The sequence below is a fragment of the Sphingobacterium sp. SYP-B4668 genome, assembly GCF_027627455.1.
Classification (GTDB): Bacteria; Bacteroidota; Bacteroidia; order Sphingobacteriales; family Sphingobacteriaceae; genus Sphingobacterium.
Map to the genome: position 1 here is coordinate 4,210,015 of NZ_CP115483.1, position 57,671 is coordinate 4,267,685.

Annotated in this window: 50 protein-coding genes and 1 tRNA gene (1 of these 51 running past the window's edge); 32 read left to right on the forward strand and 19 right to left on the reverse strand. The window is 40.4% G+C overall.

Translation table 11 applies throughout. From position 1 onward, the window contains the following. Positions 1–103 precede the first annotated feature (103 nt). Positions 104–241 carry a hypothetical protein gene (locus OQ289_RS17170; RefSeq protein ID WP_270088071.1) on the reverse strand — a complete coding sequence of 46 codons (138 nt, stop codon included), beginning with the start codon at positions 239–241 and terminating at the stop codon, positions 104–106. A gap of 199 nt (positions 242–440) precedes the next feature. Here OQ289_RS17170 and OQ289_RS17175 point away from each other — a divergent pair, with 199 nt between their 5' ends. The 7 genes from OQ289_RS17175 to rodA all read left to right on the forward strand — a co-directional run bounded on the left by OQ289_RS17175 (position 441) and on the right by rodA (position 10,121). Then, a complete protein-coding gene (locus tag OQ289_RS17175; protein ID WP_270088072.1) occupies positions 441–1,829 on the forward strand; it encodes an aminopeptidase P family protein in 1,389 nt (462 codons plus the stop codon). A gap of 54 nt (positions 1,830–1,883) precedes the next feature. Further along, the gene (locus tag OQ289_RS17180) at positions 1,884–4,016 is read left to right on the forward strand and encodes a DPP IV N-terminal domain-containing protein (RefSeq protein WP_443020443.1); all 2,133 of its coding nucleotides are present in this window, start codon (positions 1,884–1,886) and stop codon (positions 4,014–4,016) included. Positions 4,017–4,375: 359 nt separating this feature from the next. Further along, complete coding sequence (locus tag OQ289_RS17185) at positions 4,376–5,398, forward strand: rod shape-determining protein (protein ID WP_033564246.1); 1,023 nt, start codon at positions 4,376–4,378, stop codon at positions 5,396–5,398. An 87-nt stretch (positions 5,399–5,485) separates the two neighbouring features. Further along, complete coding sequence (mreC, locus tag OQ289_RS17190; protein ID WP_270088074.1) at positions 5,486–6,319, forward strand: rod shape-determining protein MreC; 834 nt, start codon at positions 5,486–5,488, stop codon at positions 6,317–6,319. After that, complete coding sequence (locus OQ289_RS17195) at positions 6,312–6,836, forward strand: hypothetical protein (protein WP_033564244.1); 525 nt, start codon at positions 6,312–6,314, stop codon at positions 6,834–6,836. Before mreC ends, OQ289_RS17195 begins: the two co-directional genes overlap by 8 nt. 47 nt (positions 6,837–6,883) lie before the next feature. After that, positions 6,884–8,860: a penicillin-binding protein 2 gene (gene mrdA / locus OQ289_RS17200; protein ID WP_270088075.1), complete on the forward strand. Its 1,977-nt coding sequence runs from the start codon at positions 6,884–6,886 to the stop codon at positions 8,858–8,860. Continuing rightward, positions 8,853–10,121, forward strand: a complete 1,269-nt coding sequence (rodA, locus tag OQ289_RS17205) for a rod shape-determining protein RodA (protein WP_270088076.1) — start codon at positions 8,853–8,855, stop codon at positions 10,119–10,121. Before mrdA ends, rodA begins: the two co-directional genes overlap by 8 nt. Before the next feature lie 142 nt (positions 10,122–10,263). Here rodA and OQ289_RS17210 read toward each other — a convergent pair whose 3' ends face one another. The 3 genes from OQ289_RS17210 to OQ289_RS17220 all read right to left on the reverse strand — a co-directional run bounded on the left by OQ289_RS17210 (position 10,264) and on the right by OQ289_RS17220 (position 12,233). Continuing rightward, positions 10,264–10,881, reverse strand: a complete 618-nt coding sequence (locus OQ289_RS17210) for an IMPACT family protein (RefSeq protein WP_270088077.1) — start codon at positions 10,879–10,881, stop codon at positions 10,264–10,266. After that, entirely contained in the window at positions 10,878–11,516 is a 639-nt protein-coding gene (locus tag OQ289_RS17215; RefSeq protein WP_270088078.1) for an EamA family transporter, read from the reverse strand. The genes OQ289_RS17210 and OQ289_RS17215 overlap by 4 nt, the downstream gene beginning before the upstream one ends. A 231-nt stretch (positions 11,517–11,747) precedes the next feature. Beyond that, the gene (locus OQ289_RS17220; protein WP_270088079.1) at positions 11,748–12,233 is read right to left on the reverse strand and encodes a thermonuclease family protein; all 486 of its coding nucleotides are present in this window, start codon (positions 12,231–12,233) and stop codon (positions 11,748–11,750) included. 547 nt (positions 12,234–12,780) lie between these two features. Between OQ289_RS17220 and OQ289_RS17225 the strand changes: the two genes are divergently transcribed. The 5 genes from OQ289_RS17225 (at position 12,781) to OQ289_RS17245 (ending at position 18,021) form a co-directional block, all read left to right on the forward strand. After that, positions 12,781–13,605 carry a prephenate dehydratase gene (locus tag OQ289_RS17225; RefSeq protein WP_270088080.1) on the forward strand — a complete coding sequence of 275 codons (825 nt, stop codon included), beginning with the start codon at positions 12,781–12,783 and terminating at the stop codon, positions 13,603–13,605. A 38-nt stretch (positions 13,606–13,643) separates the two neighbouring features. Beyond that, entirely contained in the window at positions 13,644–14,750 is a 1,107-nt protein-coding gene (locus OQ289_RS17230; RefSeq protein ID WP_033564237.1) for a chorismate mutase, read from the forward strand. Then, on the forward strand, positions 14,750–16,000 hold the full coding sequence (gene aroA, locus OQ289_RS17235) for a 3-phosphoshikimate 1-carboxyvinyltransferase (RefSeq protein ID WP_270088081.1): 1,251 nt from the start codon (positions 14,750–14,752) through the stop codon (positions 15,998–16,000). Before OQ289_RS17230 ends, aroA begins: the two co-directional genes overlap by 1 nt. Positions 16,001–16,067: 67 nt before the next feature. Continuing rightward, entirely contained in the window at positions 16,068–17,174 is a 1,107-nt protein-coding gene (gene aroC, locus OQ289_RS17240) for a chorismate synthase (RefSeq protein ID WP_270088082.1), read from the forward strand. Then, entirely contained in the window at positions 17,161–18,021 is an 861-nt protein-coding gene (locus OQ289_RS17245; protein ID WP_270088083.1) for an ROK family protein, read from the forward strand. Before aroC ends, OQ289_RS17245 begins: the two co-directional genes overlap by 14 nt. A 25-nt stretch (positions 18,022–18,046) precedes the next feature. Here OQ289_RS17245 and OQ289_RS17250 read toward each other — a convergent pair whose 3' ends face one another. Next, complete coding sequence (locus OQ289_RS17250; RefSeq protein WP_270088084.1) at positions 18,047–20,464, reverse strand: alpha-ketoacid dehydrogenase subunit alpha/beta; 2,418 nt, start codon at positions 20,462–20,464, stop codon at positions 18,047–18,049. A 181-nt stretch (positions 20,465–20,645) separates the two neighbouring features. Between OQ289_RS17250 and OQ289_RS17255 the strand changes: the two genes are divergently transcribed. The 3 genes from OQ289_RS17255 to OQ289_RS17265 all read left to right on the forward strand — a co-directional run bounded on the left by OQ289_RS17255 (position 20,646) and on the right by OQ289_RS17265 (position 23,165). After that, a complete protein-coding gene (locus OQ289_RS17255; RefSeq protein WP_270088085.1) occupies positions 20,646–21,842 on the forward strand; it encodes a DEAD/DEAH box helicase in 1,197 nt (398 codons plus the stop codon). Between the two features lie 91 nt (positions 21,843–21,933). Beyond that, complete coding sequence (locus OQ289_RS17260; RefSeq protein ID WP_270088086.1) at positions 21,934–22,680, forward strand: hypothetical protein; 747 nt, start codon at positions 21,934–21,936, stop codon at positions 22,678–22,680. A gap of 23 nt (positions 22,681–22,703) precedes the next feature. Beyond that, complete coding sequence (locus tag OQ289_RS17265; protein WP_270088087.1) at positions 22,704–23,165, forward strand: NUDIX domain-containing protein; 462 nt, start codon at positions 22,704–22,706, stop codon at positions 23,163–23,165. Positions 23,166–23,698: 533 nt separating this feature from the next. On the opposite strand, the gene rlmH is transcribed toward OQ289_RS17265, so the two are convergent. Beyond that, complete coding sequence (gene rlmH / locus OQ289_RS17270) at positions 23,699–24,172, reverse strand: 23S rRNA (pseudouridine(1915)-N(3))-methyltransferase RlmH (RefSeq protein ID WP_270088088.1); 474 nt, start codon at positions 24,170–24,172, stop codon at positions 23,699–23,701. Positions 24,173–24,293: 121 nt separating this feature from the next. On the opposite strand from rlmH, the gene OQ289_RS17275 reads away from it, so the two are divergent. After that, complete coding sequence (locus OQ289_RS17275) at positions 24,294–25,181, forward strand: DUF3078 domain-containing protein (RefSeq protein ID WP_270088089.1); 888 nt, start codon at positions 24,294–24,296, stop codon at positions 25,179–25,181. A gap of 68 nt (positions 25,182–25,249) precedes the next feature. Here OQ289_RS17275 and OQ289_RS17280 read toward each other — a convergent pair whose 3' ends face one another. The 4 genes from OQ289_RS17280 to OQ289_RS17295 all read right to left on the reverse strand — a co-directional run bounded on the left by OQ289_RS17280 (position 25,250) and on the right by OQ289_RS17295 (position 30,527). Then, entirely contained in the window at positions 25,250–25,885 is a 636-nt protein-coding gene (locus OQ289_RS17280; protein ID WP_270088090.1) for a YceI family protein, read from the reverse strand. A gap of 107 nt (positions 25,886–25,992) precedes the next feature. Further along, positions 25,993–27,318, reverse strand: coding sequence for a UDP-N-acetylglucosamine 1-carboxyvinyltransferase (gene murA, locus OQ289_RS17285; protein WP_270088091.1), 1,326 nt, complete (start codon positions 27,316–27,318; stop codon positions 25,993–25,995). Positions 27,319–27,410: 92 nt separating this feature from the next. Beyond that, entirely contained in the window at positions 27,411–28,175 is a 765-nt protein-coding gene (locus OQ289_RS17290; RefSeq protein ID WP_270088092.1) for a DUF4290 domain-containing protein, read from the reverse strand. 75 nt (positions 28,176–28,250) lie between these two features. Beyond that, on the reverse strand, positions 28,251–30,527 hold the full coding sequence (locus tag OQ289_RS17295) for an ATP-dependent helicase (protein WP_270088093.1): 2,277 nt from the start codon (positions 30,525–30,527) through the stop codon (positions 28,251–28,253). 503 nt (positions 30,528–31,030) lie between these two features. Here OQ289_RS17295 and OQ289_RS17300 point away from each other — a divergent pair. The 4 genes from OQ289_RS17300 to OQ289_RS17315 all read left to right on the forward strand — a co-directional run bounded on the left by OQ289_RS17300 (position 31,031) and on the right by OQ289_RS17315 (position 40,212). Then, positions 31,031–36,322, forward strand: a complete 5,292-nt coding sequence (locus OQ289_RS17300; protein ID WP_270088094.1) for a translocation/assembly module TamB domain-containing protein — start codon at positions 31,031–31,033, stop codon at positions 36,320–36,322. Next, positions 36,309–38,621: a translocation and assembly module lipoprotein TamL gene (gene tamL, locus OQ289_RS17305; protein ID WP_270088095.1), complete on the forward strand. Its 2,313-nt coding sequence runs from the start codon at positions 36,309–36,311 to the stop codon at positions 38,619–38,621. Before OQ289_RS17300 ends, tamL begins: the two co-directional genes overlap by 14 nt. A 122-nt stretch (positions 38,622–38,743) precedes the next feature. Next, positions 38,744–39,682, forward strand: a complete 939-nt coding sequence (locus tag OQ289_RS17310; protein ID WP_270088096.1) for a malate dehydrogenase — start codon at positions 38,744–38,746, stop codon at positions 39,680–39,682. An 86-nt stretch (positions 39,683–39,768) separates the two neighbouring features. After that, positions 39,769–40,212, forward strand: a complete 444-nt coding sequence (locus OQ289_RS17315; protein ID WP_270088097.1) for a retropepsin-like aspartic protease — start codon at positions 39,769–39,771, stop codon at positions 40,210–40,212. Here the strand turns inward: OQ289_RS17315 and OQ289_RS17320 are convergent. Beyond that, positions 40,178–41,428 carry an MFS transporter gene (locus OQ289_RS17320; RefSeq protein WP_270088098.1) on the reverse strand — a complete coding sequence of 417 codons (1,251 nt, stop codon included), beginning with the start codon at positions 41,426–41,428 and terminating at the stop codon, positions 40,178–40,180. The genes OQ289_RS17315 and OQ289_RS17320 overlap by 35 nt on opposite strands. 199 nt (positions 41,429–41,627) lie before the next feature. Between OQ289_RS17320 and fsa the strand changes: the two genes are divergently transcribed. From fsa to rnr, 3 genes are all read left to right on the forward strand, one after another. Continuing rightward, the gene (gene fsa, locus OQ289_RS17325; protein WP_033564218.1) at positions 41,628–42,287 is read left to right on the forward strand and encodes a fructose-6-phosphate aldolase; all 660 of its coding nucleotides are present in this window, start codon (positions 41,628–41,630) and stop codon (positions 42,285–42,287) included. Positions 42,288–42,450: 163 nt separating this feature from the next. After that, on the forward strand, positions 42,451–42,915 hold the full coding sequence (locus tag OQ289_RS17330) for a Fur family transcriptional regulator (RefSeq protein WP_033564217.1): 465 nt from the start codon (positions 42,451–42,453) through the stop codon (positions 42,913–42,915). A gap of 522 nt (positions 42,916–43,437) precedes the next feature. After that, positions 43,438–45,567, forward strand: coding sequence for a ribonuclease R (rnr, locus tag OQ289_RS17335; protein WP_270088099.1), 2,130 nt, complete (start codon positions 43,438–43,440; stop codon positions 45,565–45,567). Between the two features lie 289 nt (positions 45,568–45,856). On the opposite strand, the gene OQ289_RS17340 is transcribed toward rnr, so the two are convergent. Continuing rightward, positions 45,857–46,144, reverse strand: coding sequence for a hypothetical protein (locus OQ289_RS17340; protein WP_270088100.1), 288 nt, complete (start codon positions 46,142–46,144; stop codon positions 45,857–45,859). A gap of 168 nt (positions 46,145–46,312) precedes the next feature. After that, on the reverse strand, positions 46,313–46,717 hold the full coding sequence (locus OQ289_RS17345; protein ID WP_270088101.1) for a hypothetical protein: 405 nt from the start codon (positions 46,715–46,717) through the stop codon (positions 46,313–46,315). 358 nt (positions 46,718–47,075) lie between these two features. Between OQ289_RS17345 and rpsL the strand changes: the two genes are divergently transcribed. The 4 genes from rpsL to rpsJ all read left to right on the forward strand — a co-directional run bounded on the left by rpsL (position 47,076) and on the right by rpsJ (position 50,599). Continuing rightward, positions 47,076–47,489: a 30S ribosomal protein S12 gene (rpsL, locus tag OQ289_RS17350; protein ID WP_002993550.1), complete on the forward strand. Its 414-nt coding sequence runs from the start codon at positions 47,076–47,078 to the stop codon at positions 47,487–47,489. Positions 47,490–47,508: 19 nt separating this feature from the next. Further along, positions 47,509–47,976 carry a 30S ribosomal protein S7 gene (rpsG, locus tag OQ289_RS17355; RefSeq protein WP_033564214.1) on the forward strand — a complete coding sequence of 156 codons (468 nt, stop codon included), beginning with the start codon at positions 47,509–47,511 and terminating at the stop codon, positions 47,974–47,976. A 129-nt stretch (positions 47,977–48,105) separates the two neighbouring features. Then, entirely contained in the window at positions 48,106–50,217 is a 2,112-nt protein-coding gene (fusA, locus tag OQ289_RS17360; protein ID WP_033564349.1) for an elongation factor G, read from the forward strand. Between the two features lie 76 nt (positions 50,218–50,293). Further along, positions 50,294–50,599 (forward strand): 30S ribosomal protein S10, encoded by a 306-nt coding sequence (gene rpsJ, locus OQ289_RS17365; protein ID WP_002993539.1) that lies wholly within the window; start codon positions 50,294–50,296, stop codon positions 50,597–50,599. A gap of 420 nt (positions 50,600–51,019) precedes the next feature. On the opposite strand, the gene OQ289_RS17370 is transcribed toward rpsJ, so the two are convergent. The 3 genes from OQ289_RS17370 to OQ289_RS17380 all read right to left on the reverse strand — a co-directional run bounded on the left by OQ289_RS17370 (position 51,020) and on the right by OQ289_RS17380 (position 53,594). Beyond that, positions 51,020–51,658 (reverse strand): outer membrane beta-barrel protein, encoded by a 639-nt coding sequence (locus tag OQ289_RS17370; RefSeq protein ID WP_033564213.1) that lies wholly within the window; start codon positions 51,656–51,658, stop codon positions 51,020–51,022. Positions 51,659–51,775: 117 nt separating this feature from the next. Then, complete coding sequence (locus tag OQ289_RS17375) at positions 51,776–52,879, reverse strand: AI-2E family transporter (RefSeq protein ID WP_270088102.1); 1,104 nt, start codon at positions 52,877–52,879, stop codon at positions 51,776–51,778. 115 nt (positions 52,880–52,994) lie between these two features. Beyond that, positions 52,995–53,594: a porin family protein gene (locus tag OQ289_RS17380; protein ID WP_270088103.1), complete on the reverse strand. Its 600-nt coding sequence runs from the start codon at positions 53,592–53,594 to the stop codon at positions 52,995–52,997. Positions 53,595–53,884: 290 nt separating this feature from the next. Here OQ289_RS17380 and OQ289_RS17385 point away from each other — a divergent pair. Next, positions 53,885–53,955 (forward strand) — tRNA-Cys (locus OQ289_RS17385). Positions 53,956–53,986: 31 nt separating this feature from the next. Continuing rightward, a complete protein-coding gene (locus tag OQ289_RS17390) occupies positions 53,987–54,166 on the forward strand; it encodes a hypothetical protein (RefSeq protein ID WP_033564348.1) in 180 nt (59 codons plus the stop codon). Positions 54,167–54,211: 45 nt separating this feature from the next. Here OQ289_RS17390 and OQ289_RS17395 read toward each other — a convergent pair whose 3' ends face one another. Then, positions 54,212–54,964, reverse strand: a complete 753-nt coding sequence (locus tag OQ289_RS17395; RefSeq protein WP_270088104.1) for a copper homeostasis protein CutC — start codon at positions 54,962–54,964, stop codon at positions 54,212–54,214. A gap of 64 nt (positions 54,965–55,028) precedes the next feature. Here OQ289_RS17395 and OQ289_RS17400 point away from each other — a divergent pair, with 64 nt between their 5' ends. The 3 genes from OQ289_RS17400 to OQ289_RS17410 all read left to right on the forward strand — a co-directional run bounded on the left by OQ289_RS17400 (position 55,029) and on the right by OQ289_RS17410 (position 56,937). Beyond that, complete coding sequence (locus OQ289_RS17400; RefSeq protein ID WP_270088105.1) at positions 55,029–55,763, forward strand: hypothetical protein; 735 nt, start codon at positions 55,029–55,031, stop codon at positions 55,761–55,763. A gap of 9 nt (positions 55,764–55,772) precedes the next feature. Further along, entirely contained in the window at positions 55,773–56,165 is a 393-nt protein-coding gene (gene gloA2, locus OQ289_RS17405; protein ID WP_270088106.1) for an SMU1112c/YaeR family gloxylase I-like metalloprotein, read from the forward strand. 358 nt (positions 56,166–56,523) lie between these two features. Next, positions 56,524–56,937, forward strand: a complete 414-nt coding sequence (locus tag OQ289_RS17410) for a hypothetical protein (protein ID WP_033564208.1) — start codon at positions 56,524–56,526, stop codon at positions 56,935–56,937. Positions 56,938–56,988: 51 nt separating this feature from the next. Here OQ289_RS17410 and OQ289_RS17415 read toward each other — a convergent pair whose 3' ends face one another. After that, positions 56,989–57,189 carry a quinol oxidase subunit 4 gene (locus tag OQ289_RS17415; RefSeq protein WP_270088107.1) on the reverse strand — a complete coding sequence of 67 codons (201 nt, stop codon included), beginning with the start codon at positions 57,187–57,189 and terminating at the stop codon, positions 56,989–56,991. 109 nt (positions 57,190–57,298) lie between these two features. Further along, positions 57,299–57,671, reverse strand: partial view of a DUF1572 family protein gene (locus OQ289_RS17420; RefSeq protein ID WP_270088108.1) — the 3' portion only. It continues 203 nt past the right edge of the window; only the last 373 of its 576 coding nucleotides appear in the window; the start codon falls outside the window, past its right edge; its stop codon occupies positions 57,299–57,301.

The following is a 57,671-nucleotide window of genomic DNA, read 5'->3' on the forward strand; positions in this document are numbered from 1 at the left end:
TAAATAAGATCATCACCCCCAATAGTAATCTCATAGTGGTGTCGTCATTTGAACCGAGATGGACGATTGGTCTCGACAAAGACAGCTACAGGCTCTTTAGCGGCTAATGGAACGATTCCCTACCCACATCATCAATTTCTTCGCGCTGATGAAAATGGGGATAGAAGTGGTCCAACACATCGTCCTGAATCCCAATACTTGTAGTACCCGTAACTGGAGCAGAAAACCGTAGATTTTTCATACACGCTTATAACAGGTATCACGCAATTTACGTTTATTTCAGAAAATAACATTAAAATAGGGTCAATGTTAAACAAAATATGGACGGACAGTGACTTTTTATTTTACTCGATTTTACCTGTATCTTTGTACGTGTTCCTTTCTGAAGGAGATAATTACTAAATCACAATTTATTTTCATTTACCGTTACCTTACACTATATGTTTACAACACAGACTTACCAACGACGACGGGAGGCCTTAAAAAAAGAGGTGAAAAATGGTGTTATCCTACTGTTGGGCAACATCGAGAATCCCATTAATTTCGAGCACAACACATATCCATTTAGACAAGATAGCACCCTGCTGTATTATCTCGGTATACAAGAACCAAAGCTAGCGGTGATTTTGGACATTGACGAGGATAAAACCATCTTATTTGGCGATGAACTCAGCATGGACGAAATTATATGGATGGGCAGACAAGAGACGTTAAAGGAGAAAAGTATAAAGGTAGGTATCGAAGAGACTCGTCCCCACGCTCAGCTGGCAACATACCTTCAAAAGGTAGAGGCCTCTAAGAGAGTAGTGCATTATCTCCCGCCGTACCAATCTGCCAACAAGATTTTACTGAGCAATCTTTTGAAGATTCCTATTGCTCAACTCCTACCTTCGGTGACTTTAATCAAAGCAATTGTCCAACAAAGGAGCATCAAAGAGGAGGAGGAAATTGTCCATATTGAAGAAGCCATACGCGTATCTAATGAAATGCACTTACTGGCAATGCGTATGGCAAAGCCGGGCATCAAGGAGCATGAAATTGCAAATGCTATCCAGCATCTAGCTGCGGACCAAGAGTGTACGATGGCTTACCCGCCAATAGTAACTATCAATGGTGGAATTCTACACAATCATTACCGTCTCCATACGTTGCAATCTGGAGACTTGTTCTTGAATGATTCAGGAGCGGAGAACGTCATGGGGTATGCTGGGGACATTACGAGGACATTTCCGGTCGACAAGACCTTCACTCCCAAACAACGGGATATCTATAACGTCGTATTGCATGCATTTACCACGGCAAGAGAAGCTTTGAAACCAGGCATCCGATTTAAGGATATCCACCTCCATGCCTGTCTGGCATTAACAGAAGGACTAATCGACCTTGGGTTAATGAAAGGAAATCCGAAAGAAGCAGTAAACGCACATGCCCATACACTTTTCTTCCAATGTGGCCTTGGACACATGATGGGATTGGATGTGCATGATATGGAAGATCTTGGTGAACAATACGTGGGATATACGGATGCTGAACCCAAGGATACTAAAACCTTCGGACTAAAGTCCCTACGTCTCGGCAAAGAACTTCAGGAAGGATATGTCCTCACAGTCGAGCCAGGATTCTATATCATACCCGAATTAATTGACATGTGGCGGTCCCAGGGGAAGAATAGTACATTTATCAATTATGACAAAGTTAATGAGTATAGAGACTTCGGTGGTGTACGCATTGAGGATAATTTTTTGATTACGGCTAATGGTTACCGCCTATTGGGCCCTGAATTGATCAAGACTGTAGAAGAAATCGAAAACTATAGGGCGAACTATTAAGCATAAGCTCACACTATGATTAAAAACATTCTTAAAATCCTTCTATTAACGGCGATGTACCTATGTGCCACCCACAGCGTGGCCCAGAAGCGACAATGGACGTCAGATGGCAACGCATACTATTCTTTTGGTCAGGATGGGATAGAAATCGTGGATATCCTAAATCCAGGTCAACACCAAGCCTTTCTAAAAAGTCAAGACCTTATTCCTAAAGACTCCGCAGCGGCATTAAATGTGCAAAGCTTTCAAGTATCTCCAGATGGTAGCAACCTGCTTCTATTTACTAATACACGGCGGGTGTGGAGAGAGCACACACGAGGAGACTATTGGGTATACCATAACCGTTCAAAAAAGCTGGTTCAACTTGGCAAGAGTCTTCCCATCTCGTCACTTATGTTTGCCAAATTTTCACCAAATGGTCAGCAGGTAGCCTACGTATCCAAGCATAATATCTACATCGAAAATCTTTCGGATAATCGAATCTTAAAAATCACGAACGATGGTACGGATCGCATTATAAACGGGACATTTGATTGGGCGTATGAGGAAGAATTCGGTTGTCAGGATGGTTTTCGTTGGTCTCCTGATGGCACCAAGATTGCATATTGGAAACTAGACGCAAGAGGAACCCGGAATTTTTTGATGATCAACAATACGGATAGTCTGTATTCCTTTACCATCCCAGTAGAATATCCGAAAGTAGGCATGAATCCATCCGCATGCTCAATATGGTTCTATGACGTCACCAATAAATCCACCAAAAGAGTAGAAATCGCAGGCGATGACATCCAGCACTATATCCCGAGGATGGAATGGGTACTGGATTCAAAGTCTATCATCTTACAACAACTGAATCGAAAACAAAATGTCAGTAAGATAATCGTATGTGATACCCACACAGCAAGAGGTAGGACAATTCACCAAGAGACAGATGCGGCTTGGATCGACATCAAAGCACGCTGGAACGATGGAGACCCCAGTGGTTGGGATTGGATAAATGACGGTAAGGAGTTCATATGGCTGTCAGAGAAAAATGGTTGGCGACAAATTTATAAGATTGACCTACATGGTAAGGAGACGTTGATTACAAAAGAAGCCTACGACGTGATGAATTTGGACTTTTTAGATGCAGCGCACAACAGCATCTATTTCTCTGCGTCCCCAAATAATGCCACCCAGAAATATCTCTATCGTATTGCTATATCGGGAGGCAAAGCCAGCCGAGTAACTCCTCAGGGCTACGAAGGGACTAATACTTATACCATTTCTCCTAACGGCGAACTTGCGCTTTTCAGTACTAGTAGTCAAGCATCCGAATTTTCTGACGAGGTAGTACAGCTCCCTTCCCACAAACAACTTCTTGCTGCCGACGAAATTACGAAAGCGCACCCGAGAAAGACAAAAGCGGAGTTTTTCAAAGTGACGACAATGGATGGCGTAGAGCTAGACGGCTGGGTAGTCAAACCACGCAACTTTGATCCATCTAAAAAGTATCCAATCGTATTCTACGTATATGGAGAACCCGCCGCTCAAACCGTCACCGACAATTTCAATACAGGTTCTAACTTTTTGTATACAGGAGATATGAGCGAAGATGGCTATCTATACGTCTCGCTAGAAAACAGAGGAGCACCGGCACCTAAGGGACGAGAATGGCGAAAATCAATCTATCGCAATATTGGCGTCATCAATATCCGAGATCAAGCAATGGGGGCCAAAGAAGTTTTCAAATGGGGATATGTGGACACCACGCGTGTAGCTGTATGGGGCTGGAGTGGTGGTGGTGCCTCGACTCTCAATCTATTGGGCCAATATCCAAACATTTATCAAACGGGGATCTCCATTGCTCCGGTGACGAATCAATTGTTCTATGATAATATCTATCAAGAGCGCTATATGGGATTGCCCCAGGAGAATCTAGGCGACTTTGTAAAAGGATCGGCGTTAACATATGCCAAAAATCTTCGTGGCAACCTGCTATTGATCCACGGAACAGGTGATGATAATGTACACTATCAAAACACAGAAGTATATGTAAACGAACTTGTTAAACACAATAAACAATTTCAATTGATGTCCTACCCGAATCGTAGTCATTCCCTCAATGAAGGTGAGGGTACTACGCGGCATCTCGCTGACCTCTTCACCCAATACCTCAAAATCCATTGTCCCCCAGGGGCTAAATAATTTTCAAAGACAAGACAAATGAGGGGCATTTTTTTGCATAAAATATCCCTCATTTGTTGAAAAAAGATTACTTCATATCAACACCTATCGTTTTAGATTTACTGGCTTTTACGTCACTTGCGCCTTTAACATAATCCTAAAAATCCTGCTCCTACTCTGGATGTCTGTAAAACGCCGATTCTATCATTTAACATACTTCCAATATACTATTTTCTGGCATTTTACGTTACCATTATGACACCTAAAAAAAGCATGTTTTGGTTCATTCTGAACCAAATAATTTTTTCTCTTCTTACACGGAGATTGATATTTTTTCAGTAGTTTTGCATATTAATAAAAAATCGATTAAAATTCACTAAATGGGGTTATTTAACTGGTTTACGCAAGAAGTTGCGATTGATTTGGGTACAGCTAATACCCTCATTATCCATAATGACAAAGTAGTAGTAGACGAACCCTCCATCGTTGCATTTGACAGGACAACAAACAAAGTAATTGCTATTGGCCGCCAAGCAATGCAGATGGAAGGTAAGACTCACGATAATATAAAAACCGTACGCCCGCTACGTGATGGTGTGATTGCCGACTTTACAGCAGCTGAGCACTTGATTAGGGGCATGGTCAAATTGATTAATAATGGGAAAAGTTGGTTTTTTCCTTCCTTAAGAATGGTGGTCTGTATTCCTTCGGGCATTACTGAAGTTGAAAAAAGAGCGGTTCGTGACTCCGCCGAGATTGCAGGTGCCAAAGAAGTATATTTGATTCACGAGCCAATGGCTGCTGCGCTAGGTATCGGAATCGATGTAGAAGAGCCTGTTGGTAATATGATTATCGATATCGGTGGCGGGACTACAGAGATTGCGGTAATTGCACTTTCTGGGATTGTGTGCGATCAATCTATTCGTGTAGCCGGGGACAATTTTGACTCGGATATTGTGCAATACATTAGAAGACAACACAATATCATGATTGGTGACCGTACAGCAGAAAAAATCAAGATTGAAGTTGGTGCTGCTCTTCCAGAATTGCAAGAACCACCAGAAGATTTTGCAGTGCAAGGTCGTGATTTAATGACAGGTATTCCAAAGCAGATTACTGTCTCTTACACCGAAATTGCACATTGTTTGGACAAATCTATCTCCAAAATCGAAGAGGCAATCTTGAAAGCATTAGAGATTACTCCTCCAGAACTTTCTGCTGATATCTATCAGACAGGAATCTACCTAACAGGTGGAGGTGCCCTTTTAAGAGGCTTGGATAAACGTATCCAAGCAAAGACAAAGCTACCTGTGCATGTAGCAGAAGATCCTCTTCGTGCGGTAGCTCGTGGAACAGGAACGGCGTTAAAAAACATTGGGAAGTTCAAATTCTTAATGCAGTAATAGATTTTTATCATTCATCAATACGCGATATAGAGTGGGTCCTCCCTTTCTATATCGCGTAATTGTTAAAAAACCAAGACAAAAAACATGAGAAACCTATGGTTGTTCTTAGTCAGATATAACGCCTTTTTTTGGTTCATTCTCTTTTTTGTCTTCTCTGTAATCTTGATTGTACAGAACAACACCTTCCAAAGATCATCTGCATTCAATTCATCCAACGTAATAATAGGCAACATGTATGCAAAAGTCAACTCATGGAAAAGTTACCTTGCGCTATCAGAAGCCAACGAACAGCTCGTCCAAGAGAATGCTGCCTTACACAATCAATTGCAGCGGTATACAGTTAAGAATATTGCAGACTCCGTACATATTGTAGACAGTATCGAACAAGGACGATATGAATTCATTGTTGCCAATGTGGCCAACAATAGTATTCACCAGAAAAGTAACTATTTGACCTTAGATAAGGGAAGCAAAGATGGCGTGGAGAAAGATATGGGTGTTATTACCTCTAACGGTATCGTAGGTATCGTCTTAAATGTATCCCGTGATTTTTGCACGGTTCAGTCTCTTTTACATCCCGACACGCGGATTTCTGTGACCTTGGGTAAATCGGAGGTCTTTGGTTCATTGGTATGGGGAAGTAATACAGACTCAAGATATGCAATGGTAAGGGACATCCCAAACCATGTAAAAGTGTCAAAAGGAGAAGATGTCTTCACCTCTGGTTTTTCTATTTTTCCGAAAGGAATTCGCGTTGGCAAAATTGTAGAGACAGGTATCACCTCGGGTGAAAGTTTCTTGGACCTGAGATTGCTATTGACAACAAATTTCTCAACTCTCCAACATGTTTACATACTGAAAGACAAACTTGCGGAAGAGAAAAAACAATTAGAAGAAACTAATACGGATAATGGGTAGAACGATTATATTCAATTTTGTACGATTTGTCGTGCTGATACTATTACAGGCTTTCCTGTTTAAGAATATCGGCTATTACAATCTGGCGAGCCCATTCCCATATATATTAGTCATTTTTTTACTTCCAATAGGCATCCCCAACCTCCTATTGTACACATTAGCATTTTTAACCGGCTTTTGTGTCGATCTATTCTACGATTCATTGGGCGTACATGCTGCAGCTTGTGTAGCATTGGCATGGTACAGAACCTTCTTTCACAACATTACGTTGGAGGTAGATATGAAAGATTCCTACCTTACCCCAAATCTTGGGGAAATGGGTTTTAAATGGTTCCTCTCCTATGTTTTCTTTGGAACTTTAGTCCACCATACGACCTTATACATCTTAGAAGTATTTTCATTTTATCAATTTCAATATACACTGCTAAGTATCGGATTAAGTTGTATCTTTACATTGATTATCATCTTATTATCAGGGATTTTATTCTTTAAAAAGAAAACTCGCTATAATACATAGTCTATTCTATACGTTTTTCTAATAATAATTAAGGAAACCTCGGATTTATGAACAGTTTTTTTGCTCGTAAATACGTCATTCAGGGGATATTTATTGCCATCGCGCTCGTACTGATTGCCCGGCTATTTTATCTTCAACTCGTTGACGACACTTACCTTCTATCTGCGAACAATAATGTCTTAAGAAAAGTCATTGTATATCCCGCGCGCGGGGTTATCTTAGACCGTAATGGTCAAGTCTTGGTTCAGAATGAACCGGTATATGACTTATTAGTCACACCTAGGGAAGCCAAAGATATCGATACAGCTCTTCTTTGCGAATTGATTGATATTGATAAAAAAGGCTTCGAAAGTAGAATGGCCAAAGCAAGAGCTCACTCGCCGTATCGGGCATCCCAATTTGAAAAACAGCTTTCGGCAACGACCTATGCTCGACTGCAAGAGCATCTTTATAAATTTAGGGGGTTCTACGTTCAAAATAGAACTGTACGTAATTATCCCGATAGCTTGGCTGCCCAATTTCTAGGGTATATCCAAGAGGTCACCGATCGGGACATCAAAAAATCAGATGGTTTTTACAGTCCTGGCGACTATATAGGGGCAACTGGAATCGAACGGGCATATGAAGATTTGTTAAGAGGAAATCGAGGTGTCCGAAATCTAATGGTAGATGCCCTAAACAGACCCAAAGGAATATTCATGGAGGGAAAATACGACACATTGGCGGTAGCGGGTGATGGTCTAATTTCTTCATTGGATAAAGAACTCCAGGTTTTAGGCGAGCAATTGATGAAAAATAAGCTGGGGTCTATCGTTGCGATAGAGCCAAGTACGGGAGAAGTATTGGCGTATGTCAGCAGTCCCAGCTATGACCCCAATCTAATGGTAGGGCGACAGCGTGGCAATAATTACATGAAATTATTGAACGATCCCAACAAGCCCATGTTCAACAGACCAATTCAGGCATCTTATCCTCCAGGATCGGTATTCAAAGTAGTTTCCGCTCTTACTGCGCAACAGGCTGGTGTGTTGGACGAACACACTATTTTCAACTGCCCTGGCGGCTACAGCTATGGTGGCGGAAGAGGTTTCATGCGCTGTACTCACGTAGATGGTCCTATTGCATTGACCAGGTCTATCCAGCGCTCTTGCAATACCTACTACGGCTATGCGTATGCAAAGATGATTGATTCACGGGGGCTATCTGGCCCAAAAGCATACGATCTATGGCGTGAGGCAACGATGAAGTTTGGAATTGGACATAGGTTAGGAATAGATCTACCGGGTGAAAAACCAGGGCTACTCCCCACCTCAGACTATTATACTAAAGGGTATGGAAATGACAAATGGCGGTCTTCATTTAACATCTCACTATCCATTGGTCAAGGCGAAATGGGAATCACTCCCCTACAAATGGCTAATATTATGGCCATCGTTGCCAATAGAGGATTTTACTATCGTCCTCATCTAATTAAAGGCATCGGTGAGAAAAAAATAATTAAGGAAGAATTTACTGAAAAAATATCGGCGGGTGTAGATGCAAGATACTATACCCCTGTAATTGAAGGACTCAGTCAAGCGGTCAATGTCCCAGGTGGCACGGCATACGCCAATCGAATAGCAGGTATAGAAATGTGTGGTAAGACCGGAACTGCACAAAACCCGCATGGCGAAAACCATGCTGTATTTTTCGCGTTCGCTCCGCGCGATAATCCAAAGATAGCAATTGCAGTATTTGTTGAAAACGCCGGCTATGGAGGTGTATGGGCCGGACCGATTGCCAGTATGATGGTCGAGAAATACATTAAAGACACCGTCACCATGCCCAAGCACATTCAGGATAGGATATATAATTCTAATCTGATGCCCAAGGTGGAAAAACCAAAACAGAAAAAAATAGACATCAAGAAAGATTCAACGACAAATAAAGTGGCAAACCGTAGGTCACCACAGACACCAGCGCATCAAGAGGATAAAAAATCCTTATTAGTACACCATAGCCAAGTAAAGAAAAGATATGAATAGTGTTAAACAGAAATCGTTCTTTGGACGAATTGATTGGTTAACTATTTTGCTTTGGTTAACCCTCTGCCTTATTGGATGGTTCAATATCCATGCAGCTGTATTTGACCCCGAACATCCTGGATTATTTAATCTGCAAACCAACTACGGAAAGCAATCGATTTATATCTTTTCAGCTATTATCATCGGCATTAGTATACTCATCATCGATGCCAAGTTTTTCAGCTCTTCGGCACCAATTATATATATTGCAGTGGTCTTACTGCTAGTAGCCGTACTGGTTATCGGTCGAAACGTCGGCGGTAATCAAGCGTGGATACCCATTGGCAGCTTTCGACTTCAACCTTCCGAATTTGGCAAGTTGGCCACCTGCTTATTGCTTGCTTACTACTTGAGCAGTCAGAGCAACAAGGCTCCAACAATGAAAACCTTAGCGATTGGCGCAGGTATCGTCCTATTTCCGGTACTCTTAGTTATGCTACAGCCAGACACGGGTTCAGCTTTAGCATTCTTTTCCTTGATTTTCGTCTTCTATCGCGAAGGATATGTTAATACGGGCTTCCTTCTCTTCATAGGGATGTGTATTCTCCTTTTCGTACTGGCTCTTCTAGTGAATCAATGGATATTAATTGGCATATTGGGTCTTATTTGCGGGTTCTTTGCCTTTAGTTTACGAAAAAGAAGGAAATATTTAATCAATATTTCTATTCTTTTTGCCGTTTCTGCGGCTTATATCCTATGTGTAGATTTCGCTTACGAACATATTCTCCAACCGCATCAACGTAATCGAATCGACATTATACTCGGGAAAATGGATGATCCTCGTGGGCAAGGTTACAATCTTAACCAGTCTATGATAGCCATCGGCTCAGGTCAGCTATTAGGAAAGGGATACCTCCAAGGCACACAGACCAAATACAATTTTGTCCCTGAGCAAAGTACGGATTTCATCTTCTGTACGGTTGGAGAGGAATGGGGATTTGTAGGAAGTACCTTTGTAATTGCCATCTATATTATCCTGCTTCTTCGAATCGTAAATATTGCCGAACGGCAGCGATCTGCATTTGCGCGGATATATGCCTATGGGGTAGCGTCTATCCTATTTTTCCATGTATTTATAAACATCGGGATGACAATAGGTATTGTTCCAGTCATCGGTATTCCCTTGCCTTTCATCAGTTATGGAGGATCTTCGTTGTGGAGTTTTACTATACTCCTATTCATCATGTTAAAATTCGATGCCAACCGCAAAGGAGTGGCCTAGCCCACTGACAACAATTCTTGCAGCGCAGCGTAGGTAAAGAATCAAAGCTTCATATACTAGAACCGTCATCGTACATAAGCAATATTCTGCATATCCACTACTTTACATGGATTTATATTTAAAACATATTCGGACTCATTTATCATAGTGTCCTTACGTACATCAACTTCACACCGTCAATGTTCCCAATTTTGTGAACAACGGCATTTACCTGCATCTTACGCACTTCAACATCCATAAAACATTTATTATCAAACTTTTGATTTAACACTTTCAGATTTTCATCCTTTACAATACGCATTATATCATTCATTTGAAGGTAATCAAATTCTATGGTGTAAACGTCATTTACTGTTTTCTCTACAATCAAGGCTTCCTTCAACGCCTCTTGTGTTGCCGATTTATATGCGTTAATCAATCCCGGCACACCCAACAGAGTTCCTCCAAAGTACCTCACGACGACAACAATAATATTCGTCACATCAAGAGACAACAAAACATTTAAAATAGGTCGACCTGCCGTACCAGAGGGTTCACCATCGTCATTGATGCGAAACACACTTCGATCGGGCGTCAAACGATAAGCCCAACAATGATGTCTAGCCTTAGGATGTCGGTCCTTCAGCTCTTGGATGATATCCTTCAATGCATCTTCAGAGATAAAAGGGAATGCATAGGCAATGAATTTACTTCCTTTATCCCTAAATACACCTTCACTACCTTTTTCGATAGTACGATACGTATCTTCGAATAAACTCACAAATAAGTAATTAATAATACTGAAACAATAGCAAGCGCTAATCCTACCCGATTAAGATTGGATAGCTTTTCCTTGAACAACCCTACACCAGCAATAGCACCAACAACAATAACCCCAATATTCATAGCCGTAAAAACAATAGATGGATTATCTGGTAAAGCACGGTGTGCCCGCATGTAAAACATGATATTACCAAAGTTGAAAATTCCCAATACAGCACCCCAGTAAATAGATTTAAAATCAAACATTTGTTTCTTTACAAATAATAAATAGCCTAGGCACAGAATCGCCACGAACAATGCCAAAGCAAAAATAACAAACATTGAGGAGGAGTAAGGAACTTCTTTATGTTGAGATACTTTCTTGAAAAATACGTCAATAATACCCATACCCAGAAAGACAATAGCAGGGTAGACAATCGTCTGTAAAGAATGATTTTCACCTTTTCCCTTCTTCTGCCAACCAATCGAACATATAATCGCAATCAGCCCTATTCCCATTCCTATTAACTTACCTACAGCCAAAGACTCTCCAAAAATGAAAAAAGCCGCCATCAAAGGAATAAAAAGTGAAAGACGCTGTGCTACCTCAGTTTTGACAACACCCCCGTATTGTATAGATAATGCTATTATCAAGAATAAGGAGGGCAAGAGAATTCCCAAAGGAAAATAAAGAGTCCAAGGCAAAGAATAAAAATCTAGAGAAACCGACAATGGATTTAGAAAACACCATGTCAACATCAAAGCTATTGGATAATTCCAAAGCACGAGTTGCAAATGATTGACACCACGATTCTTCGCCCATTTAATAAGCACGGCTACAGTAACACTACAGAGGACACTCAAAAAAACAAAAATCATAACTATTTATTTCCAAAGACCGACACCATTTCTTCTAGCTTTCCGTTCCAATTCAACAAAATAATTGGCATACTTTACATTCGGAGGAAAGGTTGCGCTCACGGCATAACCTCGTTCTACGAGCTCGGCATTTAAAAACATGCCATCTAGATATACATAAGCCAAAATCCGCCCGTAGCGATCTTGCTTTGCTGTATCAAATGTAAGGCTTACTTGCTTACCATCTAAGCGAGTTGTCAAATATTTTTTCGCCTCTTTACCAAAATAACCTATTGTTTTACGCCCTGTGTTCCTAGATTCTGGAGCATCTATCCCAATAAAACGAACTTTCACTCCCTTTGCGGATTGGTCATCAATTACAAAAGTATCACCATCGATCACTCGTTTGACCGTATAGTTTTTGTTTTCCTGGATTTTGAATGGTTTGGTAGAAAGGGAAAAGGAGGTAAACAACAAAAAAAACAGAGGGATACCCCTCAAAAGTAACTTCATAGAATCAAAAAATTAGAAGTTCCAAAAATAGCGAAACCTTTAATATTTATATAATTTCAAAATCAACTTGTTTTTTTACACTTAAAAACGCACAATTTTTACATACAAAAAACACCAAAAAAAACACACAATAATGCACATAAAATCAACAAAAAAAGCAAAGCAAAAATCAACCCATTAATAAAATAAGAGTCTGATTATAAGAATATTAACAACTATAAATGTGCAAATAAATCAAATTAATGAGCATTTAAAAGGTAAAAAACTAACTAAAATTCAAACAAATAAACACCTATAAAATCAAACAAAAATGAGTTAAAAATTCATATTATTTTAATTTATATTTGGTTTTATATTTTTTTGTTGTACATTTGAATCGTCAAACACGAGACACACAATGAAAAATAATAACGCATATCTATATTTTGGTTTCTTTTATTTTAACGATAAGAGCAGGGACTAGTATATAGTAAAGTTATACATGATATACAGGGTCCCGGAAATATTCGGGACCTTTTTTTGTTAGTTAAGTTACTTAAAAAGGACAATGAGCTTAAAAATTGCAATACAAGGAGCTAAAGCATCTTTTCACGAAGAGGCCGCGTTCAAGTACTTCGGGAATGAAATAGAAATCCTTGAATGTGATTCATTCAAGAGAACTTGTGAAATGCTTAAACACAACAAAGCAGATTACGTTGTAATGGCTATCGAAAACTCCATAGCAGGCAGCATACTTCAGAATTACAATCTATTGAGAGATTATCGATTCCATATTGTTGGAGAGGTGTACCTCCACATCCAACAACACTTGTTAGCGTTGCCAGGAGTCAAGATGACAGACATTAAGATTGTTGAGTCTCATCCCATTGCCATCCGTCAATGCGACGCCTTCTTAGAAGATCATCCTGAATTTTTGGTAAAGGAATTTACGGACACAGCTGCGGCGGCCAAAAAGATTGCAGAAGAGAAACTAACGACAACAGCTGCTATTGCGGGACAACTGGCGGCAAAGCTTTACGGATTAGAAATCATCGAACGAAGAATCGAGACAAACAAGAAAAATGCGACGCGCTTTCTAGTTTTAGCTGATGAAGTTGTTGAACAAAAAAATGCAAATAAGGCGTCACTATCTTTCCAAACAGGCAATGCTGTTGGGGCACTTGCAAATGTCTTACAGTGTTTTGCCGAACAGAACGTCAACCTCACTAAAATTCAATCCATGCCCGTCGTAGGTCGTCGTAATGAGTACGATTTTTACGTCGATGTCGAATGGAAGAAACAAAGCGAATATGATGCGGCCATCCGAAAAGTGCTGAAACATACCGTTAACTTTAGCATTATGGGTGAATACATCAAAAACGAAAAATTGTAAATAATCAACAAATTAGAAAATATAAAATACGCAATAAAATGAAACACACGTTAGACATCCTTCCGTTAAAATCATGGTTAGACACTGGAGATAAACCACTTATCATCGGAGGACCATGTAGCGCCGAGACTGAAGAACAATTGGTATCCACAGCTCACCTATTGGCAAATACTGGCAAAGTCAATGTACTTCGCGCAGGTATATGGAAGCCTCGTACCCGTCCAGGAGAATTTGAAGGTATTGGCAGCATTGGCCTAGAATGGTTAAAAAGAGCCAAAGAAGAAACTGGATTGTTGACAGCCACTGAAGTAGCTACAGCCAAACATGTTGAAGAGGCGCTGGCTGCTGGAGTTGATATCCTGTGGATTGGAGCCCGTTCAACGGCCAACCCTTTCACCGTTCAGGAAATTGCTGATGCTCTTCAAGGAGTGGATATCCCAGTATTAATCAAAAACCCAGTCAACCCAGATCTTTCACTGTGGGTGGGTGCACTTGAACGGATTAACCGAGCTGGTATCAAGAAATTAGCAGCTATCCATAGAGGTTTCTCATCCTATGAGAAAACTGCATTCCGCAATGAGCCAATGTGGGATCTTGCCATTCAGTTGAAAACATTGATTCCAGACCTACCGGTCATCAACGACCCTAGTCACATCTGTGGTAATCGTGAGTTAATACCTTACATTGCTCAAAAAGCAATGGACATGGATATGCAAGGGCTAATTGTTGAATCTCATATAGACCCTTCTGTTGCTTGGACAGATGCCAAACAACAATTGACACCAGCTGCTTTAGCAGAATTGGTAGACCATTTATCTCTTCGTCACCCGGCGTCGGACAACCCAGCCTTTGAAGACAAGCTGGCAGAGCTTCGTTCTGAAATCGACAAACTAGATGACAAAATCATCCAACAGATTGGAGAACGAATGAAAATTGCAGAAAAAATAGGCGAATACAAAAGAGACAATAATGTGACGATTTTACAAGTATCCCGTTGGGATGAGATTGTACAAAAACGTGCAAAACTTGCCAATGCGCTTAATTTGGATAATGATTTCACAGTAAAATTTTTGGAATTGTTGCACAATGAATCTATTCGTAGACAAAACGAAGTCATGAACACTAAACCTATTGCGGAGGCATAATGGAGCATTCAAGCATCATAATTAGCCATAAAAGCAAAAAAACGGATGGTACGGTACAGCTCACAGGATCAAAGTCCGAGAGCAACCGTGCCCTCATCATACAAGCACTAAGCAACGGAGCAGTATCCATTCAAAACCTATCAAATGCAGATGATACGGTAATCATGCAACGAGCGCTCACGCTAGCAGCATCACCTCAACCTGGATTTAATACGATAGACATCGGGCCAGCAGGAACAGCCATGCGGTTCCTGACATCCTATCTCAATTTGGTAAAAGGCAACTTTATATTGACTGGAACTGCGCGTATGCAACAACGTCCGATTGGCATACTGGTGGATGCACTGAAACATATTGGCGCAGATATACACTACGAGCAAAAGGTGGGGTATCCACCGTTGAAGATTGAAGGGGGAATGTTTCAAAGCAAACCTGAGGTTACCATTAAAGGGAATATCAGTAGCCAATACATATCCTCTCTCCTACTTATAGCATCGTCTCTTAAGCAAGGACTAACCTTGAATATCGAAGGTGAGCTTACTTCTAGACCATATGTCACCATGACACTAGATATGCTCAAAGAGGTCGGAATTGCACACACCTGGACAGCATCCGCTATCAAAATCGAGACTCAACAAGCCAAAAATTCGACATTATATGTCGAGCCAGACTGGAGCGCAGCTTCCTATTGGTTTTCCATTGTAGCATTATCTCAAAAGTCGCATATTGTACTACCTGGACTTAAGCAGAGCAGCCTACAGGGAGACAGTGCCATTGTAGATATCATGGAGCATTTTGGCGTAGTCTCTTCATTTAAAGAAGATGGGTTGCACCTTCAGAAATCGACTTTACATTCTGAAAAAGAACTATTTGACTTTAAAGAATGTCCCGATTTGGCGCAAACCGTAATAGTGTGTGCCGCTATCCTCAAAAAGAATATTTCTTTTACAGGACTCGAAACACTTAAAATAAAAGAAACGGACCGTATCGCCGCACTTCAGAATGAAATCGGAAAATTCGGTGCCAAACTGATCGAAGAAAATGGATATTATCATCTTCAGACAGACAATGTATTTGTACCGGACCATATCTCGATCAAAACATATGAAGATCATCGTATGGCAATGGCATTTGCGCCTTTGGCCTTAATCTTTGAACAAGTTGAGATAGAAGAGCCGCAAGTAGTTGAAAAATCATACCCTGAATTCTGGGATCATTTAAAAAATCAAGGCTTCACCATTACAGCATAGAAAATAAGAATAAGACTATAATATTATGGTCTTATTCTTATATTTACGCTTTATTATATACTATTTTATGGCAGGAAATTCATTTGGAGAGGTATTCAGCATTACGACTTTCGGAGAGTCCCATGGAGAGGCAATTGGCGTAATCATAGATGGTTGCCCTTCGAATGTCAATATTGACGAAGATTTCATCCAATCAGAGTTGGATAAAAGAAAACCAGGACAATCCAAAATAACGACTCAACGCAAGGAAAGCGATACCGCAAAGATTCTTTCGGGGGTATTTGAGGGTAAATCTACGGGAACACCTATTGCCCTAATCATTCCTAATGAAGATCAAAGGTCCAAAGACTACTCACATATCCAAGATAAATTCAGACCTTCTCATGCCGACTACACCTATCACGTTAAGTATGGTCATCGCGACTACCGTGGAGGAGGCAGATCATCAGCAAGAGAAACTGCTGCAAGAGTAGCAGCTGGAGCTGTTGCCAAATTATTCCTAAAACAATATGGCATTGAGATTTTCGCACATGTAAGTGCGGTCGGCAAAATCGATGCCCCAAATGTAGATGCTTCGGATTTGTGCTCACTTTTGAAACTAAGGGAAGAGAATATTGTCAGATGTGCAGACCCTGCAACTGCGAATGAGATGATTACTTTCATTGACAGCATCCGCAAAGCAGGCGATACTGTCGGCGGAAAGATTTCAACCATCGTAAGAAATGTGCATGCTGGACTAGGTGAACCGGTTTTCGATAAGCTACATGCAGATTTAGCCAAGGCTATGATGAGTATCAATGCCGTACACGGTTTTGAATACGGTTCGGGCTTCGCTGGATCAGAGATGACAGGATCAGAACACAACGATATCTTTGTCAATGACGGGAATAACCTCAACAAGGTTCATACCATAACTAATTTCTCAGGGGGAATCCAGGGAGGAATCTCCAATGGAATGGATATCATGTTTCGTACAGCATTCAAACCAGTGGCTACGATAATGAGAGATCAAGACACCGTAAACACCGAAGGGGAACCCGTATCTATATCTGGAAAAGGTCGACATGACCCATGTGTAGTCCCCAGAGCAATAGTCATTGTTGAAGCTATGACAGCAATTGTAATAGCAGATCATTTATTAAGACAAAAAAGTTATCAGCATGTCACGAGTTAATCAGTATATCCTTGCCACTGACATCGGTGGATCTCATATTACATCAGCCATCGTTAATACGGAGGACTGGTCAATAGTAGCGGATTGTGTCACACGAAATCGTGTTGACTCATCTTCAGATGCTAAATCGATTTTTCAATCTTGGGCATCCAATTTAAAAGAAACAATTCATAAATCTCCACATAAGATTTCACAATTAGGCATCGCAATGCCTGGCCCATTCGACTATGATAACGGTATATCATTGATGCACAATCAAGATAAATACGATAGCCTGTATCAATTGGACACTACAGTAGGTCTTCAAGAGACATTGAAAGACCACCCTTTAGAAATCCGTTACATCAATGATGCTGCTGCATTTTTACAGGGGGAGGTATTTGCATCCAAACTGGATAATAATGATATTATCCTAGGTATTACACTAGGTACGGGTCTAGGAAGTGCCGTTTGGAGGAAAGGGGAGAAAGCCTTTGATGCTGATTTATGGAATACCCCCTATCGAAGTTCTATTTTTGAGGAGTACATGGTCACACGTTGGTTTACGAGAAGATTCGAAGAATTAACAGGGAATAACGTAGACGGACTTAAGGAAATCCTTCAAAATCATAGAGAAGAAGCTGCATTCGACACATTAATGACCGAGTACAGCGAGCAGCTTTTAGATTTTCTGGGCTTCTTTTCCGAAAAATATAAATGTAGGCAATTTATCATTGGGGGCAATATAGCCAAAGCATTGGATATTATTATTTCCTATAATCCTAAGGGATTCGAACCGTATACCATAGGTACAAGCAACCTGGACGAAAAAGCAGCTATAATTGGAGCGGCGAGTATCTTTCAATAGTAAAAAGACTTATCCTGCTTTATATTTAAAATAAAGCAGGATAATAATCTGGATCACTATCATTCATCATTGCATATACCAGTTCGATAACATCATCCGCAGAAGGTTTTGTAAAATAGTCTCCATCCGACCCATAAGGGGGCCGGTGTGCTTTAGCACTAAGTGTACGGGGCTGGCTATCCAAATGGTAATATCCATTCTGATCTTCAATTATCTGCTGCAAAATAAAAGAACTAGCTCCTCCTGGAACATCTTCATCTACAACTAGTAGCTTATTGGTTTTTTCCAAAGATTTTTTACAGACGTGGGTCAAATCGAATGGCTGCAAACACTGTACATCTACGATTTCCATGTTAATGCCCATTTTTTCTAATTCTACAGCAGCCTCCTGTACCACACGCAGTGTTGAACCATATGATACGACAGTAATGTCGCCCCCTTCTTTTATGACTTCGGCAATTCCCAATGGGACAGTAAAGTCACCAATATTAGTAGGTAGCTTCTCTTTTAAACGATAGCCATTGAGGCACTCGACAACAAGAGCAGGTTCATCACCTCTTAAAAGAGTATTGTACATACCAGCAGCTTGTGTCATATTTCGAGGAACACAAATATGCAGTCCTCTCAAGGCTCCCAACAAGACTGTCATTGGAGACCCCGAATGCCAAATACCTTCCAAGCGGTGACCTCTGGTTCTAATAATCAACGGAGCCTTTTGTCCCGCTTTAGTTCGATAACTCAAACTTGCCAAATCATCGCTCAATACTGGGAGCGCATAAATTAAATAGTCTAGATACTGGATTTCAGCAATTGGGCGTAATCCTCTCATAGAGAGTCCAATTCCTTTACCAATGATGGCGGACTCCCTTATACCCGTGTCAAAAATCCGAAATTCACCAAATTTTTGTTGTAACCCTGCAAATCCTTGATTCACATCTCCGATTTTACCGACATCTTCGCCAAAGGCCAGCAATCTTTCATCACGTTCAAAATTGGCATCAAAACAAGCATTCAAGATTTCACGCCCATCAACTATAGGTGTATCATCGCTATACTGAGGAGCTACGACTGTCACTTCGAGTGGTGACTGAGGTGTACTCGTAAAAAGATAGTCATTGAATCGATCTTCATTAACTTTTTTCCGTTGTGCATACCAGGCTAACAAATCATCTTTACCTCCGACATTGTGTTTCCGCAAATCTCTAATTGCACGTCTAACATTTACATAAACCTCTTTAAAAGAAGGCTCGGGCAAAGATTTCAATGTCTTTAGGGGCATTTCAACTATCTCCGAATCGATTGTCTCCAAAAGCCATATCGCCTGTTCGAGATCTTCATTGATGGTTTTATGATAGTCTGTCCAAGCTCTTCGCTGTTCTTGCCTTACGTATTCCTTAGCCTCCTGTTCAATTTTCCTCAACTCCTCTTCCGTCGCTATATCGGATTCCAATATCCAGGTTCTCATTTTAAGGTTACAGTCATAAGCCCGCTCCCACTCCAATCGTTCAGTAGATTTATACCTTTCGTGCGAACCACTAGAAGAATGCCCTTGAGGCTGGGTAAGTTCAGTGACATGCACCAAGCATGGAACATGCTCCTCCCGCGCAAAGGTCATTGCTTTTTCATACGTTTCAATCAAACCAGCATAATCCCAGCCGCGAACTTTAAAAATCTCGTAGCCATTACTATCTCCTTTTCTTTGAAACCCCTTTAGCGCTTCAGAAATATCGCCTTTTGTTGTTTGCAATTCGTTTGGTACCGAGATACCATAGCCATCATCCCATATAGAGATAATCACGGGTATCTGATTGACTCCTGCTGCGTTAACTGTCTCCAGAAATACCCCTTCGGATGTCGCGGCATTACCAATAGAACAAAATACAACCTCATTTCCAAAATTTGAAAACTTTGAGAAGTTGGTCAATTTAGTATTATGTCGATATAACTTAGAAGCAAGTCCAAGTCCCATGATTCTGGACATCTGCCCTCCCGTTGTCGAAATATCGGAAGCCGAATTCTTTCGAGAAGTCTGATCGAACCAATTGCCCTCAGCGTCAATCAATCTCGTTGCAAAATGACAATTCATCTGGCGTCCCCCAGAAGAAGGATCGGATTCGATGTCAGGATGAGCGTACAGTTGAGAGAAAAATTGGTATATAGAAACAATCCCCGAAGCGAACGCAAATGTTTGATCTCTGTAATATCCAGATCTCCAATCGCCATCACGGAATACCTTTGCCATAGCAAGCTGAGCCAATTCCTTACCATCGCCAAAGATGCCGAACTTGGCCTTACCTGTTAGCACTTCCTTTCTTCCTAGCAAGCTCACTTGTCTACTCTCTACAGCTAACCGGTAATCTGAAATAACAATTTTCCTGAAATCCTCAAAACTTAGTTTAGACGGTTCCAGTGCGTTAGAATGTTGTATAATGGTTCCTGACATTTCTTATTTTTCAGTTTCAACAAAAATACTAAAAATAAATTCTTTAATTCGCCTATTGCGAAGCTAATTTATATGGCAAAAGCTCCCCAACACCAAATATTAACAAACCAATAGTGCTATATATCTCAGGTTAGGATTGTTTTAGGTATCTTTGTTCGTTTCACTTCAAAATACAAAAAAATTGAGTTTTAAAGAATTAAATATCTCAAAAAAAATAATAGAGAGACTAGATACACTCAAAATAAGTAATCCCACTGAAGTTCAACAGCTCGTAATTCCTCTTATCCTGAACGGAGAAGATGTTGTAACGATATCGCCCACAGGCAGTGGCAAGACCGAGGCGTACAGCATACCTATTATCAACAAACTCTTGTCCAGCGTCGACCGCAAGGGTGGAGTGATTATCCTTTCCCCAACTCGCGAATTGGCCCTGCAGACGCATCAACGCATAATCAAGCTTGTACCACAGGGTTATGATATTCAATTAGCGACCATTATCGGTGGGCAATCTTACGAAATGCAAATTCAGGCAATAGAACAAGAGCCTCCTATTATTATCGCCACCCCGGGAAGATTATTTGACTTGATTAACCAACAGAAGCTGGATTTGGAACGGTTTGATACACTAATCATCGACGAAGCCGATGAAATGCTCCAACTTGGATTTTTGGCAACCTTGTTTCAAATTCTAGGTTTTCTACCTAAAAGGAGGCAGACCTTACTATTCTCTGCAACATTTCCAAAGGAGCTAGAAAAAGAGTGTTCCAAGATCTTGCAAAATCCGATTCAGATACAAGTAGCACACAAAGGTCATTACCAAGGTCAAACGAACCAGTTCCTCCTCTTCGTAGACAAGAATGATAAAAAAGAGCTAATCCGATACCTGATTGACGAATACAATATCCAAAGCGCACTTATCTTTACGAGGACTATACATGGAGTAGACCGCATTGTTAAGGATCTAACCAACAATGGATACAGCGCTCAGGGGCTTTATGGAGACAAATCACAATCTGTTAGAAATAGTATCGTGAATGACTTCAAAGCGGATAAATTCAGATTTCTAGTGGCAACGGACATTGCATCTAGAGGACTGCATCTAGATCATCTTAATTATGTCATCAATTACGAGCTCCCAGACAGTGCCGATCAATATATCCACCGTATAGGTCGAGTGGGGAGGTCGAATATCGAAGGATACGCCTATACCTTTTGTGATGCTGAAGACAATTCAGCCCTCATCAACCTCCAAATCAACCTCCAAAAAACTATCCCAATTATGGAGCAGCACCCGTATGTTCTTTCATGGCAAAAAATGCTATCAGCCAATCAATTAACAAACAAAAAGAAAACATCCTCAAATAAAAAGAGGAAATAATATAGACAATACACCGAAGTATCGTCAAGGAATAGCACAATATTCCTTACTTTTAGATTTTAAACAAATTACAACATACAGTTTACTAACGATGAGTACAGTTCATTTATTCGATAACTCCCACCCCCAATCAAAAGGCAACAAACTCGGTGACCTGGAAAAGACGGTTATTATAAATTCGTTGATGCAGACCTCCCTCGCGGAGCGTGACAACAACTGGGTTGACGATTTTGTAAACAACATCGACCAGGCAAATTTGACATTAGCGGAGCCGGAAGTATTGATAGGCTCGGACGGCTTTCCTTACTTTAATCTCCGAACAATTGCCTCGGGAGAGAGCTTCAAAGCATTCGTAATCCAAACAGAGTTGGACAATATACTGAACCAAGGCTTTGGTGTAGCCATTAATGCTGGGCAAGACCAGTCTGATTGGATTTTTTCACATGGAGATATGGTAAACTTAAGATTGAATGGAGAATTTTATACAGACCGCAGTACCTTTTCTTCCAAAAATGAAAAGACCGTTATCACTAAAGATGAAGACATTCTTATTGGGCAACCAGCCGAAACCATTCTTCCAAGGCGACTGAGAAATGCAATACGAGAATTCTTGGTATACAGCGGCATCAAAAACCCAAAAATTGCACTTATTGCGCGCGATTACAAAGATGAAGAACTGGTTAGACAGGATCTTGTCTTCAATATTATCCCTATGCAATTCCGTACAGAAAAAGAATTTGAAGCGATTATGACCACTATTGGTTGGTTCTTACCCCGACACTATTCTTTTATAGGTCTTGACGAACTAAGCCTAGAAAATGGATTTCAACCCTTATAATGCATCTGAAATAAATTAATTAAATGTATCCTTTTAACGTACGTGTGTATGGTATCCTGATCAACGAAGATGGCCAGGTACTCATAAGTGATGAAAAAACAGAGCGTGTATCGTTCACTAAATTTCCGGGAGGCGGATTGGAATATGGCGAAGGTCTTATCGATGCCTTAAAAAGGGAATACCTTGAAGAATGCGATTTGCATGTGGAGGTTATCAAACATATTTACACAACAGATTTTTGGGAAAAATCCAGTTTCAACGAAAGCCAAATCATTAGCATCTATTACCTAGTAAGGGCGATTTCTCCTCTCAATGTAATTATCAAACAACAAGTATTTGACTTTGAAGATAGCGTAATCGACGACCAAGATCAAAAACTACAATCGTTCAGATTAGTCAATGTTGACAAATTACAAGCCAATGAGCTGACTTTCAAAACAGACCAAGTTGCATGGCAAGAGTTTATAAAACAAGTAACAGTTTAAACGCATAGTTTTTGTAACATTTTTATTATTTGTTAACGCCACAAACCTACACAACTAACTGATAAACAAGGTTTTAAAAAGACAAAAAAATTAGAACAACACATTTTATATAAACCAGTAGGCACTTTTTTGAATTATAATTTGATTTCGGATAAATTTCACTATTTTTGAAATTGAAAATTCCTAGTCCTATAGGTTTTTTAATAGTTAGTGTGATTTTAAGGCGATACTCCCCGTATCGCCTTATCTTTTAAATCCCTCTGCCTATTTAAAAATAAAATAAAGCGCAAGTACGATAACTATCCCTATGACTATCGTAATCTTTGTTCTACGGACCTCATTATATGCAGCATCACTCTTGAAATGATAGTCTCTCTTTTGCATTCTCATAATATCCTCCTTTTTCTTTCTGTATTAAGTATTTATATTTCGTGTGCAACCTTTCTAAATTCCTTCCAATTCAATTCTTAAAAGCAATTCATTGGGTTTATAATAATGATGCAAATCAAATACAATTTACATAAATTTGTCGACTATTCATGATGATATGGCTCACCTTTCAAGATGGAGAATGCTCTATACAACTGCTCTACAAAAAACAAACGAATCATTTGATGTGAAAAAGTCATCTTAGAGAGCGAAATTTTTTGATTGCCCCGTTCATATATACGTTGATCAAACCCATATGGCCCTCCTACTACAAACACCAAATGTTGAACACTATTCACCATATTTTTCTCTAAATATTTCGAAAAATCTATGGAACGGAATTCCTTTCCGAATTCATCCAACAGCACGACAGTATCCTGTGGCTGGATGTACTTCATAATCAATAATGCCTCCTTATCCTTTTGTTGCGCTTCACTAAGACTTTTACTATTTTTGATATCAGGAATAATAATCAGATTGAATGAAATGTAATATTTCAATCTTCCCATATATTTTTCCAGACCTTCATTCAAGTACTTTTCATCTGTCTTTCCTATACAAATCAGCGTAATCTTCATATAATCATCCTGTTATTAAACATACAAAGATACGTAGGTTAAAGCCTTTTTATTATAAAAAGCCATATTAATTCTTATATTTGATTTAAATTTAGTTTTAACGAAAATAATACTACTACAGATGAAGAAATTAAAACTAGCATTATCCCTACTATTGGGACTTTTTTCCATAGCCTCACACGCGCAGGGAAATAATGCAGATTCGACCAAAACATGGACCATTAAAGGAGAAAACACCTTTTTAATTAATCAAAGTTCTTTTTCCAATTGGGCAGCTGGTGGAGTAAACTCCTTTGCTGGAAACCTAATTTTTAACTACGATTTCAACTACAAAAAGGAAAAATGGAGTTGGGACAATAAAGTACTTGCAGCTTACGGCCAGACATTCCAAAAAGAAACAGATTGGCGAAAGAATGACGATAGATTTGCTATAAACAGTCTATTGGGTTATCAAGCAAAGGAAAAATGGCTATATACATTCTTCCTGAACTTTAATACGCAATTTGCCAACGGATATAAATACGAAGGTGATGATAAGCAATTACTATCGAAGGCTTTTGCCCCCGCTTACTTAAGCTTCGGACCTGGTTTTGCGTATAAAGAATCGGATAATTTTAAGATTAACATTTCTCCTGCGGCTACAAGATTTGTCTTTGTAACAGCAGATGAACTGGCTGAAAATTATGGTCTAGATCCTGGTAAAAATTCACGTTTTGAATTTGGAGCTTCATTGGATGCATATTATAAAACTGACATTATGGAAAATATATCGTTTGAAAATATCCTCAAGCTTTATTCCAACTATCTAGAAGACCCTCAAAATGTTGATGTAGATTACACTGCTAATTTATTTATGAAAGTCAACAAATTCATAACTGTGAATGCGGGTGTACAACTGTTGTATGATGACAATACCCTTATCCCACGAGAGGGAGACGCTCCTGGTACAGGAAGGCCCGCGTTACAGATTAAACAAATACTAGGTGCAGGGATTACATATAAGTTTTAGAAGAATCGCCTAAAACCAAAAAAGCCCAATGGAAATCCATTGGGCTTTTTATGAGACATCAGTATCGACTATTTCTTGGTTGCTACGATATCAATCTTAAAATTGATTTCTTTAGAAATCAAATCATCCTCTTTTCCTGTATAGTTCACTCCCCAATCTCCTCTGACGATGTTAAAGTCAGCATGGGTCTTGATAGTGGTATCTGTAGACTCCAATACTTTTGCATCGAAAGTAATGCTCTTATTCACCCCTTTGATTGTCAAATTTCCAGTAATTTTTAAATCAGCAGGTGTAGCCCCTACTTCAGCCTTTGCAATAGCGAATGTTGCTTCAGGGAATTGCGTTACATCAAAGAAATCTGCTGACTTTAAATGTCCATCCAATTTACCTTTATATTCACCCTCTAAGTCAGTAGAGCTGATTGTATTCATATCCAAAACAAAATCCCCACCAATCAACGTATTATTCTCGACATGAATGGTACCTGACTTGACAGCTACTGTACCAGTATGCGCACCTGTCACTTTTGTACCTGTCCATACTACTTTCGATTGAGCAGCATCCACTGTATAGGCATCGCCTGTGGTAGGTGTTTCAACAATAGCTGTAGAATCAGAAGTATCAGCTTTCTTTCCTTCTGGATTACCTGCACAAGAACCCAATACTAGAGCAGCAACTGCCGCGAATAAAACGATTTTTTTCATGATGACATTTGTTAATTTATATGTTTAAACATTAGTTCTACACAAAGATATAGATTTATCCTATATAGTTTGTCAGCAAAATAAGAAAAGACATTTTTCAGACAAATCTAATGACCTACAGGACTAGCTTCTACTCTCCGAATATCCGCACCTAGGGCCTTCAATCTTTCCTCGATATTTTGGTACCCTCGTTCAATCTGCTCAATATTATAAATTCTAGATTTACCTTGTGCAGATAGCGCTGCTATAAGTAGCGATACTCCTGCGCGTATATCCGGTGAGGTCATCTCGATGCCTCTTAATTTAAATGCTTTATCTAGACCGATTACAGTAGCACGATGTGGGTCACAAAGAATAATCTGGGCGCCCATATCGATTAATTTGTCAACGAAAAACAAACGGCTCTCGAACATTTTTTGATGGATAAGCACATTTCCCTTTGCTTGGATTGCGGTGACCAATACGATACTCAATAGGTCGGGTGTAAATCCTGGCCAAGGAGAATCGGACACCGTCAAAATAGACCCGTCAATAAAGGTCTCTATTTCATAATGCTCCTGAGCAGGAATAAATATATCATCTCCCCTCAACTCCAGTTTGATTCCCAGTCGAGAAAAAATAGTAGGTATGATTCCCAACTCTTTGTAACAAACATCTTTGATTGTGATCTCCGATCCAGTCATCGCAGCCAGTCCAATAAATGAACCTATTTCTATCATATCTGGCAGCATCTTATGGCTGGTTCCACCAAGTCTTTCTACCCCTTCGATTGTCAATAGATTAGATCCAATCCCGCTAATCTTAGCCCCCATCCTATTCAACATCTTACATAGCTGTTGAAGATACGGCTCACAAGCTGCATTGTAAATAGTGGTAGTTCCCTTTGCCAACACAGCAGCCATCACGATATTGGCCGTACCTGTCACAGAGGCTTCATCCAACAAAATAAACGCACCGGTCAATTCAGTAGCATCCACATTGAAAAAATGGTTTTCGGCATCATACACAAATTTAGCGCCCAACTTCTCAAATCCAAGAAAATGAGTATCCAGACGTCTTCTTCCTATTTTATCTCCACCTGGTTTGGGGATGGCCGCTTTACCAAATCGTGCCAGCAATGGACCTACAATCATAATAGAGCCGCGTAACCCCCCACCCTTCACCTTAAATTCTTCTGAAAGAAAGTAATCAATATCGATATCCTTTGCCTCAAATACGTAGGTATCTTTATCCACACGATTCACCTTAACACCTAGCGACTGCAACAGTTCAATCAGCTTATTTACATCCTTGATATCAGGGACATTGGTTATTGTCATTGGTTCTTCCGTCAACAATACGGCAGATATAATCTGTAAAGCTTCATTTTTAGCCCCCTGAGGAACAATCTCTCCCTTTAATGGTTTTCCTCCATTTATCTCAAATGCATTCATTTTTTTTCGTAAAGTTCGTTATTAATTAAAAAGAGCAATTGGAATATGATATACATCTCAATTGCTCTTCCCCACCTATCATAAAGTGAAAATTATCCTCTTTTATGATTATTGGAATGGTTGTTATTACTGTGATAGCTCTTTTTTGCACCACCACCATTGTTATTGTTATTATTGTTATTCCGCTTCACAAAGCCACCAGGTTTCTTCATATTGCTACCTGCCTTTTGCTGATTACTACCCTTATTGTTATTTGTGGAAGCGCCACCGGCTTGCGTCTTCACCCTGTTTCCTGGAGGAGGGGTTTTAAAATCAAGCTTAGTCAGTACCGTTCCTTCCGGGAGAGAAAGTGCGCCTTTTGAAAGCTCCTTCAAGTCTGCTAGAATCTGCTCGTCCGATACTGAATCTTTATTCCATGTCAGATAGGCCATTTTCATAAAATTAGCAATTGACACAGTCATCTGTCCCTTTTTGGTTTCATCTGAGATTAAGATTGCACGTTCAATCATCGTCTCAGCGGTATGTCCATAGTGCTTGAAACGGATTTTATGTTGCGGATAGTTTAGTATCTGCGGTTTATGTTTCACATCCTCTCTGCTTTGGACAGGATAAGGAGAATCTACATCAATCTTAAAGTCAGAAATAATGCGGAGGTGATCCCACAACTTGTGCTTAAAATCGGCGACATCCCGTAAATGTGGGTTCAACACCCCCATCATATCAATCACGACTTGAGCATGCCTATTGCGTTCCTCTTTAGTAGGAAGTGAACAAATATAATCCACCATATTTTGCACATTTCTCCCATATTCAGCTAATATAAGCTTGGGTCTAGTGCTGTTATAATCAAAATCCATAAATGCTGTATCAAGACACCTTATTACTACAACGTAAATCGGATGTCATTATTCTTGTGTAAATATAATAAATGCTTATTGTACAATCCTAAGTTTGGCAAATTTAAGCAACAATTGCTTTTGTCCCAACTCTTTAAAGAAAATAGTTGCTTTTATATCCGTTTTATTTCCTTCAAGATTCACAACCTTACCAAAGCCAAAGCGTTCATGCTCTACTTCCATCCCCACTTGTAGCCCGCTAGTATCCGATGGCGTAAACCCCGGAGTAGGCGTATGCGCCTTAGGCAATATGGAAGTAGTTTTAACAATCTTCGGCTTAGGTTTCGTGAATACGTCTTGATCTTTCTGTTGCCAATTGACGCGATCACGTTGGAAACCATCACCAGCAGAGGAAGGCATAGCCCTAGGCTTAAAATCCAAATCCAGACATGCAGGATTTAGCTCATCCAAGAACCGGCTCGGTTCGCAGTTGTTCAATGTACCCCATCGATAGCGGGAGGTGGCGTAGGAAATCAACAATTTCTTTTCGGCTCGCGTCACCGCAACATAGAATAGACGACGCTCCTCTTCTAGTTCTGTTCTTGAATTTAAAGAAAGTTGCGACGGAAATAGATTTTCTTCCAATCCAACGATAAAGACAATTGGAAATTCCAACCCTTTAGAAGAATGAATTGTCATCAGTGACACGGTATCCGCATTAGGGTCCTTATCATTATCGTCATTGGTCAATAACGCAATATCTTGCATAAAGATATCCAATCCTTTATCTTCAATATCTTCACGCTCAGAAAATTCTTTGATACCATTCAACAACTCCTGAATATTCTCATACCGACTCAATCCTTCAACAGATTTATCAGCATATAGCTCTTTCAAAATTCCAGAATGCTGGGCAATGTGCATAGCCGTATCGAATGCCGAATGTCCTTTGGACATGGCTTGAAAACTTTGTACCATCGTCGCAAAGCCCCCTACTGATGATGCACTTCTCCCGTCCAAAAACATCTGTGCGTTGGCTACTACATCCCACAATCTCAATTGTTGTTGGTCCGCCGCAATCATAATACGTTCTAAAGTCGTATCACCAATCCCTCTACGAGGGTAATTGATAACTCGTTTCAAGGCCTCTTCATCATTAGGATTGAAGGTCAGTCTAAAATAGGCGATTAAATCTTTGATTTCCTTTCTTTGATAGAAAGAAGTACCACCATATATCTTATAAGGTATACCGATTTTACGCAAAGCCTCCTCCATTGCCCTAGACTGCGCGTTGGTACGGTACAAAATTGCAAAATCTTTATAACGCAATCCCTTCAATGACTTCTCTTCCGCAATCAAATCGGCAACAATCTTCCCCTCTTCGTTATCCGAAAAAGCACGGTTTACCTTGATTTTTTCTCCTTCTTCATTATCCGAGAACACATTCTTCTCCAATTGGTTCTTATTATTGGCGATGATGCTATTTGCAGCATTGACAATCATCTTCGTCGACCGATAGTTTTGTTCCAATTTGAATACCTTCACCTCGGGGTAATCCTTCTGAAAGTTGAGGATATTCTGAATATTAGCACCACGAAAGGCATATATACTCTGTGCATCATCCCCTACCACACATATATTCTCATTAACCGCAGCAAGTCGCTTCACAATGAGGTATTGGGAAAAGTTAGTATCCTGATACTCATCCACCATTAGGTACTTAAACTGATGCTGATATTTATGCAGCACTTCGGGATGCTTATTCAAGAGCACGTTGGTCTTGAAGAGAAGATCGTCAAAATCCATTGCTCCAGCGCGATAACAGCGTTGCGCATAAGTCATGTAAATCTCTCCCATCTGCCCGCGGCCGTTGGATTGATCCTCAGCTTTGATTGCTTCGTTTTTATTATACTCTTGCGGAGAGATCAGATTATTCTTAGCTTGAGAAATCCGACTGTAAACATGATTGGCATTATAAAGCTTATCATCAAGGTTCATTTCCCTCAGAATAGTCCTAATCAAACTTTTGGTATCATCTGAATCATAGATGGTGAAGTTACGTGGATAACCGATTAACTCAGCCTCCACACGCAAAATTTTGGCAAATACAGAGTGAAATGTTCCCATCCAAATATTTTTCGCTTCGTTGCCAACAACCTTAATGATACGTTCACGCATCTCCTTAGCAGCCTTATTCGTAAAGGTCAATACCAAGATATTAAAGGGATCTATACCTTTTTGAATGAGATGGGCTACACGGTAGGTAATCACGCGTGTCTTACCGGACCCCGCTCCTGCGACAATCATCACCGGCCCTTGCACCTGCTCTACAGCTGCTCTTTGGGATGGGTTTAATCCTGCTAGATAATCCAAAATAATCCGTAAATTTTTATGTTAGAAAAAACTTCTTGAAACGCCTGCACAATAGTTTTAAAAGTACTGAGATGGTTCGTTTAGGCCAACATTACTCCTCAGCCAACTGACGGAGCACTCATCGATTCCTTATTTAATTGCAGGTATCCATCAATACCCAAGCACTCAAGAAAAAATAGTCCGTAAAAATACAAAAACAATCTGACACGCCCACACACATTATCATAAAGATTGTTAAACATGACATATTCATGCATCGAATCATTTGATTAAAAAAATTGCAAATCAGTAGATTAGATAAGTCAAGATACCGGTTTCGAAAATGTTAGATATCCGATAGGACACAAAACTTTCGGGCAACCCTCAAAAATACAATTATTTACAGCGGTTGTATTATCTTTGTCACTAAAGACAATTTACGTGAAATAATAAAATTTTGTAAACATATCCTATTCTTTTACGTTTTTACATAGAACTTTAACCCTTTTATTGAGTATACGGCTTTGAATAAATTTGGAAGAATTGCACTAAAAACTATTTTATGGATCATTGGCTCTGTTATCGCGCTGCTTTTACTTGCCATCTTTTTGATTCGCCTCCCATCTGTTCAAAACTATGTGGTCGGTAAAGTGACCAATTATGTAGAGAACAAGATTGGCACTCCCGTCAAGATAGGCTATATAAAAATAGAATTTCCCAAAAATCTAGTCCTTCAAAACTTATATTTAGAGGACGAGAGCAAAGACACGTTAGTCGCTACCGAAGAGCTCAAGGTAGACATCAATATGCTAAAGTTGCTAAAGAATACCGTCGAAATCCAGGAGATATCTTTGAAAGGTGCAACTGCAAAAATAAATAGGTCGTTGCCCGATAGCGCCTTCAACTTTGACTATATCGTCAAGGCATTTTCTTCTGAAAAAGAAAGTACCCCAACAGCCGACACCTCGTCAGCAATGCTTTTCAACATTGAAAAAGTCAATCTTGACAAAATAAGATTCGTATATAAGGATGATGTCATCGGCACAAGTGCCGAAATCAACCTCCTGCATTTCGACACGCGAATCAAAACGTTCGATCTGACCCAGAATATGACCTTTGACCTTCCTACTGTCAATATCGATGGGCTACAAGCGATTGTTAAGCAATGGTCACCTATGACAGCGTCTAATGCTCCCAAAGCGGAAGACTTTGGTATCACGGATTCATCTGTCAAAGAAGCTGACCTATTGCCCAACGTGGGCATTAAGACTGCTAATCTCAAAAACATAAAAGTCCGATACAGTGATGCGTCATCGGCAATGGATACGCAGTTCGACATCAAAAAATTACTTGCAAATATTCACCAAATCGATCTTAACAAAGAAATAGTCACCTTAGACAATATTGCATTAGATGGTTCGGACTCCGAAGTGATCTTCGGAAAGTTAGCGAAGAGCACGACTACGAAGACAACAACGGCAGACACTTCCGCTTCCAACAATTGGATTGTATCTGCAAATGAAATTGTCATCAACAAAACCAATTTCTTGTTTAGAGATGACAACCAAGCCCGAATGAAGGGTTTCGATTATGGTAATATCAAGATTCAAGATTTGGCAGGAAATCTAGAAAACCTATACTATTCCTCTGATTCACTATCAGGCGCATTAAACTCTCTTTCTGCCAAAGACCATTCCGGATTTGAAATCAAACAGATGAAGGGAGACTTTATATATACCAACACAGGTGCTACTATTGAGAATCTATATGCCGAAACTCCTAACACCTTAATAAGAGACTACATTAAGATTGCCTACCCTTCGTTAGAAGTTGTATCCTCGAAACCGGAAACACTGGTCTTGGATGCCAATATTAGAAAAAGCCATTTGGGTATGAAAGACATTCAGTTTTTCGCGCCCTTTCTAGACACCATGCAAGTCATGAAGCCCCTAATGACCAAAACATTTTTTATAGATGGACGTGTCAAAGGCAAAATGAATGACCTGCAAATCCCTAACCTCGAATTCAAAACCCTCAACCGTACGCATATCATAGCCAGTGCGCATATCAAAGGCCTTCCTGATGTCGATAAAATGAACATTGACCTCAAATTAAAAAAACTAACAACGGGCAGAAAGGATCTAGAGCAGCTTATCGCCAAGTCTATGTTGCCAGACAGCATACAACTCCCCACCTCAATTGGACTGACGGGAACCTTCAATGGAGGTATGAAGGGCTTCAATGCCGATCTAGCACTAAAGACAGAGCAAGGGAATGCTTTCTTTGACGGCAAGCTCAACATGGCAGGCCGTGACACCTCGTATGATGCGCGACTACGTATTGAAGATTTCAATATCGGTAGCGTATTGAATATGGACTCTACTTTAGGTATCATAGCCGTCGAAGCTGATGTAAAAGGGCATGGGTTGAACCCAAAGACCATGGAAGCTGATGTAAAAGGCACTTTGCTCCGATTGGATGCCATGGGTTACAAATATCAAAATATAGATTTAAACCTGTCTGCAAGCAAAGGTGATGTCAAGGGCTCTGTCTCGAGTGCCGACCCTAATTTGGACCTTGACTTACAAGCAAGCGCAGATATGCGCGGACAGTATCCCAAAGTAAAAGTCGACATGATGATTGATAGCATCAATTTAAAGAATTTAAAATTGATGGATCAGGATTTACGATATCATGGCAAAATCGTTGCTGACTTTGAAACTGCAGACCCTAATTTCCTTAACGGTCGTATAGACATCATAAACTCCTCAATAGCCTACAACAATGACCGTTTCGTTCTCGACAGCGTGTCTTTAGTCGCTAAGGCCGATACGTCCAGAAATCAACTGATGTTGCAATCCGAATTTTTAAAGGCCCACTTGGTTGGAAAGTATAAACTTACCGAATTAAGTGCCGCTATGCAGGATATTCTACGTATCTATTATCAACCGAATGCCAACCCTACTGTAATCCCCCCCTACTCTCCCCAAAATTTTGAGTTCAGTGCTCAACTCAATAATTCTAGGTTTATCAGGGATTTCTTCCCCGATTTAGAAGAATTGAGACCTGTTACTATCGATGGTACTTTTGATAGCCAAACCAAAAGTATATTGGCAAAGTTAGTGGCGCCCAAGGTATCATACGCCGGAACCAAGATTGAGGATGTATCTTTAGATATCAACACGGTGGACAGTACGATGTATTACTCGACACTCATCAGTAAAATAGCGGTCAGCAATATCGAATTGGTCAATACCGTATTGAGTGGGAAAGTGATTCAGAACAATCTAGATTTTGGTCTATGGATTAAAGACAAGCAGGATAAGGAGCAATATTATCTTGGGGCCAACATGAAGGTCAATGACGACAACTACATCCTCAGCCTTCTTGAAAATGGCCTTATGCTGAACTACGAGACGTGGCACATTGCCGAAGGCAATGGTCTTTCCTTCGGCAAAGAAGGTATTCGTGCCGAAGATTTCATACTATCAAATAAAGGTCAAGAGCTCAAGATTGTATCCCAAGACTCTTCATTCAACTCTCCTATCAATCTTTCTTTCAACAACTTTCGAATTGAGACCTTCTCTCAAATGCTGGAATCGGAAATGCTTAATCTAGGGGGTGGAATCAATGGCACTGCAACTGTATCCAGACTAGACAGCAAGCCTGTTTTCGTATCCGACCTTACCATCGACAAGTTCTATTTTGGAAAAGACACGGTAGGAAATGTGTCCATAAAGGTCAATAATGAAATCGAGAACACCTACGCCGCCGATGTCCACATTACCGAAAATGGAAATGATGTCCAATTGCTGGGTGAGTATATCAGTCCCCCCGATGGTAAATCATACTTCAAAGCAACGCTAGACCTCAAACCATTGAAGATGAAAACAGTAGAAGCATTCAGTCTAGGCTATCTTCAGCGTACGGAAGGCAATTTAGAGGGAAGATTAGATATCAGTGGTACTACCGACGACCCTAAAATCAAGGGAGACCTCGTATTTCAGGATGCTCGTCTAAATGTTACCATGTTGAATGCAGATTTCTACATGGACGACCAGACCATATCTTTCAATGACGCCGGCTTAGCATTCCGCGAATTCCAGATAAAAGATAATAGGGGCAATATGGCCAAGATTAATGGTTCTATCGAAACAAAAGACTATACTGATTTTGACTTCAACCTCAATGTCAATACCGACGATTTCACAGTCGTCAACTCCACCCGTGAAGACAACGACCTTTTCTTCGGAAAGCTCTTTGTCACTTCTACCCTTCGTATCCGTGGAGATATGCACAAACCCGTAGTAGACGGTAATATCAAGGCAAACGATAAAACCGACTTTGTATTTATCGTCCCCAATGACAATCCAGGTATGGTACAGCGGGATGGCGTAGTTCGATTTGTCAACAAGAGTGACACTTCAGCGGCCAATGTGTTTGCAAAGTTAGACTCCATGACGACCACTACCCACCTTTCGGGTATAGACCTGACACTCAACCTACAAACGGACAAAGAGGCAAAATTCAAAATCATCATGGATGAAGGCTCCAAGGACGCCTTGAATATACAAGGTACAGCAGAGCTTAACATGGGAATTGATGCCAGTGAGAAAATCACGATGTCCGGAACATTTACAGTAGAAAAAGGGAATTATTCATTTAGTTTTGGGCCAATCAGCAAGGAATTTGATTTTCAAAAAGGAAGTACTATCACTTGGAATGGAGACCCACTGGATGCTCAATTAGGTATCACAGCCGTATATAAAAACAAATTTCCAACATTGGAGCTCGTCCAGAATCAAATTGGTACAGAGTCCGCTAATCTGTATAAGCAGCGTGTCCCGTTTGACGTCAAGCTACTATTGACTGGCGAACTATTCAAACCTGCCATCAACTTTGACATCGACTTGGACGAAAAAAATGCAATTGTGTCCCAAGATGTAGTAAGCAAGGTCAATAATGCACTTACTGCACTACGTGAAGACCAATCTGAATTGAATAAACAGGTCTTTTCGCTGATTATACTAGGACGTTTCATGGCTTCCAATCCATTTGAAAGTTTGTCTGGAGGTGGCGGTTTAGAAGGTACGGCTAGAAATACGATGAGTTCATTCCTGAGTGGTCAGCTCAATGCATTAGCATCGGACCTTATCAAAGGTGTTGAACTTGATTTTGGTTTGGAATCCTCGCAAGACTATCTCACGGGCTCTGGCGATACCCGTACAGATTTAAATATTGGTGTATCCAAGATGTTATTTGACGATCGTCTCAAAATTACTATTGGTTCTAACTTCGAAGTCGAAGGTGGTTCAAGACCTGGTGAGCAGGCAAACAATATTGCAGGTGACATTTCATTAGATTACCAATTATCCCAAGATGGCCGCTATTTTGCGCGGGTATATCGCAAAAACCAATACCAAGCCACTTTGCAAGGACAATTCGTAGAGACAGGGATAGGGTTTATCATCAATATGGACTACAATAAGTTTCGCGAGATATTCATGAACACCAAACAGCTCCAGCAGTACTACGACACGGAGAGCAAAGGATTCAGAAGAAGATTCGATGTTGAACGCATGAATACCGATTCGGTATATAGAGACAGCGTGCGAACAGTAATCCGAGACAGCCTTATGATTCACAGTCCAGAATATCGAAAAAGACAAGAAGAGAAATTGAAAGAGCAAGAGACATTAAAAAAGGATTCGCTAGAGGGCACCACCAACCAGAGTCCAGCATCAAAACCAACGGACACCGTTAAATTTATTGTTCGAAATGAAGAAATAGAAAGGAGACCCAATGAAAACCAATAACCTACAAACGGCACTCTGGTCTGCTCTTCTTTTGATTACCATATCCGGATGTAGCACAAAGAAGCATCTACCCGAGGGCGAATCGCTCTACGACAACGGCGAAGTAATCATCAATTCGGATACTATTCCAGCGGAATATAAGAAAATCATGTCCACCAAATTGGAAGAGCTTTTGATGCCCAAACCCAATAAAAAACTATTGGGCATGCGCATCAAAAGCGGCTTATATTATATGGGGGGAGGTGACTCCACGAGCAATAACCTTGTCCGTAACTGGATTAAAAAATTAGGGTCAAAACCTGTTCTTCTTAGTGATGTCAATCGAGAATACAACGAAAACCTCGTACGGAATCGTCTTGAAAACTTTGGCTTTTTCAATGCCGAAGTCACTTCAGATACGACTATTGCCAATAAAGAAGCTACAGTTACCTATACAGCTACCCCGCATTTGATTTATAAAATCAAGTCCGTCAAATTTGACATTGACAGCACGACACAGATTGGAAAAGACATTATGGCGACTAGGGACCAATCGTTACTTCAGGTTGGCAAGAATTACAATTTGGATATTATTCTCAACGAACGAGATCGAATTGATAATGATCTCAAGAACAAAGGCTATTATTATTTCAATCCCGAACATATATTAGTAGAGGTTGACAGCTCCATTGGTGACCACAAAGTCAATATGTACGTCATTTTAAAGCCCGAAACTCCTCAACAGGCCAAAAACCCTCAACAGATTGGCGATATTTATATATACCCCAATTATCAATTGGGAAACGAAGGCTACCAGCAAACCAAACCCCGTAACGCGGAGCTATTTCGTGACAATTATTATGTAATAGATCGCAAGAATACGTTCCGCAAGCCCGTTATCACCAATCATGTTTTCTTCAAACGTGGAGACAAGTATAATCGTCACGATCACAATCTAACGATTAACCATTTGGTCAACTTAAATAGTTTCAAATTTGTCAAAAACAATTTCGTCCCCTCACCAGACTCTGCTAATACCCTTGACGTTTATTACTACCTTACTCCCCTTCCCAAGAAATCGCTAAGATTGGAATTGCTCGGAAAGATGGCCTCTGTATACAATGGTTCAGAGGCGAATGTCACTTGGACAATGCGTAATGCCTTCAAAGGCGCTGAACAATTGTCGCTTAATGTATTTGGAGGATATGAGACCCAAACTGGGGGAAGTGTCAATCTTAATTCGAGTTACTACCGTTACGGTGCCGAGCTTACTCTCTCTTTTCCTCGAATTTTGAGTCCCTTTAAATGGTCGGGAACACGCAAATATATACCCAAAACTTACTTTAAGGCCGGTTACGAGTTCTTGAACCGTAAGTCTGCATATAGATTAAACTCCATTAGTTTTGATTATGGATACGCTTGGAAAGAGACAGACGAAAAACAACACGACCTCAGCGTATTGGAGATAGCCTATGTCCAACCCAAAAACATCTCTGCAGAATATCAAGCCCAAATGGATACCGTCCCGGCCTTACGGCATATTGTAGACCCACAGTTTTCATTCGGTCCGGTCTACAATTACACATATACCAACACCATGAATGCTGCCTTGAAAAACACCTTCTATTTCAAAGGAGGCCTGGACTTATCAGGAAATGTACTTGGACTGATACAGGGTGCTAATTATGCAGAGGGAAAACGTCACAAGATTTTCAATGCCTTCTACTCACAGTATGTCAAGATACAGGCCGACGCCCGACACTACCTTAAGTTGACCGAAACATCCCAACTTGCTTCTCGCATTGGCATCGGGTGGAGTCACTCCTATGGCAACTCCAACTCTCTACCATATTTGAAACAATATTATGTCGGGGGCCCAAATAGCTTAAGAGCCTTTCGAGCTAGAGGTATTGGCCCTGGTAGTAACAAGCCACAAAATATAGGACAAGACAACTTTTTTGCCGATCAGACAGGTGACTTAAAATTGGAGCTCAACACAGAATATCGCGCAAAACTAGCTAGCATTGTCCATTGGGCGGCTTTTATTGACGCTGGAAACGTCTGGCTTCAAAATGAAGACCCGGACAAACCAGGTGCAAAATTTTCTAAAAATTTCATCAATGAGCTTGCCGTAGGTGGAGGTGCTGGTTTACGTTTCGACTTTACGTTCTTAATCCTTCGAACTGACTTTGCCATTCCGTTCCGCGTTCCCTATCTCCCAAAAGGAGAGCGGTGGGTTTTTAAGGATATCGATTTTGGAAGTAAGACTTGGAGAAAGAACAACTTAATGTTCAACCTAGCAATCGGTTATCCATTCTAATGTTCCACATGGAATATACATTTCCAAGCCCAGTTATATTTTCAAAATCATTCCCTTTTGGGATAATTATTGGTTATATTTACAGTACACTCAATAATTAAGTTAAACTAATTACAAGGTCTATGAAGATAACAGTCGTAGGTGCTGGAGCCGTAGGTGCTACTACAGCAGATAATCTGGTCAGAAGAAGCGTTGCTGAAGAAATTATATTGCTGGATATCAAAGAGGGTTTTGCTGAAGGCAAGGCTCAGGATATTTCCCAAACAGCTGCGCTTTTGGGCTTTGACGCCAAGATTAAAGGCGTGACCAACGATTATGAGCAGACCGCCGGCTCTACCGTTGCGGTAATCACGTCTGGTATACCGCGTAAACCTGGGATGACCCGCGAAGAATTGATTGGTACAAATGCCAACATCGTCAAATCAGTCGTCGAAAACTTGGTTAAATATTCACCTGACATTATTATCGTCATTGTATCCAACCCTATGGACACCATGACCTATCTTGCATTGAAAGCCAGTGGCCTTCCCAAACACAGGATTATCGGAATGGGCGGCACTTTGGATTCGGCAAGATTTAAATATCAATTAAGTCAAAAATTAAATGCTTCTCCGGCTGACCTCAATGCTATCGTCATTGGTGGCCATGGGGATACCACAATGATTCCATTAATTGGGCATGCCACTTGGAATAGCATACCTGTATCCCAGTTTTTGACACCTGAAGAACAAGAGGATATTGTCCAGAAAACCATGGTCGGTGGGGCTACATTGACGGCATTGATTGGCACATCCGCGTGGTATGCACCTGGTGCTGCCACAGCAGCAGTGGTGGAAAGCATTGTCCGAGATCAAAACAAGCTCTTTACGGCTTCCGTTTATTTAGAAGGCGAATTTGGTCAGCAAGATATTAACCTAGGCGTTCCTGTCATCATCAATAAAAACGGATGGCAACATATTGTTCCCATGGAGTTGACAAGCGTAGAGCAAGAAAAATTGAATGCTAGCGCAACTGCGGTACGCAATATGAACAACGTTCTCAAAGAAATCAAAGTACTTTAGATACACCATTTTACCACTTCCGTAGTCTATAGACTACGGAAGTGTATTTTCATGCTATTCAATAAAATAGTATCCCACAAACACTTATGACCATTATCCCTTTCACGCTATTGAATCTTCAAGGCGATGGCTATCATATTATTATTGATGTCGAGATATTTGACACTCCCTTTAAAATGGTCCTCGATACCGGGGCCTCAAAAACAGTTCTAGACAAGACCACCGTCATGGCATCAGGACTTGCCGAACACGACCTTCAAAGCACCAACATCCTATCTACAGGGTTGGGCACTAATTCTATGGAAAGCTTTACCCTGCACCTGCCGAAAATCAAGATACAAGATTGGCAAACCAAAAAGATAGATGTCGCTGTACTTGATCTGAGCGCAATTAACTACGCCTATGGTCAAATGGAGTTGCCGTTAGTAATTGGGGTATTGGGTGGCGATATTCTGACTCGGTATGGAGCAGTGATTGACTACAACAAATGTACGATTAAGCTTCGGAGCCGTCCCGTTCGTAGAAGTTAAACTTGAATAACCTGCGGTGTATATGCAAACGAAGATATGTGTAATAGGCAATGGATACCATTATACCTGCACCTCCCATAACATATAGCGTATGCCTTAATCCGATATACTCGGCTATTGCACCTACCAAAAGGCTCCCTAGCGGAAATACACCTTGGAAAGCCATTACATAGTAGCTGATTGCGCGGGCACGATAAGCAGGTATTGCATGCGTCTGGATGTAGGTATTGATACTCGAATTTTGCACCATCATCGCAAAAGAAATAACCATCGTGTATAGCAGGGCGAAGATGAGCATCTTGGACCCGGCCAAGAATACAAGCCCCACCCCCATTGCAAAAGCAGAGAAAAGCACGCCATAGCGTAAGTTGGCTCCCGATTTGAGCCTTGCCATATTGAATGCTCCTAACATTGCCCCTAGTCCAGCGGCACTTTCAAACCAAGAAAAAGTATCCGCATCACCCGAAAACATATCCTTTGCAATAGCGGGAAGAAGTGACGTATACGGTATTACAAACGCGCTGGAAAGCGACAGCAGGATGATGAGGGATGATATATGAGGCGAATGCCGTAAATAATTAAATCCTTCCACCAATCCTCTCCACGTACTTTCCTTAACGCTCACCACCTCTTTTTCCTCGACTTTCATTAATAGAAGCATTCCGATGACAGGGATAAAACTCAAAAAATTAAGACCAAAACATACCAATTCTCCGTATTCGCTAAGCAAAAAACCACCTATAGCAGGTCCCACCATTCTAGCTGCATTGAAAACAGAAGAGTTAAGCGCAATTGCATTTGGCAGATCTTTTTTCTGATCGACCAACAACACCATTAATGATTGTCTCCCCAAGACATCATATGCGTTGATCACCCCTTGCAAAAAGCCCAAAATACTCAACCACAAGACAGATTCCCATTTCATATATACCAGTAATGTGAGTAAGCCCGCCTGCATCATCAATCCAATCTGGGTAAGGAACACAAGCTTGTATTTCTTGTGTTTATCAACAAAACTTCCGATAAATGGCGAGAAGAACAAGGACGGAGACAAGGATATGAATGTGACCAACCCCAGTATGAAAACAGAATCTGTAAGCCTATAGACCAACCAACTTATCGCCACACGTTGCATCCAAGTGCCTAGTAGGGATATGGACTGACCGAATACGTGTAATCTGAAGTTGGGATATTGAAGTGACCTAAAGAGCTGCATGAAAATGATTTAAGACAAAAGTAGTATTATTGCTTCAAAAAGGCTTTCCTAGAGAAGTTTCGTTACATTTAATACAGAAAAGTCGATGAAAAGTTTGAAAATCGTGCAATATTCAATTTCATCGATGAGTATACAATATAATAATTACCTTTGCAGCAGAATTAGATTTTCAAACAATTAACAATCAATTTAATACATCATGAAATTTTTTATTGACACCGCTAATCTCGATCAAATTAAAGAAGCACAGGACCTAGGCGTATTGGATGGTGTGACTACAAATCCAAGTTTGATGGCAAAAGAAGGCATCAGTGGGGAAGAAAACGTCATCAACCACTACAAAGCTATCTGTGCTATCGTAGATGGAGATGTGAGTGCAGAGGTCATTTCGACGGATTTTGAGACTATGATCAAAGAAGGTGAGGCACTTGCTGCCCTTGACAATAAGATTGTCGTAAAAGTCCCTATGATCAAAGACGGCATCAAAGCAATCAAATATTTCAGCAAAAAAGGAATAAAAACAAACTGTACATTGGTATTTTCGGCAGGTCAAGCGCTCCTAGCTGCTAAAGCTGGCGCTACCTACGTATCTCCTTTCATTGGACGTTTAGATGACATTTCGACAGATGGCCTGGCCCTTATCGAAGACATCAGATTAATCTATGACAACTACGGTTTCAAGACTCAAATCTTGGCTGCTTCGGTACGCCACAGCGCGCACATCTTAGGATGTGCTAAGATTGGTGCCGATGTCATGACAGGTCCATTATCAGCTATTGTTTCCCTACTTAAACACCCATTGACGGACAGTGGACTGGCTCAATTTTTGGCTGATCACGCCAAAGCAGCCGGCAAATAATTCGATAAAAAATCATATTTTCTGCTCAATCCTCTTCCATCTAGTGAAGCTGGTTCAGCACTCAATGGTAAACTAAAAGTCATAAAAGACCGAAAACACAACAGGAAAATCCCTACCGTGTTTTCGGTTTTTTTATGCCTGAAAGTTTGCCTAAATTTGTATTATGAAAGCGACTGAAAACACCAAAAAAAACGCGGAGCAAGAGGTGGAGTTCGCCAATCTATTACGGCAGAATAAGCTCAAAGTGACCCAGCCTCGGCTACGTGTTTTGGACATCATTTCAAGCAAGACATCAGCCATTTCCCAACCAGATTTAGAGAAGATTGTTGGGACAGAAATAGACCGTGTAACCCTCTATCGTATACTCGCCAATTTCGAAGAGAAGGGTATTCTTCACAAGATATTTGACCTTAACGGAACAGCCACTTATGCGATTTGTTCAACCCGTTGTTCGGCACATGACCACCATGATCAACACGTCCATTTTATCTGTTCGGTATGCAACAGCATCTATTGCCTTGATGAGATATCCATTCCCAAAATAAATTTACCGAACAATTTCAAGCTACACAAAGTCGCCGTTAATGCAGTAGGCTTATGTGACAAGTGCTACTCAGCAGCAGAATAAAGCTTACCATTTCACATGCTCAAGTTATACTAGTGCACCATTTTTACAAATGGTGCACTAGGCATTTTTGGGTAAAATTTCAAAGCTAAAACTATCAAAAATAAAATTGCTAAATTTTACTTAAAAAAATATTACATATTAAAATATAGATAATTATAAGATTTACATATATATATGGTTCAATTTAATTTTTTAGCAAAATACATCAAAAAGACCTCAACTAGCCTAAAAGTATCTTCAAAGCACTTTTATCATTTAACAACTTTAGCATAAACAAAAACAATAAAATAATAATCAACTAATTACAAATGCTAAAATAAATAATAAGTACACATACATAAACGTTTCAAATTATCACAGCACTTATCCAGCTGTTTTCACATTTGGTTCAAAAAAAAACCGTACATTCGAAAGTGTACGGGGCGCCCCTAACTTAGAGGTCGACCCAAAGACAAATTCACACACTCCCCTCCCCCCTCCCATGGGAGATGAAATCTGTGAATTGACATAAATAGAAAATACATGAGAACAAAAAAAGAAAACCCATACAAGGAGGTGTTGACCCAATTGATTGTGGACATCTTCGAAAAATCAGGAAACAAACCCTTCAACTATAAACAAGTCGCCGCCAAACTTAACGTCACCGATCAAGACGCAAAAATGGCCATTGCAGAGGTCCTTACTACCGACCCCAAAAACAGCCCATTTGTAGAAATCTCGAAAGGCAAATTCCAACTTCGCCAACTCAAGGTTTACATCACCGGAAAGGTCGACATGACTGCTGACGGATCAGCATATATCATACCCGAGGATGAACTCGAAAATGACATTTACATTGCCCCTCGAAAACTAAGACAGGCCCTCCATGGTGACATCGTAAAAGTACACACCTACGAGAAGAGGAAGGGTCGAAAAAAAGAAGGTGAGGTCGTCGAGATTCTTCAACGAGCCAAGACAGATTTCACCGGCATCATCAACCTATCCCAAAACTTTGCCTTCTTCATCGCAGATGACCGAAAGATGCTCAACGATATCTTCGTACCACTAGACAACCTCAATGGTGCAAAGGATGGAGAAAAAGCCGTCGTCTCCATTATCGATTGGCCAAGGGGAAGTAAAAATCCAATCGGAAAAGTAAAAAACGTCTTGGGCAAAAAAGGCGAGAACAACACGGAGATGAATGCCATATTGGCAGACTTCGGCTTCCCACTATCCTTCCCTCTCGAAGTAGAAGAAGAAGCCAATTCCATCTCTGGGGAGATTGACCTTGCAGAGATTAAAAAACGTAGAGATTTCAGAGAAGTCCTTACATTCACGATTGACCCTGCCGACGCCAAAGATTTTGATGACGCCATCTCTTTCCAAGAATTACCCAATGGCAACTATGAGATTGGGGTCCACATTGCAGATGTCAGTCACTTTGTACAACCGGATACGCTCCTGGACAAAGAAGCTTTTGAGCGCGCCACATCTGTATACTTGGTTGACCGTGTAATACCTATGCTCCCAGAGCGACTGTCCAACGACCTCTGCTCCCTAAGACCAAATGAGGATCGCTTGTGCTTCTCAGCAGTATTTGAAATAGACGAGGCAGCCAATATACACAACGAGTGGTTTGGTCGCACCATCATACATTCCGATCGAAGATTTTCATACGAAGAAGCACAGGAGATCATCGAAAACAAGAGTGGTGAATTCTCCAAAGAAATACTAAAGCTAAATGAACTCGCCTACATTCTACGTGAACGCAAATTTAAGAATGGCGCCATCGCTTTTGAAAGCGAAGAGGTCAAATTCACCTTGGATGAAAACGGCAAACCCACCGGCGTATACACCAAAGTCCGTAAAGACGCCCATAAACTAATCGAGGACTTTATGCTACTGGCCAATAGGAAAGTGGCCGAGTTCATCGGAAAGAAAGGCAAAGGCAAAAACAAGCTGACTTTTGTATATCGCTTCCACGACTTACCAAACCCCGAAACGTTGCTCACCTTTTCCCAGTTCGCATCCAGGTTTGGACACAAGCTCAGCATTCGCTCAGACAAAGAGACCGCAAAATCCCTGAATACGCTGATGACGAAGATTGAAGGGAGCAAAGAGCAAAACCTTTTGACCTCACTTGCCGTCCGTTCCATGGCCAAAGCTGTATACACCACCAAAAACACCAGCCACTACGGATTGGCATTTGACTATTATACGCATTTCACATCCCCCATCAGACGTTATCCAGATGTGATGGTCCATAGGCTGCTTCAATTCTACCTGGATGGTGGCAGCAATGTCAATGCCGAGCATTACGAAAAAATGAGTGCCCACACCTCACAAATGGAGAAGAAAGCGGCAGAAGCAGAAAGAGCATCCATCAAATACAAACAAGCCGAATTCCTTCAAGACCAAATCGGCGTTGAATACACAGGGATTGTATCCGGCGTTACCGAATGGGGAATGTACGTAGAAATCGAATCCAATAAATGTGAGGGGCTTGTCCGGCTTCGTGATATTACCGACGATTTTTATGTGCTCGATGAAAAAAATTATGCTATCATTGGCCAGCGTAAGAAGAAAAAATATCAACTAGGGGATGAAGTCCAAATCATGGTAAAAAAAGTAGATATGGACAAAAGACAGATTGATTTTACGTTGATATCTTAAAACTATTCCGAGTTATACAAAAGTGCCAATTTCAGATTGGCACTTTTGTATAATTCATAGTCAGATTAAACACACATCCATTGCGACAGGCTTTAGACGTCAAGCTACACACCTCAACCGACCTCCCTTCACCAGAGATCCTTTATCATCCCTCATTGAAAATACTACTGCGCTACTTATGACATACAGCTTACCCGCGCCCCACTTACCAGCAGCTAGTAGATATCCAGTAGCTCTTTAGTACCTTCTTGGTGAATCTCCAGTACCTTTTCAGTACCTTTCCCGTGAACTAACCGTACACCCCCAGTACACCTTTAGTGAATCTAACATTCATTTCCCATACCTTTTCCGAAAGCTCCTCGAAAGTCCTTCGCTCCCACATCGGCACTTTATTACTTTCCGCCCAGCTTATTACTACCTTATCCTTACCTTTATCGTAGTGAAGAGGTAATGATTTGGTGATGCAGAGGTTCAGCAGAGGTGGTGGAGCACCGAATACATGACGGACAAAGAGCGAAGTTGACAGAATCCAGACGTAAAGCTTGTGGCACTTGTTGGCACGGATACATCTTTCCAAATGCTCTCTTACTGAATCCTAGCTATTAAAGACTATTCGCAAGCAACTGTATCACGACCGTACCGCATCGCAGAAATAACTACAATCTATAAAGAACAAGTATACTGAACCTAAAAAGCCGCATCGATATAGTATCGATGCGGCTTTTGTTGAGCTTTGTGCAAAAAATTATTGTTTTAGGCCTTCAAAACTGTACATTACCTCACCTTCTGCAGTCACTTTCGTCACGAAGGACAATCCCTTATTCTCAAAAGTATATACAAAGACCCCCTGAGGCTCTGTTGGCTGCGAAAGGATACCCATATTACTATTATTGTAGACTTCCATTTCTTTAACAGGAAGTTTCAAACTACCATCTTGAGCAGTAATCCTAACTTTCTTGTCACTTACTTTCGTAACAACGACCGTCTGATTAAACTTTTGACCTCCACCAACAATATCAATAGTTCCTTTATAAGTACCTACCGCAGCATCAATACTTCCTCCACTAGGTCCATCATCATCTTTAGAACACCCCACAAATGCAACCATTACAAACGCCAACACCATGGCATACATCATTTTCATTTTCATAACATCAATTATTTAAGTAAAAAATATTCACTGCTCCATTACAAATGTGACGCCAAAACCCGCGTATAGCCGTCATAATTTCACAAGAATTTGAAAATTACCCATAAACAGGTAATCCCGCCCCTTGGTTAAAGACATATATCATCCATAGCTGTATCAAAAATAGCACATCAGCTTTCTGCTAATAAAGCTAGAGGCCACACGCTCAATTGAATCACAGCCAGCCTGATATAGCATCGAACGAAATAAAAAATAAGTAAAATTTACGCCTTAACTATTTCATATTCAAAACAGAATCACTATCTTTGCGGACTTTAAAAAATTATTTTTAATAAATTTTATAATCAAAAACAGGTAAATGCCTACTATTCAACAATTAGTTAGAAAAGGTAGAGTAGCTCTGGTTGACAAGAGTAAGTCGCCAGCGTTGGACAGCTGTCCACAGCGAAGAGGTGTGTGTACTCGTGTATACACTACTACCCCTAAAAAACCAAACTCAGCAATGCGTAAAGTAGCTCGTGTACGTTTAACAAACGGTAAAGAGGTCAACGCTTACATCCCAGGAGAAGGTCACAACTTACAAGAGCACTCTATCGTATTGATTCGTGGTGGTCGTGTTAAGGATTTACCAGGTGTACGTTACCACATTATCCGTGGTGCATTAGATACTTCAGGTGTAGCAGGTCGTAACCAACGTCGTTCTAAATACGGAACTAAACGCCCTAAACCAGGACAAGCAGCTGCAGCTCCTGCAAAAGGCAAGAAGAAATAATTAAACGGAGGAAAGAGAAATGAGAAAATCAAAACCAAAAAAGAGAATCATTCTACCTGATCCAAAGTTTAATGACGTTCAGGTAACACGTTTTGTAAACAACATGATGTATGACGGTAAAAAATCTATCGCATATGACATCTTTTACAGAGCTGTAGAATTAGTAGAACAAAAAACTAGCGAAAACGGTTTAGAGACTTGGAAAAAAGCTTTAAACAACGTTATGCCAGCCGTCGAAGTTAAATCTCGTCGTGTAGGTGGAGCTAACTTCCAAGTTCCTATGGAAGTACGTCCTGAGCGTAAAATTGCTTTAGGTATGAAATGGTTAATTTCATACTCTCGCAGACGTGGCGAAAAGACGATGTTCGAAAAATTAGCAGGAGAAATCATTTCAGCTTCTAAAGGTGAAGGTGCTGCTGTTAAGAAAAAAGAGGATACGCACAAAATGGCTGAAGCCAACAAAGCGTTCTCACACTTCAGATTTTAATTTTGAAGGATTCAAAAAAATACGGATACACCGACTTCGGAAAATGGCATCGCGCTATTTGCTAAGTCGGTGTACTTATTTAAAATCAAAAAAACAAAGTTCATACCGAACTAAGTGTATAAAAATTATATGGCAAGAGATTTAAAATTTACTAGAAATATCGGTATCGCCGCCCACATCGATGCTGGTAAGACAACAACTACGGAGCGTATCCTTTTCTACTCTGGTGTAAACCACAAATTGGGAGAAACGCACGAAGGTTCGGCAACTACTGACTGGATGGCTCAAGAGCAAGAGCGTGGTATCACGATCACATCTGCAGCAGTAACCGTATTCTGGAACTACCGTGGTGACAAATACAACGTCAACGTAATCGATACTCCTGGACACGTGGATTTCACGGTTGAGGTCAATCGTTCATTACGTGTATTAGACGGATTGGTATTTTTATTTTCAGCAGTTGATGGTGTTGAGCCTCAATCGGAGACCAACTGGAGACTTGCAGACAATTATAAAGTACCTCGTATCGGTTTTGTCAATAAAATGGACCGTTCTGGAGCTGATTTCTTGAAAGTTGTAAAACAAGTTAAAGAAATGTTAGGTTCTGATGCTGTCGCTCTACAATTACCAATCGGAGCTGAAGACAACTTTACAGGTGTTGTTGACTTAATCAACAACCGTGGTATCGTTTGGAATGAGCATGATAAAGGAATGACCTTCACTGAAGTGCCTATCCCTGCAGATATGCTAGAAGAAGTTTCCGAATACCGTGAAAAATTGTTGGAAGCAGTAGCTGGATACGATGAGTCATTGATGGAGAAATTCTTCGATGATCCAAACTCATTGACCGAGCGCGAAATCCTTGACGCTCTTCGTAAAGCAGTGTTGGACAACGCAATTGTTCCTATGGTATGTGGCTCATCTTTCAAAAACAAAGGTGTACAGACCATGTTGGATTTCGTAATGGAATTATTGCCTTCACCAATGGATTCAGAAGGTGTTGTCGGTACTAATCCCGATACTGGTGCAGAGTTGATCCGTAAACCAGATGTTAACGAGCCATTCGCTGCATTAGGATTTAAAATTGCGACTGACCCATTCGTAGGTCGTCTATGTTTCATCCGTGCATACTCCGGTAAATTAGAAGCTGGTTCTTATGTATTGAATACACGTTCAGGAAACAAAGAACGTATCTCTCGTATCTTCCAGATGCATGCAAACAAGCAAAATCCTATCCCTTTCATCGAGGCTGGAGACATCGGTGCTGTAGTAGGTTTCAAGGATATCAAGACTGGTGATACACTATGTGATGAAAAACATCCAATCGTCCTAGAATCCATGAACTTCCCTGAGCCAGTTATCGGTTTGGCAATTGAACCTAAAACTCAAGCTGACGTTGATAAAATGGGTATAGCATTAGGAAAATTGGCCGAAGAAGATCCTACATTCGTTGTTAAATCGGATGAAGAGACTGGTCAAACAGTTATCTCGGGTATGGGCGAACTTCACTTAGACATCCTAATTGACCGTCTACGTCGTGAGTTCAAAGTCGAGGTAAACCAAGGAGCTCCTCAAGTAGCATATAAAGAATCTATTACAGGTGGCTGTGAGCACCGTGAAGTTTACAAAAAGCAATCTGGTGGTCGTGGTAAATTCGCCGACATTAAAATTGTTATTTCTCCAGCTGACGAAGATTATGATCTTTCAAAATCTCCACTTCAGTTTGTGAACGAAATCACTGGTGGATCTATCCCTAAGGAATACATACCTTCTGTTCAAAAAGGATTCGAAACATCAATGAAAAACGGTGTATTGGCCGGCTTCCCATTGTCAGGTATGAAAGTTCGTTTGATCGACGGTTCATTCCACGCAGTCGATTCAGATTCACTATCATTCGAACTAGCAGCTCGTACAGCATACCGTGAGGCATTACCTAAATGTTCTCCTGTATTGATGGAACCTATTATGAAAATAGAGGTTTTAACACCAGAAGAAAACATGGGTGACGTGATGGGTGACTTAAACCGTCGTCGTGGTTTGATGCAAGGTTTGGACTCTCGTAATGGTGCTCAGGTAATCAAAGCATTGGTCCCTCTTTCTGAGATGTTTGGTTATGTAACACAATTACGTACCATCACTTCAGGACGTGCAACTTCTACAATGGAATTTGACCACTACGCTGAAGCTCCTCGTAACGTTCAAGATGAGGTAGTTGCAAAAGCTAAAGGAAAAGTTAGCTAATTAACTTTCTTTCAAAATAAACCGACCGCCTATTACTAATAGCTCTAATAGGTGGTCATTTAAACAAATAAATAAAATGAGCCAAAGAATCAGAATCAAATTGAAATCTTACGATTACAATTTAGTTGACAAATCAGCTGAGAAAATCGTAAAAACAGTAAAACCTACAGGTGCAGTTGTTAGTGGTCCTATCCCATTGCCTACTGAGAAAAAAATCTATACCGTTTTACGTTCACCACACGTTAACAAAAAAGCACGTGAGCAATTCCAATTGTGTGCTTACAAGAGATTGTTAGATATCTACTCTTCTAACTCTAAAACTGTTGACGCATTGATGAAACTTGAATTACCTTCAGGTGTTGAAGTAGAAATCAAAGTGTGATAGATTTCTATTAATGAAAGACAAAAAAGGGCTTTTGATGAAAATCAAAAGCCCTTTTCTTTTGTTTATGATTGAACCTGACAATCTATTGTATTGCTCTATCAACACCAGGCCAGTTAGCAGTAGCAAACACATACAACCTATATATACGCGAACATAGAGACTCCGAGCCAATCTAAGTGTGAGGGTTAATAGCGGAGCTGTACTCATCACAGTTATGCGCTCTACTATCATCATGAACACCATATTGGATAGCAATAGTGATACTTCACTTCTAGCGAAGATAGAGGACCCTGGGGAGGTCTAAGCGCGGCGGTTAATAGCGAGGTTGTACTTCTGAATTATTTGAGCAGCCATCATATAAACAAAAAGGCGCAAGGGATGTTGCCCTTGCGCCTTTTGCTCTCGTTGTAAACTGGATTAGAACTTGAACGTCAATCCAAATTTAGCTGTATCAAAGAAGTTATTGAATACGTTAACATTTGTATTGAATGCTGTAGTCGCTTTAGCACCATCTAAATCTGCTTTACGTGAACCGTATGAAATAACGTCAGCAAAAGCAAAATTAACAGCAATTTTCTCTGTTAAGAAGAAGTTTGCTCCGATACCAGCATTAGCACCAAAACCATTGAATTTTGTAGCATCAGTAGTATTGTCTCCTACTTTAATTTCACCAATTTTTTCGTTAGCATACGCTACACCTACTTCAGTGTACGTTTTGAAACGTGAACCTACTTCTAAGAAGTAGTAACGTCCAAATGCACCTACTGTAAATGCTTTATCAGTTGCTACATTTTTGACATCAGCTACGTAAGTAGTCTCTTTTCCTTGACCAAAACCTAATTGTACTCCTACAGCAATTTTATCTGTTACGAAGTAACCCGCTTTAGGATTAAAAATGAAAGCAGAAGTTTTTTCTTTGGTCGCTTTGTCGTTAGTGTTAGAAGATGTAAAGTTACCTTCCACGATAAAGTTACCTTTTCCAAAACCAAACTCTTGTGCTTTAGAAGCTACTGTTAAACCTGCTACGGCTACGATTGTAAGTAAAATTTTCTTCATGTTATATAATAATTTGTTTTTTAAGATGGCGCAAAACTAGGCTTTAATCCAAGGAAAAGCAAGGCTTTAATCCTTTATTTTTTCGCTATAACAAAATTATTATACTCGTTCTTAATCTTACTTTCTGTCCGACAGTGCCTTAAGCATCTTATGGTCTGGTTTCTTTACACGCTCTTCCTCTCCCAACAAGAAGCCCCAGGCCTTCAATTCGGCAATGCGATCCATGATAATCTTCATGATGGCCAAGAGCGGAATCGCCAAAAACATCCCTGCGATACCCCATACGAGTTCACCGACGATAATCGCCATCATCGCAAATAAGGAATTGATTTTTACTTTGGACCCCACAACTTTAGGCACGATCACATTGCTATCGATTAAATGAATTCCACTCATGGCCCCCAACACGAATAGGACGTGTGTAAATGAGGATGTTGCAAATGTAATCAGAGAAACAATAAACATAGATGAGAATATACCAATATAAGGCAGTACATTAAATACCCCGGTGATAATGGCCAGCAGCAAGCTATATTTAACACCTATTATTGCTAATGCAATATAGACCAAGGTAGTCACCATGAGCATCTGCAACAACAGCCCTACTAAATAACGCTTAACAACGTACTGCACTTCGGCGGCAATTTCCAATACGATGGCATGATGCTGTTCGGCATTCAACAACAGCATGAATCGCATGATATGTCCACGATAGATTAAAATAAAAAAAGTATAGAGGAATGTAAAGACTAGAAAAATTGCGGTACTAGATAGCGATAATAGGGCAGTACCCAGTATAAGCGTACCCGAATCCACCGATTTCGACGCCGTCTTATTCAAAAGGTCCAATTGTTCATTGTATTTGATGCCGAACTGGCTATTCAACCACTGTTGTATGGAGTCTGCTCCCGCCAAGATTTGGTCTTTGAAAGCAGGCCAATCATCTTTGAGCATCGTGAGTTGAGAGGCCAATAGATAAAGTCCCGTCACCAGCCCACCAAAAAACAGCATCACGCACAACATACCTGCTAAAGTACGAGGGAGTTTAAGTCTCTTTTCAAGGAAATTACTCAATGGGACGAGCAACATGGCAAATAGCAAACCCAAAACAAGCGGCACAATAATGGTATCGCCAATCTTCGCCAAATATCCCAACGCAATGATAGTGATCAGCACGCAAGCGAGCTTAAGATAGAAAGGTAACGTAAAAAATTTTTGCATAGCATTTAGATTACATCGTGTTAACAATTCCAAATTAAGAATGTTTTCCTAATAATAGCATAAAAAAGCCTCCCGCAGTCTTGCGGGAGGCTTCGACAAAAGTATTTGCTGTGATTTAGAATTGGAAACCAACTCCAAAAGACAATACATTGTTTTTGACAGATCCGTTTCCATCAGAACCCGACATATCTACCAACCCAAAGCTATAACCAGCATTCAGGAGGAATCCATTAGCCAGTTTATAACCTAGCATTGTATTGATACCCGCATCAAATCTTTTCAAACCATCATCACCCCACTCTACATCATTTTTTACATCACCTGTCTTAGTTTTACCCGAGATACCGTAGGCAGCATATGGACCTGCCCCAACGAACACATTACCTGCCCCTGCAGGAATGTAATAAACTGCATTTACGGGAACTTCCAAATACATTAAATCTGTTTTAGATTCGATGTTATCAGTCCATTCAACTTTTCCACCTTTACCCTGTAGGGAAAGACCTGGTTGAACAGAGAAATTTGGTGCTACAGGAAGGTCTGCATATCCAGTTAAGTAAAAGTTGGTTGACGTGCTAGTAGAAGCTGATGCTCCCCCACCCGAAACTGTCATTTTCGGCAAGTTTAATCCAGCCTTGATACCATAACTTACTTGAGCTTGTGCTCCTGCAGCTAAAAGAAATGCTGCTCCTAATGAAAGTAAAATCTTTTTCATAACAATTTTCTTTAATTATTTTTAGTGTCTACTTTTAGACACAGAGGTTATAGCAAGTTTGAGACCAAAAAGAAAAATATCTCTTCAAAGCATACGTAATAAACTCATTACAAGACCTTTCAAAATATGTTAAATTAACGGTTCTATATATTATGCTATATAAGATTATAGCTAATTCACTAGCACAGTGCATGATTTGTTTTATTTTAAAATTTTGTTTGACCAACCCTTTCATATGTCAAATAATAGTTTTAATTTTGCGTTCCCTTCGAGGGATAAACAAACAAGAAGGTCGGATGGCCGAGTGGCTAGGCAGAGGTCTGCAAAACCTCCCACAGCGGTTCGAATCCGCTTCCGACCTCGTTTTATTGACAGCAAAAAGATTTAACAAAATGGGAGTTACACGTTTAAAAAGAAAAGATAGAAGAAATAAAACTGTTTCACGCGTAGAAGTGCAGTTTTTGAAATTAGGCCGTAATATTGAATTAGGTTCAAAATCACAAATGCCTAAAGACAGTCAGATTACTAAGAATGACGCTATCTTAAATCAGTTAGCTTCACAAGCGAAATAACTAAGATATTTTTTTATTTTTTCCTTTAAAGTTGCGCTTGCAACTTTAAAGGTTTTTCAAGATGTCTACCATATGGTGGACCTTTTTTGTGGATGATACTACCGTTCCTTCATCCATGCCCTGTACCAACGAGTTTTTATATTCCATGGCGCTAGGCACATCCATTTTCGCTGAGCTATGCAATGACAGGGCGCCCGTCACCTCGAGCAACTGTTTCATATTATCTTCATTCACACCACCACCCGGCATTATCTCGATTCGACCATTAGCTTGTTCAATTAATTCATTAAGCAATTGACGCCCCTCCCAAGCCGTATTCCCCTGTCCTGAAGTTAGTATCCGATCACAGCCCAAGGCAATAATATCCTCCAAACTCGCCTTAGGGTCTCTACATTTATCAAAAGCTCGATGGAAAACAACTGTTAATGGTTTAGCCTTTTCGATAAGAATTTGCATCCGCTTCATATCTACAGCTCCCTGCTTGTCCAAAATACCGATCACGACTCCATCTACCCCCGCCTCCTTACAATACTCGATATCCGCCAATATTTCTTCGAATTCATCCGAAGTATATAAGAAATCACCCCCACGTGGACGTATCAAAACATGGATTCCAATATCCAGATAGCTGCGCGTCTTCATAATCTGTCCATGCGAAGGCGTCGTACCCCCATTCTCCAAATTTTGACAGAGCTCCACCCTACTTGCTCCCCCCTCTTGTGCAGCTCTGGCCGAAGAGACCGAGCTTGCGCAAATCTCCAAACGATATCCATTGATATCTTTCTCTTTTCCGATCATAAAAAATACTTTTGTGTGAAAATAGCAAAATTGATTAGCTTTAGAAAGACAAACACAGCGCTATATGACGAAAAAACTGTTTTTACTCCTATTTTACACGTTGCTGGTGTCCGTATCGATGGCGACCGCCCAACAAAAAAAATATCGCTTCACCGATGAGATGTGCGAATACGAGGGAGTATACAATACCCATCTTTATAACGAGCAAGAGCTCAAAGACACCCATTCCCTATATTATGGCGAAAGTTGGTTGTTGGGGTATGGAAGTCCGCGCAAAGATAGTCCAGACGACACCAAACAGCTACTCACTCAGTTAGCGGATGATTACGCAAAAAAAAGAAACGTATTAAGGGGCTTCAAGGTTATTGACAAACCTATATTCACCTTGTTTCGGGATTCGCTTATCCTCTCCCTAGATGAAGAATATAAAGCCAAGTCTACTATATTAAAGGCTTATCTTAACTCCGCATCCATACTCCAATATAAGACATCAGATTGCTGCAATACGCGCTACGCCATCCCCTTGTCCAAAGGAGGGGAAGTGCTGCTCGAAGCTTACAAGCAACTAACTTTAGATCAAATGAAAAAAAATGCTGCTCCACAATTACTTTATAAGCAGTACCAACAAAATTTGGCCTCTCCCGATAAATATGAGAAAGCCTTTGCATATGTTGTTACCTATGGTTGGTGGAACTGTGTAAATAGTAGTATTCCAAGACCCAAGTATGATCCTCAATTTATGGAAACCTACCAAAGTCTATTTACAAAGGTCACCACTATATATTGTGACGAACCCTAATCCATCATTATGAGTTTAACATTATCCGAATTACATCATGTGGCCATTATTTGCAGTGACTACACTGTCTCTAAGCATTTCTACACCACTATACTTGGGCTCGAAATCATACAGGAGACCTATCGAGCCGAGCGGCAATCCTACAAATTGGACCTCGCTATCAATGGTCTATATGTAATAGAGTTGTTCTCCTTCCCTAGCCCTCCTGAGCGTGTGACCAATCCAGAAGCTTGCGGTCTTCGACACCTATCGTTTCTGGTGGAGGATATAGAACATGAAATTCAAAAGTTGGATCGCTACCAAGTAGCCCACGGACCTATCAGAGTCGATGAACTCACTGAAAAAAGATTTGTTTTTTTTAATGATCCCGATCAGCTACCTATTGAGCTATACGAACGATAATCACTCGAAGCATTGATTGGCTGGGTTGATATTATAGTATTGATTCAACTCAATATCAGTATACAAGAAAGGTCTTCAACCGGGGAGATTGAAGACCTTCACTAACCAATTATTAACCTAAATTATGAACGACAAATATAAGCATGACAACCATATCATTCAAAATATTTTGGAATTTTTAACGAATATTTAACATTCTTTACACCGATGTGGGTTACTACTTCAAAAGCTCATCGTACATAGCTGTCTCCGATTTAATTTTTTTCAATTGTTACAAACAATTAATATATAAACAGGTTATTATTAACTACATAGCATCTGCGACAAACACATTGGTAACCATAATAATCCTTGTACTATGCCTATTGTATCAAAAGAAACGGAAATTCAGCAACGACTAAATAACGTTTATGACGCTCTACAGTCGACAAGGGAGAAGCTTAGGGAAGAACTGCTACTTTTCAGAAGTCGATATGAAAATGCCTGCCTTGACCACATCAAGTCGGGTTTTAGAAAAGAAAAGTCGTGGATAAAGGAATCTAATAACCATCATCAAAAATATCTCGAGTACGATATCCATATCTACCTCATTGATATCATCTCCGACTATCGGGATCTACATGGACATTTTCCAGAGCATACACTTATGCTCGACAACATCGAGCAGCTGATGTTTGCTTTTGCTGAAGAAGAAAAATATGAAGAGGCAGCCGTCTTGAACCGATGGCTGAAACAGTTTGAATTAGCAAACTCGCTCCCTAGTAAATCGTAACGTAGGGACTATGGCTATAGATTATGACACCCCTTAATAGCCCCAACCATTCTATTTATGATGCTTCTTGCTCTTATTCTTCTGCTGGCCAGGTGCATATTCACGAGCAGATTTTTTACCATAGACCTTTTTAGCTTGTCCTGGTGGCATTCCCTTATTTCCTCTTCCGTGACTATGGTGATATGAACTACAGGACATTGTCATGCCAATAGTCAATAAAAATGCCAATATATACAAAACAGATTTCTTCATCGTTACCTCCTTAGTTGTTGACGAAAGTTTCCCGACACAGGCAAGGTTAGTGTTCAAGACTTCCATCTATTATATAATAGCTAAGCAACAACCACACCAAAAGAAATCCCTAGTGCGCTTTTTTTGATTTCAATATTTCATCTGTAAAGTGTTCGACATGCTTCTCGTTCGAAAACTTTACACGATTATATTCATTTGAACTGCCTCTTGGGATGGAAAGACTTTCCCATTCGGTATTGCACATCATCTTACCAATCATTACGATTTGGCCTATATGGTAAGGATAATGCGCCAATTGTCGATTGATAGCCTCCATAACAGTGTGCCCTTGATTGCGAATGAACACGATGCGCTCCAGATCTTCCGATCCGACACTTGTCAAAGCATCAAACAGACATTGCCAACCCGAAGTCCAATACTCCATCAGCTCTTTCCGCGTTTTCAACCCACTTTCTGCGAATTCTGCATCTCGATTCCGCCAT

What these genes read in the sequence shown, in the direction of transcription:
- OQ289_RS17245 (WP_270088083.1), top strand. Translation starts at nt 17,161, where the DNA reads ATGTCACGAGTTAATCAGTATATCCTTGCCACTGACATCGGTGGATCT.
- murA (WP_270088091.1), bottom strand. Translation starts at nt 27,318, where the DNA reads ATGAATGCATTTGAGATAAATGGAGGAAAACCATTAAAGGGAGAGATT.
- aroA (WP_270088081.1), top strand. Translation starts at nt 14,750, where the DNA reads ATGGAGCATTCAAGCATCATAATTAGCCATAAAAGCAAAAAAACGGAT.
- rlmH (WP_270088088.1), bottom strand. Translation starts at nt 24,172, where the DNA reads ATGAAGATTACGCTGATTTGTATAGGAAAGACAGATGAAAAGTACTTG.
- fsa (WP_033564218.1), top strand. Translation starts at nt 41,628, where the DNA reads ATGAAATTTTTTATTGACACCGCTAATCTCGATCAAATTAAAGAAGCA.
- OQ289_RS17315 (WP_270088097.1), top strand. Translation starts at nt 39,769, where the DNA reads ATGACCATTATCCCTTTCACGCTATTGAATCTTCAAGGCGATGGCTAT.
- mrdA (WP_270088075.1), top strand. Translation starts at nt 6,884, where the DNA reads ATGAACAGTTTTTTTGCTCGTAAATACGTCATTCAGGGGATATTTATT.
- OQ289_RS17175 (WP_270088072.1), top strand. Translation starts at nt 441, where the DNA reads ATGTTTACAACACAGACTTACCAACGACGACGGGAGGCCTTAAAAAAA.
- OQ289_RS17415 (WP_270088107.1), bottom strand. Translation starts at nt 57,189, where the DNA reads ATGAAGAAATCTGTTTTGTATATATTGGCATTTTTATTGACTATTGGC.
- OQ289_RS17370 (WP_033564213.1), bottom strand. Translation starts at nt 51,658, where the DNA reads ATGAAGAAAATTTTACTTACAATCGTAGCCGTAGCAGGTTTAACAGTA.
- tamL (WP_270088095.1), top strand. Translation starts at nt 36,309, where the DNA reads ATGAAAACCAATAACCTACAAACGGCACTCTGGTCTGCTCTTCTTTTG.
- mreC (WP_270088074.1), top strand. Translation starts at nt 5,486, where the DNA reads ATGAGAAACCTATGGTTGTTCTTAGTCAGATATAACGCCTTTTTTTGG.
- OQ289_RS17185 (WP_033564246.1), top strand. Translation starts at nt 4,376, where the DNA reads ATGGGGTTATTTAACTGGTTTACGCAAGAAGTTGCGATTGATTTGGGT.
- OQ289_RS17390 (WP_033564348.1), top strand. Translation starts at nt 53,987, where the DNA reads ATGGGAGTTACACGTTTAAAAAGAAAAGATAGAAGAAATAAAACTGTT.
- OQ289_RS17250 (WP_270088084.1), bottom strand. Translation starts at nt 20,464, where the DNA reads ATGTCAGGAACCATTATACAACATTCTAACGCACTGGAACCGTCTAAA.
- OQ289_RS17310 (WP_270088096.1), top strand. Translation starts at nt 38,744, where the DNA reads ATGAAGATAACAGTCGTAGGTGCTGGAGCCGTAGGTGCTACTACAGCA.
- OQ289_RS17225 (WP_270088080.1), top strand. Translation starts at nt 12,781, where the DNA reads ATGAGCTTAAAAATTGCAATACAAGGAGCTAAAGCATCTTTTCACGAA.
- OQ289_RS17265 (WP_270088087.1), top strand. Translation starts at nt 22,704, where the DNA reads ATGTATCCTTTTAACGTACGTGTGTATGGTATCCTGATCAACGAAGAT.
- OQ289_RS17400 (WP_270088105.1), top strand. Translation starts at nt 55,029, where the DNA reads ATGACGAAAAAACTGTTTTTACTCCTATTTTACACGTTGCTGGTGTCC.
- OQ289_RS17395 (WP_270088104.1), bottom strand. Translation starts at nt 54,964, where the DNA reads ATGATCGGAAAAGAGAAAGATATCAATGGATATCGTTTGGAGATTTGC.
- OQ289_RS17180 (WP_443020443.1), top strand. Translation starts at nt 1,884, where the DNA reads ATGTACCTATGTGCCACCCACAGCGTGGCCCAGAAGCGACAATGGACG.
- OQ289_RS17170 (WP_270088071.1), bottom strand. Translation starts at nt 241, where the DNA reads ATGAAAAATCTACGGTTTTCTGCTCCAGTTACGGGTACTACAAGTATT.
- rpsL (WP_002993550.1), top strand. Translation starts at nt 47,076, where the DNA reads ATGCCTACTATTCAACAATTAGTTAGAAAAGGTAGAGTAGCTCTGGTT.
- gloA2 (WP_270088106.1), top strand. Translation starts at nt 55,773, where the DNA reads ATGAGTTTAACATTATCCGAATTACATCATGTGGCCATTATTTGCAGT.
- OQ289_RS17375 (WP_270088102.1), bottom strand. Translation starts at nt 52,879, where the DNA reads ATGCAAAAATTTTTTACGTTACCTTTCTATCTTAAGCTCGCTTGCGTG.
- rpsJ (WP_002993539.1), top strand. Translation starts at nt 50,294, where the DNA reads ATGAGCCAAAGAATCAGAATCAAATTGAAATCTTACGATTACAATTTA.
- OQ289_RS17290 (WP_270088092.1), bottom strand. Translation starts at nt 28,175, where the DNA reads ATGGATTTTGATTATAACAGCACTAGACCCAAGCTTATATTAGCTGAA.
- OQ289_RS17260 (WP_270088086.1), top strand. Translation starts at nt 21,934, where the DNA reads ATGAGTACAGTTCATTTATTCGATAACTCCCACCCCCAATCAAAAGGC.
- OQ289_RS17345 (WP_270088101.1), bottom strand. Translation starts at nt 46,717, where the DNA reads ATGAAAATGAAAATGATGTATGCCATGGTGTTGGCGTTTGTAATGGTT.
- OQ289_RS17220 (WP_270088079.1), bottom strand. Translation starts at nt 12,233, where the DNA reads ATGAAGTTACTTTTGAGGGGTATCCCTCTGTTTTTTTTGTTGTTTACC.
- OQ289_RS17330 (WP_033564217.1), top strand. Translation starts at nt 42,451, where the DNA reads ATGAAAGCGACTGAAAACACCAAAAAAAACGCGGAGCAAGAGGTGGAG.
- OQ289_RS17380 (WP_270088103.1), bottom strand. Translation starts at nt 53,594, where the DNA reads ATGAAAAAGATTTTACTTTCATTAGGAGCAGCATTTCTTTTAGCTGCA.
- fusA (WP_033564349.1), top strand. Translation starts at nt 48,106, where the DNA reads ATGGCAAGAGATTTAAAATTTACTAGAAATATCGGTATCGCCGCCCAC.
- rnr (WP_270088099.1), top strand. Translation starts at nt 43,438, where the DNA reads ATGAGAACAAAAAAAGAAAACCCATACAAGGAGGTGTTGACCCAATTG.
- OQ289_RS17410 (WP_033564208.1), top strand. Translation starts at nt 56,524, where the DNA reads ATGCCTATTGTATCAAAAGAAACGGAAATTCAGCAACGACTAAATAAC.
- rodA (WP_270088076.1), top strand. Translation starts at nt 8,853, where the DNA reads ATGAATAGTGTTAAACAGAAATCGTTCTTTGGACGAATTGATTGGTTA.
- OQ289_RS17275 (WP_270088089.1), top strand. Translation starts at nt 24,294, where the DNA reads ATGAAGAAATTAAAACTAGCATTATCCCTACTATTGGGACTTTTTTCC.
- OQ289_RS17195 (WP_033564244.1), top strand. Translation starts at nt 6,312, where the DNA reads ATGGGTAGAACGATTATATTCAATTTTGTACGATTTGTCGTGCTGATA.
- aroC (WP_270088082.1), top strand. Translation starts at nt 16,068, where the DNA reads ATGGCAGGAAATTCATTTGGAGAGGTATTCAGCATTACGACTTTCGGA.
- OQ289_RS17230 (WP_033564237.1), top strand. Translation starts at nt 13,644, where the DNA reads ATGAAACACACGTTAGACATCCTTCCGTTAAAATCATGGTTAGACACT.
- OQ289_RS17280 (WP_270088090.1), bottom strand. Translation starts at nt 25,885, where the DNA reads ATGAAAAAAATCGTTTTATTCGCGGCAGTTGCTGCTCTAGTATTGGGT.
- OQ289_RS17320 (WP_270088098.1), bottom strand. Translation starts at nt 41,428, where the DNA reads ATGCAGCTCTTTAGGTCACTTCAATATCCCAACTTCAGATTACACGTA.
- rpsG (WP_033564214.1), top strand. Translation starts at nt 47,509, where the DNA reads ATGAGAAAATCAAAACCAAAAAAGAGAATCATTCTACCTGATCCAAAG.